At 52.7% G+C, this 57,671-nt stretch carries 54 protein-coding genes, 1 pseudogene and 2 riboswitches (2 of these 57 cut by a window edge); of the genes and pseudogenes, 46 read left to right on the top strand and 9 right to left on the bottom strand.

Annotated elements, in window-relative coordinates:
• The 4 genes from KB235_RS06345 to KB235_RS06360 form a co-directional block, all read left to right on the top strand.
• On the top strand, positions 1–2,034 hold the 3' portion of the coding sequence (locus KB235_RS06345) for a bifunctional 2',3'-cyclic-nucleotide 2'-phosphodiesterase/3'-nucleotidase (RefSeq protein WP_246514377.1). Its footprint begins 252 nt before the window's first position; the window shows 2,034 of its 2,286 coding nt (coding positions 253–2,286); its start codon lies off the left edge, out of view; it ends in the stop codon at positions 2,032–2,034.
• 170 nt (positions 2,035–2,204) lie between these two features.
• Complete coding sequence (locus KB235_RS06350) at positions 2,205–3,647, top strand: carbon starvation CstA family protein (protein WP_211780776.1); 1,443 nt, start codon at positions 2,205–2,207, stop codon at positions 3,645–3,647.
• 92 nt (positions 3,648–3,739) lie between these two features.
• Positions 3,740–4,411, top strand: coding sequence for a PAQR family membrane homeostasis protein TrhA (gene trhA, locus KB235_RS06355; protein ID WP_034807041.1), 672 nt, complete (start codon positions 3,740–3,742; stop codon positions 4,409–4,411).
• Positions 4,412–4,568: 157 nt separating this feature from the next.
• Positions 4,569–5,486 (top strand): proline dehydrogenase family protein, encoded by a 918-nt coding sequence (locus tag KB235_RS06360; RefSeq protein ID WP_034807043.1) that lies wholly within the window; start codon positions 4,569–4,571, stop codon positions 5,484–5,486.
• A gap of 314 nt (positions 5,487–5,800) precedes the next feature.
• Here the strand turns inward: KB235_RS06360 and KB235_RS06365 are convergent, their stop codons facing one another.
• Positions 5,801–6,703, bottom strand: coding sequence for an SDR family oxidoreductase (locus KB235_RS06365; protein ID WP_034807045.1), 903 nt, complete (start codon positions 6,701–6,703; stop codon positions 5,801–5,803).
• A gap of 213 nt (positions 6,704–6,916) precedes the next feature.
• On the opposite strand from KB235_RS06365, the gene KB235_RS06370 reads away from it, so the two are divergent.
• The 6 genes from KB235_RS06370 to gcvH all read left to right on the top strand — a co-directional run bounded on the left by KB235_RS06370 (position 6,917) and on the right by gcvH (position 13,962).
• Positions 6,917–9,328 carry a 3-hydroxyacyl-CoA dehydrogenase/enoyl-CoA hydratase family protein gene (locus KB235_RS06370; protein ID WP_211780777.1) on the top strand — a complete coding sequence of 804 codons (2,412 nt, stop codon included), beginning with the start codon at positions 6,917–6,919 and terminating at the stop codon, positions 9,326–9,328.
• Between the two features lie 19 nt (positions 9,329–9,347).
• Complete coding sequence (locus tag KB235_RS06375) at positions 9,348–10,520, top strand: acetyl-CoA C-acetyltransferase (RefSeq protein WP_211780778.1); 1,173 nt, start codon at positions 9,348–9,350, stop codon at positions 10,518–10,520.
• A gap of 13 nt (positions 10,521–10,533) precedes the next feature.
• Entirely contained in the window at positions 10,534–12,318 is a 1,785-nt protein-coding gene (locus KB235_RS06380; RefSeq protein WP_211780779.1) for an acyl-CoA dehydrogenase family protein, read from the top strand.
• Positions 12,319–12,401: 83 nt separating this feature from the next.
• Positions 12,402–13,130 (top strand): hypothetical protein, encoded by a 729-nt coding sequence (locus KB235_RS06385; RefSeq protein ID WP_246514379.1) that lies wholly within the window; start codon positions 12,402–12,404, stop codon positions 13,128–13,130.
• Between the two features lie 46 nt (positions 13,131–13,176).
• Positions 13,177–13,539 carry an arsenate reductase family protein gene (locus KB235_RS06390; protein ID WP_211780781.1) on the top strand — a complete coding sequence of 121 codons (363 nt, stop codon included), beginning with the start codon at positions 13,177–13,179 and terminating at the stop codon, positions 13,537–13,539.
• Positions 13,540–13,578: 39 nt separating this feature from the next.
• Positions 13,579–13,962, top strand: a complete 384-nt coding sequence (gcvH, locus tag KB235_RS06395) for a glycine cleavage system protein GcvH (protein WP_034817224.1) — start codon at positions 13,579–13,581, stop codon at positions 13,960–13,962.
• A gap of 39 nt (positions 13,963–14,001) precedes the next feature.
• On the opposite strand, the gene KB235_RS06400 is transcribed toward gcvH, so the two are convergent.
• On the bottom strand, positions 14,002–15,054 hold the full coding sequence (locus KB235_RS06400; RefSeq protein ID WP_211780782.1) for a PTS sugar transporter subunit IIC: 1,053 nt from the start codon (positions 15,052–15,054) through the stop codon (positions 14,002–14,004).
• Positions 15,055–15,238: 184 nt separating this feature from the next.
• Between KB235_RS06400 and KB235_RS06405 the strand changes: the two genes are divergently transcribed.
• The 15 genes from KB235_RS06405 (at position 15,239) to KB235_RS06475 (ending at position 31,287) form a co-directional block, all read left to right on the top strand.
• Entirely contained in the window at positions 15,239–15,496 is a 258-nt protein-coding gene (locus KB235_RS06405; protein ID WP_034807055.1) for a thioredoxin family protein, read from the top strand.
• Positions 15,497–15,951: 455 nt separating this feature from the next.
• Positions 15,952–16,057: riboswitch (SAM riboswitch) on the top strand.
• 78 nt (positions 16,058–16,135) lie between these two features.
• Positions 16,136–17,164, top strand: a complete 1,029-nt coding sequence (locus KB235_RS06410; RefSeq protein ID WP_211780783.1) for a methionine ABC transporter ATP-binding protein — start codon at positions 16,136–16,138, stop codon at positions 17,162–17,164.
• Entirely contained in the window at positions 17,154–17,816 is a 663-nt protein-coding gene (locus KB235_RS06415) for a methionine ABC transporter permease (protein ID WP_034817232.1), read from the top strand. Before KB235_RS06410 ends, KB235_RS06415 begins: the two co-directional genes overlap by 11 nt.
• A gap of 30 nt (positions 17,817–17,846) precedes the next feature.
• Positions 17,847–18,683 carry a MetQ/NlpA family ABC transporter substrate-binding protein gene (locus KB235_RS06420; RefSeq protein WP_034817233.1) on the top strand — a complete coding sequence of 279 codons (837 nt, stop codon included), beginning with the start codon at positions 17,847–17,849 and terminating at the stop codon, positions 18,681–18,683.
• A gap of 100 nt (positions 18,684–18,783) precedes the next feature.
• Positions 18,784–19,998, top strand: coding sequence for an MDR family MFS transporter (locus KB235_RS06425; RefSeq protein WP_211780784.1), 1,215 nt, complete (start codon positions 18,784–18,786; stop codon positions 19,996–19,998).
• Positions 19,999–20,172: 174 nt separating this feature from the next.
• The gene (sufC, locus tag KB235_RS06430) at positions 20,173–20,934 is read left to right on the top strand and encodes a Fe-S cluster assembly ATPase SufC (RefSeq protein ID WP_152545883.1); all 762 of its coding nucleotides are present in this window, start codon (positions 20,173–20,175) and stop codon (positions 20,932–20,934) included.
• A 12-nt stretch (positions 20,935–20,946) separates the two neighbouring features.
• Positions 20,947–22,215: a Fe-S cluster assembly protein SufD gene (gene sufD, locus KB235_RS06435; protein ID WP_034817238.1), complete on the top strand. Its 1,269-nt coding sequence runs from the start codon at positions 20,947–20,949 to the stop codon at positions 22,213–22,215.
• 1 nt (position 22,216) lies between these two features.
• The gene (locus KB235_RS06440; protein ID WP_211780785.1) at positions 22,217–23,437 is read left to right on the top strand and encodes a cysteine desulfurase; all 1,221 of its coding nucleotides are present in this window, start codon (positions 22,217–22,219) and stop codon (positions 23,435–23,437) included.
• On the top strand, positions 23,427–23,861 hold the full coding sequence (gene sufU, locus KB235_RS06445; protein ID WP_034817241.1) for a Fe-S cluster assembly sulfur transfer protein SufU: 435 nt from the start codon (positions 23,427–23,429) through the stop codon (positions 23,859–23,861). Before KB235_RS06440 ends, sufU begins: the two co-directional genes overlap by 11 nt.
• Before the next feature lie 19 nt (positions 23,862–23,880).
• Complete coding sequence (sufB, locus tag KB235_RS06450; RefSeq protein ID WP_034807070.1) at positions 23,881–25,278, top strand: Fe-S cluster assembly protein SufB; 1,398 nt, start codon at positions 23,881–23,883, stop codon at positions 25,276–25,278.
• Between the two features lie 70 nt (positions 25,279–25,348).
• Entirely contained in the window at positions 25,349–25,774 is a 426-nt protein-coding gene (locus KB235_RS06455) for a hypothetical protein (protein WP_211780786.1), read from the top strand.
• Positions 25,775–25,780: 6 nt separating this feature from the next.
• Positions 25,781–26,215 (top strand): DUF6678 family protein, encoded by a 435-nt coding sequence (locus KB235_RS06460; protein ID WP_211780787.1) that lies wholly within the window; start codon positions 25,781–25,783, stop codon positions 26,213–26,215.
• A gap of 154 nt (positions 26,216–26,369) precedes the next feature.
• Entirely contained in the window at positions 26,370–27,716 is a 1,347-nt protein-coding gene (locus KB235_RS06465) for a 3' terminal RNA ribose 2'-O-methyltransferase Hen1 (protein ID WP_211780788.1), read from the top strand.
• Positions 27,716–30,310, top strand: coding sequence for a polynucleotide kinase-phosphatase (locus tag KB235_RS06470; RefSeq protein WP_211780789.1), 2,595 nt, complete (start codon positions 27,716–27,718; stop codon positions 30,308–30,310). Before KB235_RS06465 ends, KB235_RS06470 begins: the two co-directional genes overlap by 1 nt.
• 20 nt (positions 30,311–30,330) lie before the next feature.
• Positions 30,331–31,287, top strand: a complete 957-nt coding sequence (locus KB235_RS06475; RefSeq protein WP_211780790.1) for an L-lactate dehydrogenase — start codon at positions 30,331–30,333, stop codon at positions 31,285–31,287.
• A gap of 34 nt (positions 31,288–31,321) precedes the next feature.
• Here KB235_RS06475 and KB235_RS06480 read toward each other — a convergent pair whose 3' ends face one another.
• Positions 31,322–32,704, bottom strand: coding sequence for an alanine/glycine:cation symporter family protein (locus tag KB235_RS06480; RefSeq protein WP_211780791.1), 1,383 nt, complete (start codon positions 32,702–32,704; stop codon positions 31,322–31,324).
• Between the two features lie 94 nt (positions 32,705–32,798).
• Between KB235_RS06480 and KB235_RS06485 the strand changes: the two genes are divergently transcribed.
• The 9 genes from KB235_RS06485 to KB235_RS06525 all read left to right on the top strand — a co-directional run bounded on the left by KB235_RS06485 (position 32,799) and on the right by KB235_RS06525 (position 41,244).
• Positions 32,799–33,071 (top strand): acylphosphatase, encoded by a 273-nt coding sequence (locus tag KB235_RS06485; protein ID WP_211780792.1) that lies wholly within the window; start codon positions 32,799–32,801, stop codon positions 33,069–33,071.
• A 243-nt stretch (positions 33,072–33,314) separates the two neighbouring features.
• A complete protein-coding gene (gene brnQ / locus KB235_RS06490; RefSeq protein ID WP_211780793.1) occupies positions 33,315–34,634 on the top strand; it encodes a branched-chain amino acid transport system II carrier protein in 1,320 nt (439 codons plus the stop codon).
• A 108-nt stretch (positions 34,635–34,742) separates the two neighbouring features.
• Positions 34,743–35,924: an MFS transporter gene (locus KB235_RS06495; protein WP_034804121.1), complete on the top strand. Its 1,182-nt coding sequence runs from the start codon at positions 34,743–34,745 to the stop codon at positions 35,922–35,924.
• An 18-nt stretch (positions 35,925–35,942) separates the two neighbouring features.
• Positions 35,943–36,788, top strand: a complete 846-nt coding sequence (locus tag KB235_RS06500; protein ID WP_034817252.1) for a DUF72 domain-containing protein — start codon at positions 35,943–35,945, stop codon at positions 36,786–36,788.
• Between the two features lie 16 nt (positions 36,789–36,804).
• The gene (locus KB235_RS06505; RefSeq protein ID WP_211780794.1) at positions 36,805–38,142 is read left to right on the top strand and encodes a bifunctional metallophosphatase/5'-nucleotidase; all 1,338 of its coding nucleotides are present in this window, start codon (positions 36,805–36,807) and stop codon (positions 38,140–38,142) included.
• A gap of 49 nt (positions 38,143–38,191) precedes the next feature.
• The gene (locus tag KB235_RS06510) at positions 38,192–38,566 is read left to right on the top strand and encodes a YutD family protein (protein WP_211780795.1); all 375 of its coding nucleotides are present in this window, start codon (positions 38,192–38,194) and stop codon (positions 38,564–38,566) included.
• A gap of 157 nt (positions 38,567–38,723) precedes the next feature.
• Entirely contained in the window at positions 38,724–39,029 is a 306-nt protein-coding gene (locus KB235_RS06515) for a hypothetical protein (protein ID WP_211780796.1), read from the top strand.
• A 102-nt stretch (positions 39,030–39,131) separates the two neighbouring features.
• Entirely contained in the window at positions 39,132–39,809 is a 678-nt protein-coding gene (locus KB235_RS06520; protein ID WP_211780797.1) for a DUF975 family protein, read from the top strand.
• Between the two features lie 229 nt (positions 39,810–40,038).
• Positions 40,039–41,244 carry a YibE/F family protein gene (locus KB235_RS06525; protein ID WP_051690345.1) on the top strand — a complete coding sequence of 402 codons (1,206 nt, stop codon included), beginning with the start codon at positions 40,039–40,041 and terminating at the stop codon, positions 41,242–41,244.
• Positions 41,245–41,413: 169 nt separating this feature from the next.
• Here the strand turns inward: KB235_RS06525 and glpX are convergent, their stop codons facing one another.
• The gene (glpX, locus tag KB235_RS06530) at positions 41,414–42,394 is read right to left on the bottom strand and encodes a class II fructose-bisphosphatase (RefSeq protein ID WP_034817260.1); all 981 of its coding nucleotides are present in this window, start codon (positions 42,392–42,394) and stop codon (positions 41,414–41,416) included.
• 158 nt (positions 42,395–42,552) lie between these two features.
• Here glpX and KB235_RS06535 point away from each other — a divergent pair, with 158 nt between their 5' ends.
• On the top strand, positions 42,553–42,996 hold the full coding sequence (locus KB235_RS06535) for a DUF86 domain-containing protein (protein ID WP_211780798.1): 444 nt from the start codon (positions 42,553–42,555) through the stop codon (positions 42,994–42,996).
• A gap of 4 nt (positions 42,997–43,000) precedes the next feature.
• Entirely contained in the window at positions 43,001–43,780 is a 780-nt protein-coding gene (locus KB235_RS06540) for a TIGR01457 family HAD-type hydrolase (RefSeq protein WP_211780799.1), read from the top strand.
• 19 nt (positions 43,781–43,799) lie between these two features.
• On the opposite strand, the gene KB235_RS06545 is transcribed toward KB235_RS06540, so the two are convergent.
• Positions 43,800–44,057, bottom strand: a complete 258-nt coding sequence (locus tag KB235_RS06545; protein ID WP_232819607.1) for a NifU family protein — start codon at positions 44,055–44,057, stop codon at positions 43,800–43,802.
• Between the two features lie 102 nt (positions 44,058–44,159).
• Between KB235_RS06545 and KB235_RS06550 the strand changes: the two genes are divergently transcribed.
• Together KB235_RS06550 and KB235_RS06555 are read left to right on the top strand one after the other, a co-directional pair.
• Positions 44,160–44,441 carry a DUF1462 family protein gene (locus KB235_RS06550; protein ID WP_211780800.1) on the top strand — a complete coding sequence of 94 codons (282 nt, stop codon included), beginning with the start codon at positions 44,160–44,162 and terminating at the stop codon, positions 44,439–44,441.
• A 257-nt stretch (positions 44,442–44,698) separates the two neighbouring features.
• Positions 44,699–45,835 (top strand): RNA-guided endonuclease TnpB family protein, encoded by a 1,137-nt coding sequence (locus tag KB235_RS06555; protein ID WP_211780801.1) that lies wholly within the window; start codon positions 44,699–44,701, stop codon positions 45,833–45,835.
• Positions 45,836–45,909: 74 nt separating this feature from the next.
• Here the strand turns inward: KB235_RS06555 and KB235_RS06560 are convergent, their stop codons facing one another.
• Both KB235_RS06560 and KB235_RS06565 read right to left on the bottom strand, forming a co-directional pair.
• Positions 45,910–47,346 carry a S8 family serine peptidase gene (locus KB235_RS06560; RefSeq protein ID WP_211780802.1) on the bottom strand — a complete coding sequence of 479 codons (1,437 nt, stop codon included), beginning with the start codon at positions 47,344–47,346 and terminating at the stop codon, positions 45,910–45,912.
• A gap of 271 nt (positions 47,347–47,617) precedes the next feature.
• Positions 47,618–48,673 (bottom strand): NAD(P)/FAD-dependent oxidoreductase, encoded by a 1,056-nt coding sequence (locus KB235_RS06565; protein WP_211780803.1) that lies wholly within the window; start codon positions 48,671–48,673, stop codon positions 47,618–47,620.
• Between the two features lie 98 nt (positions 48,674–48,771).
• Between KB235_RS06565 and KB235_RS06570 the strand changes: the two genes are divergently transcribed.
• Both KB235_RS06570 and KB235_RS06575 read left to right on the top strand, forming a co-directional pair.
• Entirely contained in the window at positions 48,772–49,008 is a 237-nt protein-coding gene (locus KB235_RS06570) for a YuzB family protein (RefSeq protein WP_034804163.1), read from the top strand.
• 202 nt (positions 49,009–49,210) lie between these two features.
• Positions 49,211–50,422: a NupC/NupG family nucleoside CNT transporter gene (locus KB235_RS06575; RefSeq protein WP_034817272.1), complete on the top strand. Its 1,212-nt coding sequence runs from the start codon at positions 49,211–49,213 to the stop codon at positions 50,420–50,422.
• Positions 50,423–50,596: 174 nt separating this feature from the next.
• Here the strand turns inward: KB235_RS06575 and KB235_RS06580 are convergent, their stop codons facing one another.
• Positions 50,597–51,184, bottom strand: coding sequence for an ECF transporter S component (locus KB235_RS06580; RefSeq protein ID WP_211780804.1), 588 nt, complete (start codon positions 51,182–51,184; stop codon positions 50,597–50,599).
• 161 nt (positions 51,185–51,345) lie between these two features.
• Positions 51,346–51,487, bottom strand: a riboswitch (FMN riboswitch).
• Between the two features lie 97 nt (positions 51,488–51,584).
• Between KB235_RS06580 and KB235_RS06585 the strand changes: the two genes are divergently transcribed.
• Together KB235_RS06585 and KB235_RS06590 are read left to right on the top strand one after the other, a co-directional pair.
• A complete protein-coding gene (locus tag KB235_RS06585; protein WP_034804156.1) occupies positions 51,585–51,941 on the top strand; it encodes a HesB/IscA family protein in 357 nt (118 codons plus the stop codon).
• A gap of 107 nt (positions 51,942–52,048) precedes the next feature.
• Positions 52,049–52,903: a Rossmann-fold NAD(P)-binding domain-containing protein gene (locus KB235_RS06590; protein WP_211780805.1), complete on the top strand. Its 855-nt coding sequence runs from the start codon at positions 52,049–52,051 to the stop codon at positions 52,901–52,903.
• Between the two features lie 39 nt (positions 52,904–52,942).
• Here the strand turns inward: KB235_RS06590 and KB235_RS06595 are convergent, their stop codons facing one another.
• Complete coding sequence (locus tag KB235_RS06595; RefSeq protein WP_211780806.1) at positions 52,943–53,920, bottom strand: NAD(P)/FAD-dependent oxidoreductase; 978 nt, start codon at positions 53,918–53,920, stop codon at positions 52,943–52,945.
• A gap of 267 nt (positions 53,921–54,187) precedes the next feature.
• On the opposite strand from KB235_RS06595, the gene KB235_RS06600 reads away from it, so the two are divergent.
• The 4 genes and pseudogenes from KB235_RS06600 to ptsG form a co-directional block, all read left to right on the top strand.
• Positions 54,188–55,399: an NAD(P)/FAD-dependent oxidoreductase gene (locus KB235_RS06600; RefSeq protein ID WP_211780807.1), complete on the top strand. Its 1,212-nt coding sequence runs from the start codon at positions 54,188–54,190 to the stop codon at positions 55,397–55,399.
• Between the two features lie 118 nt (positions 55,400–55,517).
• A complete protein-coding gene (locus KB235_RS06605) occupies positions 55,518–55,835 on the top strand; it encodes a YuiB family protein (RefSeq protein ID WP_034805322.1) in 318 nt (105 codons plus the stop codon).
• A 105-nt stretch (positions 55,836–55,940) separates the two neighbouring features.
• Positions 55,941–56,786 (top strand): glucose PTS transporter transcription antiterminator GlcT, encoded by an 846-nt coding sequence (gene glcT, locus KB235_RS06610; protein ID WP_211780808.1) that lies wholly within the window; start codon positions 55,941–55,943, stop codon positions 56,784–56,786.
• Between the two features lie 216 nt (positions 56,787–57,002).
• Positions 57,003–57,671 (top strand): annotated as a pseudogene (gene ptsG / locus KB235_RS06615) (glucose-specific PTS transporter subunit IIBC) (its annotated part continues 831 nt past the right edge of the window); the annotation flags it as partial.

The following is a 57,671-nucleotide window of genomic DNA, read 5'->3' on the forward strand; positions in this document are numbered from 1 at the left end:
TTCGATAACGGGGATACGCTTCAAGGGACGCCGTTCGGGGATTACGTGCGGGAAGTGCACCAAAACAACCCGGGTACGTTCGAGCATCCGATGTACAAGGCGATGGCGGCACTTGATTATGATGCGGTCACGCTCGGGAACCACGAGTTCAACTTCGGACTCGAGTTTTTATACGACGTGATGGAAGGGTCGAAAGGGAAGCTTCGTTTCGTCACCTCGAACGTCAAGGATTTAGAGGGGAATCCAATCGTGTCGAAGTTCAACGTTGACGGACAAGAGGTCCAAATCATCGAGCGGACGGTCACGGATACGGACGGGGAGACCCATACGATCAAAGTCGGGGTGTTCGGCGTCGTACCACCGAAAATCATGTCGTGGGACTCGGGGAACTTGCAAGGCCGCGTGACGGCGGAGAACATCATCCCGTCGGCCCGTGAAGCCGTCAGTAAATTGAAAGCGCAAGGCGCGGACGTCGTCGTCGCCCTCGCGCACTCAGGAATCGGCGAAAGCGCCGCCCTCGCTGACGAGCAACGTGACGACGAAGAGAACGTCGGCTACGCCCTCACGAAAATCGATGGGCTCGACATGGTCATGACCGGTCACCAGCATGGACGCTTCCCGGACGCGAACGGTATGTTCGCATCGTTCCCGAACGTCGACATGGCGAAAGGGACGATTAACGGCAAGCCGGTCGTCATGGCGAACAACCAAGGGAAAGATTTAGGCGTCATCGACTTCGAACTCGAGAAAGTGGACGGGGCATGGCGTGTCCTCGATGCGATGGCCAAGCTCGACACGATCACGGCGAATACGCCGGTCGATGCCGAGATTCAAGCGCTCATCGAAGACGACCACCGGGCCACGATCGAGTACATCAACCGTCCGGTCGGCGAGATTCAAGACGACATCCAAAGCTATTTCGCGCTCGTCCGTGACGATTCATCGGTGCAGTTCGTGACGAACGCGCAGAAATGGTTCGTCGAGAAAGAGCTTGAGACGAACCCGGACCTCGCCCCGTATAAAGGGTTGCCACTTCTCTCAGCCGGTGCGCCGTTCAAGGCGGGCGGCCGTGAGTTGACAGATGCAGGCTATTACACGAACATTCCGAAAGGTCAAATCGCGCTCAAGAACGTGGCGGACTTGTACGTCTATCCGAACACGCTCGAAGTCGTCAAAGTGACCGGGCAAGACGTCATGGACTGGCTCGAGATGTCAGCCGGGGCGTATAAAGAAGTGAAGGCGGACGGGGAACCGCTCTTGAACCTCGCGTTCCGTAGCTACAACTTCGACATCTTGGACGGATTGACGTATGAGATTGACGTGACGGGTCCAGCGAAATTCGATGTCGGCGGGAAACTCGTCAACGCTTCGGCGAACCGCGTGAAGAACGTCGAATATAACGGCAAGCCGATTTCGATGGACCAAGAGTTCTTGGTTGCGACGAACAACTATCGTGCTGGTTCATCTTCGTTCCCAGGTCTCAACGGTGGCAACAGCATCGTCTATCGTTCGGCATACGAGACACGGAATGTCATTTCGGACTACATCATCGCCAGCCGTGGTGCCGTCGATTATAAAGCCGATGACAACTGGAAAGTCGTCGCCGACGCGAAACGCCTCGCGACGTTCGAGACGGCGGACGCTGGCAAGAAGTACGTCGACCTATACGAAGGCATCGAAGCGACGGACGCGACACGCGTTGATGCGGCCGGACGTCTCTTCCGTTCGTACACGATCGCACTCGATCCGGTGACGGAAGCCGAGCAAGTCGAGCTCGTCCTCTCGGTCGACACGATCAAGCCGGGTGCGAAAGCTGTGACGGGTGTCACGACGGCGAACGCGACCGTCACATTGAAAGACGGAAAGCAGGTTCTCGCGACAACGAAAGCGAAAGCCGATGGCACGTATGCACTGTCTGTGAAACCGCTCAAGCTTCGCCAAACGGTGACGGTCGTCAGTGAACTCGACGGTCAAACGAAAGAAGAAACGAAAGTCGTCGGAGCCGGACATGTCGGTGTCCCGGCTCTTCGATAAGCAATGAATGAGCCCTCAGTTTTGAGGGCTTTATTTTGTGTCAAAAAAGTGAATGAAACCCCTTACATAAATTGTGGAAGTGCTATATAATCAACAATGTAATCGGTTACATAGGATATGTAAACCAATGGGCCAACGGGGCCACATACGTAATAAAGGGGACAGCAATCATGGTTACATTTTTTATCGCCATCGCGATCCTACTAATCGGGTATCGCATTTACGGCCGTTACGTCGAGAAGACGTTCGGCATCAAGGAAGAGCGGACGACGCCCGCTTACGCGTCACAGGACGGCATCGACTACGTGCCGATGGGCAAGAAACGGAACTCGATGATTCAGCTGTTGAACATCGCCGGCGTCGGGCCGATCTTCGGGCCGATCATGGGGGCGCTCTACGGCCCGGTCGCGTTCCTTTGGATCGTCTTCGGGTCAATCTTCGCCGGGGCCGTGCACGACTATTTGACAGGGATGATCTCGCTTCGTAACAACGGGGCGCACTTGCCGCAGCTCGCCGAGAAGTTCCTCGGCCGCTCGCTCCGCCATATCGTCAACGGGTTCGCCTTGCTCTTACTTCTCTTGGTCGGGACGGTGTTCGTCACGTCACCGAGTAACATGATTAACAACTTGTTCGGTGGGGACGCGTCGACGCTCATCTTCGTCATCTTCGCCATCTTCGCTTACTACATTTTGGCGACGCTCCTCCCAGTCGATAAAATCATCGGCCGCATCTACCCGTTCTTCGGTGCGCTCCTGTTGATTAGCGCCGTCGGCATCGGGGTCAGCCTGTTCGCACAAGGGTACAAGGTTCCAGAGATGTCACTGACGAACATGCATCCGGACGGCCTTCCGATTTGGCCGCTCCTCTTCTTCACGATCTCATGTGGGGCGCTCTCTGGCTTCCATGCGACCCAGTCGCCAATCATCTCGCGGACGACGATGAAAGAAAGCAACGGACGCTCGATCTTCTACGGTATGATGATCGTCGAAGCGGTCATCGCGATGGTATGGGCCGGTGCGGCCATGGCCATCTTCGAACCGGGGGAGCTTCTCGGGATGATTCAAGCGGGCACACCAGCGCTCGTCGTGCAAGAAGTGGCGACGCTCATGCTCGGTAGCATCGGCGGCACGCTCGCCATCCTCGGTGTCATCGTCTTGCCGATCACGTCAGGCGACACGGCGTTCCGTAGCGCTCGGATGATCATCGCCGACTACTTGAAAATCGCACAGAAGAAGTTCTCGTCACGCCTTTGGATCGCGCTTCCGCTCTTCGCCATCTCGTACGTGTTGACGAACATGGACTTCCAGATGCTCTGGCAGTACTTCAACTGGGCGAACCAGACGACGGCCGTCATCGCGCTATTCGTCGGGGCGATGTACTTGTACATCAAGGGACGCAATCACTACATCGCGCTCATCCCGGGCACGTTCATGCTGTATGCGGTCTGGTTCTATATCTTGACGGCGCCAATCGGCTTTAAGATGGACGGACCGATTCCGTACGTCATCGCCACGATCGGTACGATCACGTTGCTCGTCCTGTTCTACTTGCGCGCACGGGCGATGCGGGCACAGAATATGGAATGTGACGTTCCGGTGAAAGAAGTCGCATAACGAATCGACATGGGCCCTCGTGGCCCATGTTTTTGTTTGCAACGAAATCGGGAAATGACCATACTAGAGGAATACAGAAAGGTGGGACCCGAATGGAACAAGAGAAGTTAAAAGAGATGCTCCATGCCGATACGCTCGGGGAAGAGATCGCGAGCGCCGTCACGCACGGTCTCGGGGTCATCTTCAGTATCGTCGCCCTCGTCTTACTCGTCATGAGTGCGACCGAGACGGGGAGCACATGGAACGTCATCGCGGTGAGCGTCTTCGGGGCGTCGATGATTTTACTGTACCTCTTCTCGACACTCATGCACGCGATCCCGCACCCGCGGGCGAAGCGTGTGCTTCAAGTGTTCGACCATGCGGGGATTTACTTACTCATCGCCGGGAGCTACACGCCGTTCGCGCTCGTCTCGCTTCAAGGCAGACTCGGTTGGACGCTCTTCGGCATCGTCTGGGGCGTCGCCATTCTCGGCATCGTCTGGAAGCTCTTTTCGACAGGGAAATACATGTGGGTATCGAACGTGACGTATCTTGGCCTCGGTTGGATTTGCATCATCGCGATTCGCCCGCTCTATGAGTCGCTCGGCCATACCGGGTTCATGTTGCTCCTCGCCGGTGGGATCGCCTATTCGGTCGGGATCGTGTTCTACGTATGGCAGAAGCTACCGTTCAACCATGCGATTTGGCACTTGTTCGTCCTTGCCGGAAGTGTGTTCATTTTCCTCAGCATTTTGCTATACGTCGCGCCGACGACACACCTATGAAACGGACGTCCGAAAGGGCGTCTGTTTTTTTGAAAAGTTGGGCAATAAACTGCTGGAAACGGTTACAAAAATACAGACGAATGGACGTTTGTATGTCATAATAATTTCAGACATCGTCATAGAGATAGATGGGTGTAAACGTAAGGGGGAAAAGCAGATGGAAAAAGTGTTGCGCGATGGATTTATTTACATGTCTCAAAACAAAACACTCAACAGTTTGGCTAAAAAATACGGACTTCGGTTCGGTGCTTCACGCTTTGTGGCGGGGGAAGATTTCAAGACGTCGGTTCCGACGATTCGCGAATTGAACGCGAAAGGATTGTCGGTCACGGTCGACCATTTGGGGGAGTTCATCACGACGGTCGAGGAAGCGACCGAAAATCGGGATGAGATTATTCGGGCGATCGAGATCATGGCAGAAGAGAAACTCGACGCATACATGTCGCTCAAGCTGACGTCACTCGGGTTTGATATTTCCGACGAGTTGATTGAAGACAACATGCGTCAAATCTTGACGGCGGCGCAAGCCGTCGGTGTGTTCGTCGCCATCGACATGGAAGACGAGCCGCGCTGCGAGAAGACGCTCGAGTTGTTCAAGAAATTGAAAACAGACTTCGAGGGCCTCGGGACGGTCATCCAGTCGTACTTGTACCGTTCAGAGGATGACATCAACCATCTCGCACCGCTCAAGCCGAACCTTCGCATCGTCAAAGGGGCGTACAAAGAGCCGGCGACGGTCGCCTTCCCAGAGAAAGAAGACGTCGACCACAACTATTTGAAGCTCGTCAAACTCCATCTCGCGAACGGGAACTACGCCTCGATCGCGACTCATGACGACCACATGATCGATGCCATCATCGAGCATGTGAAACTGAACGACATCCCGCTCGACCAGTTCGAGTTCCAAATGCTGTACGGCATCCGCGTCGAGCGTCAACTCGAGCTCGTCCGCCAAGGCTATAAAGTCCGTGTCTACGTGCCATACGGCCGTGACTGGTACGGCTACTTCATGCGCCGCCTCGCGGAACGTCCGGCGAACGTGGCGTTCGTGTTAAAAGGCATGGTGAAAAAATAAAATGAGCACGAACGCCCGCACCGGGCGTTCGTGCTTTTTGATGCTCGGTAAAATGCGTCCTTACGGCACCCATGCTTTCAGCAGGCAATCCCGAAGCCTCCTCGCGCCGATATCGGCACTGCGGGGTCTACGTTGGATTGCTTTCCTGCATGAGTCAGGGTGCCGACGGACGCATGCAATCACAATCCGACGCCAACGTGATGCATATGGCTCGTCCTTGGGCACACATTAATGCTATGAGGTGCGGGCAGGCGCCGAAAGGACGCACTGCACAAAAAGAAGCCTCGGCAAGTGAGCCGAGACTTCTTGAGACTTTATCCGTTCACGACCGTCCCGCCGTTGACGTGGATGACTTGTCCACTAACGTACGTCGAGTCGTCACTTGCGAGATAGACGTAGGCCGGGGCGAGTTCCGCCGGTTGGCCCGGACGCTTCATCTCGGCCGAGTCTCCGAACGAGGCGACTTTGTCCGCCGGGAACGTCGCTGGGATGAGCGGTGTCCAAATCGGACCAGGTGCGACACCGTTCACGCGAATCTTCTTCTCGGCGAGGTTACTCGCGAGTGCGCGTGTGAACGATGTGATCGCCCCTTTTGTCGACGAGTAGTCGATCAATTGGTCGTTCCCTTGATACGCTGTAATCGATGTCGTGTTGATGATGCTCGCGCCTTCGTTCAAGTACGGGAGGGCGGCTTTCGTCAAATAGAACATGCTGAAGATGTTCGTCCGGAACGTCTGCTCGAGCTGCTCGTCCGAGATGTCGAGGAGCGACTCTTGTGGATGTTGCTCGGCGGCGTTATTGACGAGGATGTCCAAATGACCGAACGTCTCGAGCGCCTGTTTGACGACGTCTTGGCAAAACGCCGAGTCGCCGACGTCCCCTTGAAGTAAGAGACACGCTTGACCGAGTTCTTCGATTCGCTCTTTCGTCGCCTCGGCGTCCTCGAGCTCGTTTTGATCTTTATAGACGATGACCGAGTTCGCACCTTCATGGGCGAAGAAGATGGCGACCGATTTCCCGATGCCGGAGTCGCCGCCTGTGATGATGGCGACTTTATCTTTTAACTTCTCGCTTCCTTTATATCCTTCACGCTCATAGATGGGGAACGGCTCCATCTTCGAGTCGATGCCCGGCTGATGGGCTTGCTCTTGGCCGTCCTTCTTGAACGATTCAAAATCTTTTCGACTTCCGACTGTGTTTAAACGATTGTCACGCATGTTTACATTCCCCTTTCTAAAATTAACTCTTTGTGTCTATACCACTCAACTCAAAAATTAATCGTTATTTCGTGAAATGGAATGAATTTGAAAAATGCGGGCTTGCGAATGAATGTTCATTCATTTATGATAGAAGAGTAAACACGATGGTGATTGCGATTTTTTTTACGCTTGAAATGAATCACTATTCATTCTCATTGAGGGGGGAACAATATGACGAGTCACATCGAACAATCAGCCGACCTCCGTTTGACGAGCAACATTCGTTTTGCGGTCGTCATCGGTTCAGGAGTAATGGGGGCGGGGATTGCGGCTCACTTGGCGAACGCGGGGATTCGTTCGCTCATGCTCGACATCGTACCACGGGAATTGACGGCGAAAGAAGAAGCGAAAGGGCTCACGCTCGAGTCACCGGAAGTACGCAACCGCATCGCATCCGAGAACCGTCAGAAGCTGTTGAAGCAAAACCCGGCACCGCTCGCGACACCGGAACACTTGAACTTCATCGATGTCGGCAACTTAGAAGATGATCTCGAGCGCTTGAAGGAAGCCGACTGGGTCATCGAAGTCGTCGTCGAACGGCTCGACGTGAAGCAACAGCTGTTCGAAAAAATCGCACCTTACATCCGTGAAGACGCGGTACTCAGCTCGAACACGTCCGGCATCTCAATCGAGGCGATGGCGAGCGTGTTGCCGGAAGGCTTGAAGACACGTTTCCTCGGGACGCACTTCTTCAACCCGCCACGTTACTTGAAATTGCTCGAGCTCATCCCGACGGAGAAGACGGCGCGCCCGGTCATCGACTTCATGGCCCGCTTCGCCGAGGACCGTCTCGGGAAAGGTGTCGTCGAGGCGAAAGACACGCCAAACTTCATCGGGAACCGCATCGGCACGTACGGTCTCCTCGTCACGTTCGAAGAGATGCTCAAACAGAACGCCTCGATCGGTGAGATGGACTCAATCACCGGACCGCTCATCGGCCGCCCGAAATCAGCGACGTTCCGTACGCTTGACGTCGTCGGCATCGACACGTTCGTCCACGTCGCCGGAAACGTCTTCGAGACGCTCGAATCGGGCGAAGAGAAGGACACGTTCGACGTCCCGACGGAGATGAAGACGCTCGTCGAGAAAGGCTGGATCGGACAGAAGGCCGGCCAAGGGTTCTATAAGAAAGACGGCAAAGTCATCCAAGAACTCAATCTCCAGACGTTCGAGTACGAACATTTGAAAGCGATTACAGGTCCGGAACTCGACCAAATCAAGTCACTCCCGGGCTCGAAAGCGAAGTTGAAAGGTGCCATCTTGAACAAAGGACGCATCGGACAACTGCTCTGGCCGGTGACAGCGAAGACACTCGTCTACTCGGCTCGCCTCACAGGCGAGATCAGCGACACGATCGTCGCCATCGACGACGCCATGAAGTGGGGCTTCGGCTGGAAGTTCGGCCCGTTCGAGACGTGGGACGCGCTCGGCGTCGAGAAGTCGGTCGCCCGCATGAAAGAACAAGGTTACGACGTCCCGGCGTGGATCGACGAGATGCTCGCTGCCGGACACACTTCCTTCTATAAAGGGGACCAGTATTACGACAAAGCGTCTCAGACGTACGTCGAGAAGACCGTCAACCCGAAAGAAGTGAAACTCGCACCGCTCGCCAAGTCGAACGGCGTCGTGCTCGAGAACGGTGGGGCCCGCCTCATCGACATCGGCGACGATGTCGTCGCACTCGAGTTCACGTCACCGAACAATGCGATCGGTGTCGACATCATGCAGATGATCGAGCAGTCCATCGACCTCGTCGAGACCGACTTCAAAGGACTCGTCCTCGCCAACGACGGCAAGAACTTCTGCGTCGGGGCTAACCTCGCGATGATGCTCATGGAAGCGGAAGACGAAAACTGGTACGAGCTCGACTGGATCATCAACAAGTTCCAACAAGTCGTCCAAAAGATTCGCTACGCCGCTCGCCCGGTCGTCGTCGCGCCTTACGGTATGACGCTCGGCGGCGGGACGGAGATCAGCTTGCCAGCCGCACGCATGCAGACGGCGCTCGAGACGTACATGGGTCTCGTCGAAGTCGGCGTCGGCCTCATCCCAGGCGGCGGCGGGAACGTCAACACGTATCGTCGTTTCTTGGAGCAGACACCGAAGGCGATGCAAAACATCGAGAAAGCGGCGCAACAGACGTTCGAGAACGTCGCCATGGCGAAAGTGTCGAAATCGGCGTTTGACGCCAAGACGCTCGGCTATCACCGTGCGGTCGATGGCATCTCGATGAACCGCGACCACTTGACGTTCGATGCGAAACAGACGGTGCTCGGTCTCTACGACGGCTACACGGCACCGGTTCGTGAGAAGTTACCGGTCGTCGGACAGACGGGGAAAGCGACGCTCGAACTCGCGGCGTACGAGATGTTCTATGGCGGCTATATCTCCGAGCATGATTTGAAAATTGCGAAAAAACTCGCCCACGTCATCAGCGGCGGCGATTTGGCATACGGCACGATGGTCGACGAGCAATACTTCCTCGACATCGAGCGCGAGGCGTTCCTAAGCCTCATCGGGGAACCGAAATCGCAGCAACGGATGCAACATATGCTCGTCAAAGGCAAGCCACTTCGGAACTGACAAAAGGGGGATTTCACAGATGAGGGAAGCAGTCATCGTGGCCGGCGCACGAACGCCGGTCGGAAAAGCAAAACGGGGGTCGTTCCGAAACGTCCGCTCGGATGAACTCGCGGGTCACGCGATTAAAGCGACGCTCGAGCGGTCCGGCTACAAAGGGCCCATCGACGACGTCATCATGGGATGCGCCATGCCAGAAGCCGAGCAAGGGATGAACATCGCCCGCTATGCGGCGGTTCGCGGCGGTTTGTCTCACGAAGTGCCGGCCATCACGATCAACCGTTACTGCTCGTCGGGGCTTCAAGCCATCGCCGACGCGGCAGCGAAAATCATGATCGGCCAAGCGACGGCGGTCATCGCCGGCGGCATGGAGTCGATGAGCCTCGTGCCGATGGGTGGACACGTCATCCGTCCGAACCCGAACATCATGGAGACGGCACCAGAATACTACATGAGCATGGGCCATACGGCTGAACGAGTGGCAGCGGAATATAACATCTCGCGTGAGGACCAAGACCGGTTCGCCATCGATAGCCATCAAAAGGCAGCGGCGGCGATCGCCGGCGGCAAGTTCGAAGAAGAGATCGTCCCGGTGACGGTCATCGAGCACGTCCTCGGGGAAGACGGGAAAGTCGCGGAGCGCGAAGTCGTCGTCAAACACGATGAAGGCGTCCGTGCCGACTCGACCGTCGAGGCGCTCGGTAAGTTGCGCCCGGCCTTCAAAATCAAAGGCTCGGTGACGGCGGGGAACGCGTCCCAAGTGTCAGACGGTGCTGCGGCCGTGCTCGTCATGGAGCGCGAAGAAGCGGAGCGACAAGGCTTGAAACCGATGGCGAAGTTCCTCTCGTTCGCGGTCGGCGGGGTCCGTCCGGAAGTGATGGGAATCGGTCCGGTCGTCGCCATCCCGAAAGCGCTCGAGATGGCCGGCGTGAAGCTTGAGGAAGTCGGACTGTTCGAATTGAACGAGGCGTTCGCGAGCCAATCGCTCGGCGTCATCCGTGAACTCGGCATCGACCCGTCGAAAGTGAACGTCAACGGCGGCGCGATTGCCCTTGGACATCCGCTCGGTTGCACGGGTGCGAAACTTTCGGTCTCGATCTTGCATGAGATGAAACGACGCAATGAAAAGTATGGGGTTGTGACGATGTGCATCGGTGGCGGTATGGGCGCTGCTGGCGTCTTCGAATTACTATAAGGGGGAATTGACTATGGAACGGACAGAACACGAATTGATTAAAGGCGGTAGCTTCGTCATCGACGCACTCGACGCGGAGCGTCTCTTCACACCGGAAGACTTCTCAGATGAGCACAAGATGATTGGCGACACGACGGCGAGCTTCGTCGACGACCGTGTCATGCCGGTCCTCGGACGCATCGAGAAGCACGAGTTCGATCTTTCGGTCGAGCTGTTGAAAGAAGCGGGCGAGCTCGGCCTTCTCGGCGCGGACGTGCCGGAAGAGTACGGCGGCTATCAGCTCGATAAAATCTCGTCATCGATTATCACGGAACGCTTCGCCAAAGCGCGTTCGTTCGCCCTCAGCTACGGTGCCCACGTCGGCATCGGGACGCTCCCGATCGTCTTCTTCGGGACGGAAGAGCAAAAGCATAAGTACTTGCCGAAGCTCGCGACCGGTGAATGGATCGCCGCCTACGCCCTCACAGAGCCAGGCTCAGGGTCAGACGCATTAGGTGCCAAGTCGACGGCCGTCTTGAACGAGGCCGGCACGCACTACGTGTTGAACGGGGAGAAGCAATGGATCACGAACGCCGGGTTCGCGAACGTCTTCGTCGTCTACGCGAAAATCGACGGCGACAAGTTCAGCGCCTTCATCGTCGAGCGTGACTTCAACGGGGTGTCGACAGGCGCCGAAGAACAGAAGATGGGGATTAAAGGCTCATCGACACGGACGCTCATCTTAGAAGACGTCGAAGTGCCGGTCGACAACCTCCTCGGGGAGATCGGCAAAGGCCACGTCATCGCGTTCAATATCTTGAACGTCGGACGCTACAAACTCGCCGTCGGTGCGGTCGGTTCGTCGAAACGGGCGTTCGATCTCTCGGTCCAGTACGCGAATGAACGCAAACAGTTCAAGACGCCGATCAGCCAGTTCCCGCTCATCCAAGAAAAACTCGCGATGATGGCGGCGAACATTTACGCGATGGAGAGCTCGGTCTACCGGACGGGCGGCTTGTTCCAAGACAGCCTCGACGCCCTCGGCGACGACAACATGCGTGACGGCTCGAAAGTCGCACAAGCGATTGCCGAGTATGCGATCGAGTGTTCACTCAACAAAGTGTTCGCCTCGGAGACGTTCGACTACGTCGTCGACGAAGCGGTCCAAATCCACGGCGGTTACGGCTTCATGACCGAGTATGAGGTCGAGAACTTGTACCGTGACTCACGGATCAACCGGATCTTCGAAGGGACGAACGAAATCAACCGGTTGATCGTGCCGGGCACGCTCCTCAAGAAAGCGATGAAAGGCGACTTGCCGCTCCTCGCCGAAGCGCAGAAACTCCAAAAAGAGCTCATGAGCTACATGCCGCAAGAACTTGACGGCTCACCGCTCGCGCGTGAGAAGATGTTGCTTTCGAACATGAAGAAAATCAACTTGATGATCGCGGGCACGGCCGTCCAGAAGTACCAGCAAAACCTCCAGAACGAGCAAGAGATTCTCGCGAAGATCGCCGACATCATCAGCGCCATCTACGCGCTCGAGGCGGCCATCGCCCGGACGGACAAAGCGATCGGCCGTACCGGCGCCGAGAAGAACCAGCAGAAAGTCCGTTACACGGAAATCTTCGCCGAGCAAGTGTTCAAGCAAGTCGAACTCATGGCGAAAGAAGTATTGTACGCAGCTTCGTCTGGCGACGAGCAACGCATGCTTCTCTCGGCAATGAAGAAATTCAGCCGCTATCAGCCGATCAACGTCATCGGCACGAAGCGCGAAGTCGCAGCGAGCCTCATCAAAGCGAACAAGTTTATCGTCTAAACGTAAAGCAGGGTCGGCCGGACGCGGTCGACTCTTTCTTTTTGGCCGAGCTAAACCGTACAATGAGGTCAGGAGGGATGTTCATGAGACGAAATGACTTGTTGGAACGGATGGAAGAAATCGGGCGCGCGGTCGCCGAATATGACGGGACGCTCATGCTGCTCGCGCTCGGCTCAATCGGCCTTGAGACGGACCGGCTCGATGAGTACTCGGACCTTGATTTCTTTTTGATCGTCGAGGACGGACAGAAGGGTCGTTTCATCGACAATTTGGATTGGTTAGAAGTCGCACCGTTGGCCTATCAGTTCCAAAACACGAAAGACGGGCACAAAGTCATGTATGCGGACGGGATTTACGCCGAGTTCGCTGTATTCGACTTGCCTGAGATGCCTGCGATCGCCTACACCCCGGGACGCATCGTTTGGCAACGGGATGAGGCGCTCGAGGCGTTCGCGACGCCGAAAATCGTCACACCGGCGACGGATGTCTCACATTGCTATGAAGAGGCGCTGACGAACCTGTATGTTGGCCTGCTTCGCGAGCGGCGAGGGGAACGGCTCGCAGGATTCGAGCTCATTCAAGTGTCGGCCGTGAATAACGTCTTGAAGGCACACGGGGAGATGAGTGACCCGTTCAATCCGACCCGGCGCGTGGAAGTTCAACATCCTGAGATGATCGCGTTCCTCGAGCGAGCGGTGCTCGGATATGGACGTTCCGTCGAGGCGGCCGCCTACATCCTCGCATATATCGAAGAACGTCACCCGGTCAATGCGACGCTGAAGCGGGAAATTGACCGGTTGCTTCGGACGTGAAGTCAAGAAACGAGATATGCTACATTAACAGAAGAGGTGATGAACAATGGTGACACTATACGGCTATCCACCGTGCAGCACATGCAAGAAAGCAGAGAAATGGTTGAAAGAGAACGACGTGGCCTATACATACGTCCATATCGTCGAGGCGACACCGTCGAAAGACGAGTTGGCCGAGCTGTGGAAGCAGTCCGGGCTACCGCTCAAAAAGTTTTTCAATACGAGCGGCCAAGTGTATCGTAACGAAGGCATCAAAGATCAGTTGCCGAACTTATCAGAAGACGAACAACTCGAGCTCCTCGCAAGCAATGGTATGCTTTTGAAGCGTCCGATTGTGACGGACGGGGAAAAAACGACGGTCGGATTTTCGGAAAAGTCGTTTACAGACGTTTGGGGCGAAGTGCTATAATACACGTGTGAGTCTAATTTATTTGAGGGGGAAGTTAGGATGAGCAAAGTACCTGCCAATTTACGTTATTCAAAAGAACACGAATGGGTTGAAGTGAACGGGAGCGTGGCCCGCATCGGGATCACGGACTTCGCACAGAGCGAACTCGGGGATATCGTCTTTGTCGAACTTCCTGAAGTCGGGGGCACGATTCTAATTGATGAGCCGTTCGGTTCGGTCGAATCGGTCAAGACGGTGTCGGAGCTTTACGCACCGGTCTCTGGTAAAATCACAGCGGTCAACGAGTCGCTCGCGGATTCGCCAGAACTCGTGAACGAAGCACCGTTCGAAGGCGCTTGGATGATTGAAGTCGAGTTGAACGACGCGTCAGACGTTGACAAGCTCATGACAGCCGAAGAATACGAAGCGATGATTCAAGGCTAAACAAAACCCGGTTTCTCTTCACGAGAAGCCGGGTTTTTTTCATTCGAAGTCGAGACGATAATGTTCCGGACGGATGAGCGGGGTCCGGTTGAACAGTTTGAAGAAGAAGACACCGAGCGCGATCGGGATGAGACCGAACAAGACGATGACGAGCATGACGTTGAAGAGCGCGAAACCGCCCGGCATCAAATGAAGCGCATTGATCGGTCCGATGAGCCCCGAGACACCGAATCCGGCACTGATCGGCGTGCCTTCGATTCGAAGGATACCGGCGAGCGCACCGAGAATGGCCGCGTTCGCGAGCACGGGGAGCATCATGATCGGACGACGGATGAAGTTCGCCATCTGAATCTTCGGTGAACCGAGGAAGTGGGCGATTGACGTGCCGGTCGCGTTCATCTGCCACCCGGCGATCGCGAGCCCGAAACCGGCGGCGACGACACCGAGATTGGCCGCCCCGGCCGCGACGCCCGATAGGCTGATCGCCGTGGCGATCCCGACCGTCGAAATCGGCGAGACGATGATGAGCGAGAACGCCATCGCGATCAAGATGCCCATGACGACCGGTTGTAGTTCCGTCATCGTCATGATGATCGTCCCGACGTACGTCGTGATCTGTGAGATATACGTGAGCAGGAACGCGCCGATGCCTCCGGCGACGACGATGACCGTCATCGGCAAAACGAGTACCGTGTACGTCTTTAAGCGTGGTGACAGTTGCATGACGAGATACGTCGCGAGGGCCGCCGTCACACCGGCCGTGATGACGTCACCGATGCCGGCCATGAGGAAGGTACCTTCCTCGATGCGGATGGCACCGCTCCCGACGTGTGTCGCGATGCCGATCGTCCCGGCCTCGAGTGCCGTGCGGCCGAACTGCATGGCGACGGCGACCCCGATAATGACCGGGAGGAGGCGCATCGCGATCGTCGTCGCGTCTAAGATGAACTGGAGCGACGGAAAATACGGCAAGATGGCTTTCGTCAATTCACCGAGCAATGCGCTCGGAATGAGGGCGATCAAAATGGCAAGGCTGAGTCCGTTCAATACGTTCATCAAGAACTGTTTTCCGGTAAGTCGTTCTTCCGTCATGTCTTCTTCACCTATCCTTCTCTTTTACTGTTATGTACAAAAGCATTAAAGTTATTGACCATACTATGCCTCTTTCGGACGCACGTCAACCAGAAAAATGGAAGTATTCAGAATTTTTTCAAATCGAGCACAACTTTTGAATGTCGGGACGAAGCTTCTTATAATCAGGAGAGAGGTGAGAAATATGGTGACAGACGGATTGTTATATATATACGCCCCAATGTGTGGTACATGCGCCGTGGCCGAGCGGATGCTCACGGTCGTCGAGGCGGTCGATCCTAATTTAAAGATTGAAAAACGCGATGCGAACTTCATCCCAAACGAGCTGGAAGCGTATCAAGTGATGAGCGTCCCGGCGCTCCTGAAGCTTGAAAATGGCCAAGTGACCGATCGAATCTATGCGTTCCAAAACGTGCAACACGTGCTTTCCTTCGTCAAGTGACGGAGGAACATTAGAATAATCTGAAAATTTTAAATAATCAGTTGACACAGAAAGTTCACGAATGGTATATTCATTACAACATCTTACTTGAACACAAAAATAGGACGCGATTTACTCGCAATCAAGACGTTCAGGCATCGCCGAACCACCCGCTTACGCGATTTTGAAGTGGACCTTCCCTTCGATTGTCCCCCAAAAAAATCAAGCGAAGGAATACAGACCGCGTAGCCGTTCGGTACATGTCAGGATTGGGTGATTGACGAGTAACATCCCCCATATTAAGGATGAATGCTCTGATCGGGCAAAAGGGGTTCATCTATGGGTTGTCCTTCCTGTGACTCAAGGTGCTACGTTCTGTGTCGTCTTCGGACGGCACCTTTTTTTATTTTTTCGCATAAAATAGTTTGACATGAAAATAATATGTCGCTATGATAAGGCTAATCGAATATACAACACTCTTATCAAGAGAGGCTGAGGGACTGGCCCTATGACGCCCAGCAACCGCGGAGCAATCCGAAATGGTGCTAATTCCAGCAAGGTGTATACCTTGGAGGATGAGAGCAATCGTTGTCCGTACCGATAAAGTACGCACGTTTGCTCAAACGTGCGTACTTTTTTTGTTGTCAGGAGGGAAAGGGATTGATTCAACTACGCAATGTGGCCAAATGGTTCGACACGAAAAACGGTCGAGTCCAGGCGGTCGATGATGTGTCGCTTACAATCGAAAGCGGCGAAATTTTTGGAATTATCGGATATTCAGGGGCAGGGAAGTCGACACTCATTCGACTCCTTAACCGGCTCGAGTCACCTTCGAGCGGCACGATCGAGGTGGCCGGGAGTGAATTGACGAAGCTTAGTCCAAAAGAGTTACGAGGGGTTCGCAAAAACGTCTCAATGGTGTTCCAACACTTCAATCTACTCTGGTCGCGCACGGTCGCTGAAAACATCAGCTTCCCGCTCGAACTTATCGGGGTACCGGCAAGCGAGCGGAAACGCCGCGTCACCGAACTCGTCGAACTTGTCGGGCTCGCCGGACGTGAAGACAGTTACCCATCACAACTATCGGGTGGTCAAAAGCAGCGAGTCGGGATTGCCCGTGCGCTCGCTACGAATCCAGAAGTGCTCCTCTGCGATGAAGCGACGAGCGCGCTCGACCCGAAGACGACCGACTCGATTCTCGAGTTACTCGTCGACATCAATAAAAAGCTCGGCTTGACGATTGTGCTCATCACGCACGAGATGCATGTCATCCAAAAGATTTGTCATCGCGTCGCGGTCATGGAAGCAGGGAAAGTCGTCGAGATCGGGCAAGTCGCCGACGTGTTCCAACATCCGGAACAACCGATCACAAAAGAGTTCGTCAAACAGATCGGCGCGGTCGACGACATGTCGCTCACGTTCGAGCATTTGAAGGCGCGCTATCCGAGTGGTCAAATCGTCAAGCTCAAGTTCTTGAACGAGACGGCCGAACAGCCGATTCTCTCAGACGTCTTGAAGACGCATGATATCGGCTTCAACATCATCGGCGGGAACGTGACGCAGTCACAAGTCGGCGCGCTCGGGACGCTATTTATTCAACTGATCGGAGAGCCGGCTGAAGTCGAGCGGGCCATCGCCTCAATCCGATCGCAGGCAGTGGAAGTGGAGGTGGAGAACGATGTTTCCTAACGTAGACTGGGAGATTATGCTCGAAGAGACGTGGCAGACGATTTATATGACGCTCGTCGCCGGTGGCGCGACGTTCGCCTTCGGTCTCGCACTCGGGATGATCCTGTATGTGACAAACGAACCGCTCATGATGAAAAATCGTTCTATTTATACGGTCGTCAGCGCGTTCGTCAACGTGTTCCGTTCGATTCCGTTCATTATTTTAATCATTTTGCTCATTCCGTTCACGAAAATCGTCGTCGGCACGATCCTCGGTTCGACGGCGGCGCTCCCGGCACTCATCATCGGGGCGGCCCCGTTCTATGCACGGATGGTCGAGCTCGCGCTTCGTGAGATTGACCGCGGTGTCATCGAGGCGGCCGAATCGATGGGTGCGACGAAATGGCAAATCATTTATAAAGTATTGTTCCCAGAGGCACTTCCGGCCATCGTGTCCGGGATCACGGTCACACTCGTCGCAATCGTCGGTTATACGGCGATGGCGGGCGTCGTCGGTGGCGGTGGTCTCGGTAACTTGGCGTTTCTTGACGGGTTCCAGCGTTCGCGGAACGACGTGACGTTCGTCGCGACCGTCCTCATCTTAGTCATCGTCTTCGTGATTCAGTTCATCGGAGACCGACTTGTCACAAGAATCGATAAGCGCTCTGCTTAATCAAATAAAAAACATTTGGAGGGTTCACACATGAAATCATGGAAAACAGTACTCGGTTTAACGGCAGCATCAGCACTCACAATTCTCGCGGCTTGCGGCGGCGGGGATTCAGAATCAGGCGCAGGTGGCGATGACAAGACGCTCGTCATCGGCGCATCGAACGTGCCACACGCAGAGATTTTGGAGCATGTGAAAGATGAATACGAAGCAAAAGGCTACAAGCTTGAAATCACGAAGTTCCAAGACTACGTCCTCCCGAACCGTACACTTGCGGACGGAGAGCTTGACGCGAACTACTTCCAACACGAGCCATACCTCGAGTCACAAATGGCTGAAAACAAAGATTATAAATTCGCATCAGCCGGTGGCGTCCACATCGAGCCGATCGGTGTCTACTCACAAGACTACGCCTCACTCGATGAGCTTCCAGATGGCGCTGAAATCATCATGAGCTCGTCGGTCGCAGACCATGGCCGTATCCTCACGATGCTCCAATCAGAAGGCTTGCTCACGCTCGCTGAAGGCAAGACGGTCGACGCGACAGTCGCTGATATCGTCGACAACCCGAAAAACTTGACGTTCAAGACGAACGTTGAAGCGGCTCTTCTTCCGCAAGCGTACAACAACGGGGAAGGCGACGCCGTTCTCATCAACACGAACTACGCAATCGACGCCGGTCTCAACCCGCTCGAAGACGCCATCGCACTCGAAGGCGAAGATTCACCGTACGTCAACTTGATCGTCACACGTGAAGGCGACGAGAATGACGAGCGCGTCAAAGCACTCCTTGAAGTCCTCACGTCAGAAGAGACACAACAGTGGATCTTAGAGGAATACAAAGGTGCCGTCGTACCGGTTAACCAATAATCACGCGAGGCTCGGGATATCCCGGGCCTTTTTTGTTTGGCGTGGTGTTCTTTCACAAAGAGAAGTACACTATTTATATGTAGGAAAAGGGGGGATTCGGATGAACATGAGACAGATTCATCCGCTGACGCTAGGCGTCTTGTTCGGTACGTTCTTTGCCCGGCTGTCGACTTTTTTCGTCATGCCATTTTTTGCGATTTATCTCGCGACGCTCGGTTTCTCGGCGAGCGTCATCGGGACGGTGTTCGCCGTCTCGGCCATCTCCGGGCTGTTCATGAGTTTCTTTGGAGGGACGCTCTCGGACCGTCACGGACGGAAGCAGCTCATGCTGATCGGCATCGGCTTGAATGCGCTCACGTTCACCGGTTTCGCGCTCGCGACGGAACTCGTTTGGTTTTACATATTTTCCGTGCTCATGGGCGTGTCCCGTTCCTTTTTAGAGCCGGCGTCTCGCGCGCTCATCAGCGATACGACGAAGCCCGAGCAACGTGTCATCGTCTATAACGTCCGCTATTTCTTAATCAACATCGCCGCGGCGATCGGTCCGCTGCTTGCGGTCGTCTTGTCGCTCACCGGGGCGAAGAGCGCGTTCTTCATCGTGACCGCTGTGTACGTCCTCTATGGCCTCATCATCACGTCGCTGTTCCGGAAGTATCCGTTTGAAGAGAGTGATGCGACGAAAGCACGACCAAGGCTGACGGAGACGTTCCGGGTGCTACGGGCGGACAAGACGTTCCGTTACGTCATCATCGGGATGATTTTCGCCATCATCGGTTACAGTCAATTCAACTCGACGCTACCGCAGTTCATCGCGTTCCATGACGGGTTCAGCGACGGCTCGCGGCTGTTCGCGTACTTGTTGACGGTGAATGCGATCACGGTGCTCATCGTGCAGTATCCGATTATGCGGTTCGGCATTCGCGTCTCGCCAATCAAATCGCTCTTCTTCGGGGTGGCGACGCTGTCGATCGGTCTCCTTCTCATCGGCTTCGCTTCGGAAGTATGGGTGCTCTTCGTCGCCATGGTCATCTTCACGGTCGGGGAAGTGCTCATGTTCACGATGACGGACGTCTTGACCGACGAACTGGCGCCGGAACATTTACGGGGGACGTATTTTGGGGCGATGGGACTGACAGCGCTCGGGCAATCGGTCGGGCCGATTATCGGCGGACTGTTGCTCGATGGATTTAACAATGCGGCCTTGCCTGTATTTGGGAGTTTGGCCGTTGTCACGGCGTGCGGGGCGTTCTTCTTTATGGGGGCGTTCACGGAGCGGAAAGCAACATTGGCGCTCATCGAGGAAAAAGTTGGATAATATCTTGATTTCTCAATATTCCCATTCTCAATATTTATGTTTTTATTGAGAATGAAGAATAAGGTGAGTCGCTTGAAATAAAAAATTGCCTAGATTAAGATTAGAATATATCTAATCTACGCCACAAATGGCGAGAAAAACGGAAGGGGTATCCGAATGTCTAACGTACCACACATGAAAATTGATGACCTCCGCGTCTCAATCGAAGGAAAAGAGATTGTCAAAGGTCTTAATCTTGAAATTAAAGGTGGCGAGATTCACGCCATCATGGGTCCAAACGGAACGGGTAAATCAACACTCGCATCTGCACTTATGGGCCACCCATTGTATGAAGTAACAGGCGGAAGCGTCGATTTGAACGGCGAAGACGTGCTCGAGATGGAAGTCGACGAGCGTGCACAGGCGGGTATGTTCCTCGCCATGCAGTACCCTGCTGAAATCAGCGGTGTCACAAATGCAGACTTCTTGCGTTCAGCGATCAACTCGCGTCGTGAAGAAGGTCAAGAAATCTCGCTCATGAAGTTCATCCGTGAACTCGACGCGAAGATGGACGTTCTCGAAATCCCTTCAGAAATGGCGCACCGCTATTTGAACGAAGGTTTCTCAGGTGGAGAAAAGAAACGTAACGAAATTCTTCAAATGATGATGATCAAACCGAACATCGCGATTCTTGACGAGATTGACTCAGGTCTTGATATCGATGCACTCAAAGTCGTCGCAACGGGCGTCAACGAGATGCGTTCAGAAGAGTTCGGCTGCTTAATCATCACGCACTATCAGCGTCTCCTCAACTACATCGAGCCAGACTTCGTCCACATCATGATGGATGGGAAAATCGTTATGTCTGGCGGCAAAGAGCTCGCACAGCGACTCGAGGCAGAAGGTTACGACTGGGTTAAACAAGATCTCGGAATGACAGTAGACACAGAAGCGTAAGGAGGCTGTACGATGACCGTACAATTTGAATTGGATGCGCAAGCATTGTCGGCACGTGCAGAGGCGCTCGGAGGACCTGCTTGGATGGTCAACCGTCGTAAAGAAGCAGCAGAACTCGCGCCGACTCTCGCTTTGCCGAAAGTTGAAAAGATTAAAATTGAGAAATGGGATTTCACAAGCGGCGACGTGGAGCTCGCGAAGCTCGACGGCCTCACGCCTGAAATCGAGGCACTGTTAGGAGACCATCGTACGAACGTGCTCGTTGAACGCAACGGTCATGTCGTCTATAACGAACTCCAAGTGCCAGAAGGCGTCTTGTTCATGGGAATCAAAGAGGCGATGGACCAACATCCGGACCTCGTCGAGAAATATTTCATGACCGAAGGCGTCCGTGTCGACGAAGAGCGCTTGTCAGCTTTGAACGCGGCCTTGACGAACGGCGGCGCATTCTTATACGTCCCGAAAAACGTACAAGTGAAAGACCCGCTTCAAGCCATCTTCACGATGGAACAAGCGAACGGTGCCCTCTATCACCACACAATCGTCGTGGCAGATGAAGGCAGTGAAGTGACGTTCATCGAGAGCTTCCTTTCGAACACGAACGAGCCGCACACGGTCAACGCCGTGACGGAAGTGTTCGCTGCGGCGAATGCGAAAGTCGTCTTCGGTGGCGTCGATCAACTCGCTGAGTCAGCGCTAACGTTCATGAACCGTCGCGGTGTCGTGTACGAGAACGCTCGTCTCGAGTGGGCCCTCGGTCACATGAACGATGGGAACTCGGTCGTGGAGACGAAGACACACCTCGTCGGCGACAACACGTTCTCGGATACGAAAGCTGTCACGATCGGTCGTGGCGCACAGAAACAAAACTTCAACATCCGGACGGACCATTTCGGTAAGTCGTCAGAAGGATTCATCTTGATTCACGGCGTCCAAAAAGATTCGGCGACAGCCATCTTCAGCGGAACGTCGATGATTCACCACGGGGCCTCGAAGTCGAACGGTGTCCAAACGGAGCGCGTCTTGATGCTCTCTGAAAAGGCACGCGGCGATGCGAACCCGATCCTTCTCATCGATGAAGATGATGTCATGGCCGGTCACGCCGCGTCAGTCGGTCGTGTCGACGACATTCAACTTTATTACTTGATGAGTCGTGGACTTTCACGTCAAGAAGCGGAACGCTTAATCATTCACGGCTTCTTGAACCCGGTCGTTGAGCAACTCGCAATCGAGTCGGTCAAAGACCGTCTCCGTGAAGTCATCGAAGGGAAAGTGCGCTAACATGATTGATGCCTCGATTCGTAACCAATTCCCGATTTTAAATCAGGAAATCAACGGTCACCCGCTCGTCTATCTCGACAGTGCGGCAAGCTCGCAAAAACCGCTGGCTGTCATCGAGGCGATCGAGGAGTACTACAAGCGCAACCATTCGAACGTGCACCGTGGCGTCCATACGCTCGGGACACAGGCGACGGACGCATATGAAGGGGCACGCGAACGCGTCCGCTCGTTCATCAACGCGAACGTCGTCGAAGAGATTATCTTTACGCGTGGGACGACGACGGCGATTAACCTCGTCGCGTCGAGCTACGGTGACGCGAACGTCGGCGAAGGGGACGAGATCGTCCTCACTCCGATGGAGCATCACGCGAACCTCATTCCGTGGCAACAGCTCGCCAAACGGAAAGGGGCGACGCTCCGTTACGTCGAATTGACGCCGGACGGTCGGGTGACGCTCGACGCGGTTCGTGCCGTTTTATCGGACCGGACGAAGATCGTCGCGATGAGCCACGTCTCGAACGTGCTCGGGACGATTAACCCAATCGCGGACGTCGCGAAGCTCGCCCACGAGAAAGGTGCGGTCATGGTCGTCGATGCGGCACAGAGCGCACCACACCGGAAGCTTGACGTGCAGGCGCTCGACTGTGACTTCCTCGCCTTCTCAGGCCATAAGATGCTCGGTCCGACCGGGATTGGCGTCTTATATGGTAAGAAAGCGCTCCTTAAACAGATGGAGCCGGTCGAGTTCGGCGGCGAGATGATCGATTACGTCGATTTATATGAGTCGACGTGGAAAGACATTCCGTACCGTTTCGAGGCGGGTACACCGATTATCGCCGGTGCCGTCGGGCTCGCCGCTGCCATCGACTTCTTAGAAGACCTCGGTCTCGAGAACATCGAGGCACACGAGCGGGCGCTCGCATCGTACGCGATTGAGCAGATGAAGACGATTGAAGGCATCGAGATTTACGGACCGGAGGAACGGGTCGGGCTCGTCACGTTCAACCTAGGTGACGTGCACGCTCACGACCTCGCGACCGTCCTCGATATGCAAGGGATCGCGGTCCGGGCCGGTCACCACTGTGCCCAGCCGCTCATGCGCCTTTTAAAGCAATCCTCGACGGCCCGGGCGAGCTTCTACTTGTACAACACGAAAGAAGAAGTCGACCGTTTCATTGAAGGACTTCGTCAAACGAAGGAGTATTTCAACTATGAGTTTTAACAATCTTGACATGTTGTACCGACAGGTCATCATGGATCACTATAAAAACCCAAGGAACCGTGGCGTCATCGAAGATGGCGTGACGGTGGACTTGAACAACCCGACATGTGGGGATTCACTCCGGCTCCAGCTTCAAGTCGAAGACGGAATCGTGAAAGACGCCAAGTTCGAAGGGGAAGGCTGCTCAATCAGTCTCGCCTCCGCGTCGATGATGACTCAAATCGTGAAGGGGAAATCTGTAGACGAGGCACTTCAATTGGCAGACATCTTTTCACAGATGGTCCAAGGGAAAGACTATGATACAGAAACGTTCGACCTAGGCGACATTGAAGCGTTGTCTGGCGTCTCAAAGTTTCCGGCTCGCATCAAGTGCGCCACGCTCGCGTGGAAAGCGCTTGAAAAGGGAGTCGACGAGGAAGCGTAAGTAGAAGGAGGAGACCGATATGGCAAAAAACATGCCTGACATTGGCGATTATAAATATGGCTTCCATGACCGAGACATCTCGATTTTCCGTTCAGGCCGCGGCTTGACGAACGAAATCGTAGAGACGATCTCGAACATGAAAGAAGAACCGGCTTGGATGCTCGAGTTCCGTTTGAAATCACTCGAGCAGTTCCGCAAGATGCCGATGCCGACATGGGGCGGCGACTTGTCTGCACTTGATTTCGATGAGATCACGTACTACGTCAAACCGTCTGAGAAGACGGAACGTTCGTGGGACGAGGTACCGGAAGAAATCAAGACGACGTTTGATAAGCTCGGGATTCCAGAAGCAGAGCAAAAATATTTGGCAGGTGTCTCGGCTCAATACGAGTCAGAGGTCGTCTACCACAGCATGCAAGAAGACTTTGAAGCGAAAGGTGTCATCTTTAAAGATACAGACACGGCGCTCAAAGAAGACGAAGCACTTTTCCGTGAGTACTTCGGCAAGTTGATTCCGCCGACGGACAACAAGTTCGCCGCGCTCAACTCGGCCGTCTGGTCTGGTGGCTCGTTCATCTACGTACCAAAAGGCGTGAAACTCGAGCAACCGCTCCAAGCGTATTTCCGCATCAACTCGGAAAACATGGGGCAGTTCGAGCGGACGCTCATCATCGTCGACGAAGGCGCATCGGTTCATTACGTCGAAGGATGTACAGCACCGGTCTACACGACGAACTCACTTCACTCGGCGGTCGTTGAGATCTTCGTCAACAAAGACGCTTACTGCCGCTACACGACAATCCAAAACTGGGCGAACAACGTCTACAACTTGGTCACGAAGCGTGCCATCTGTGAAGCGGGCGCGTCAATGGAATGGATCGATGGCAACATCGGTTCGAAATTGACGATGAAATACCCGGCCGTCATCCTAAAAGGTGAAGGTTCACGCGGGATGACGCTCTCGATCGCCCTCGGCGGTAAAGGGCAACACCAAGATGCCGGCGCGAAGATGATTCACCTCGCACCGAACACGTCATCGTCCATCGTCTCGAAGTCGATCTCGAAACAAGGCGGAAAAGTATCGTATCGCGGTATCGTCCACTTCGGACGTAAAGCGAAAGGTGCCCGCTCGAACATCGAGTGTGACACGCTCATCATGGACAACCAGTCGACGTCAGACACGATCCCGTACAACGAGATCTTGAACGACCAGGTATCACTCGAGCACGAAGCGAAAGTCTCAAAAGTGTCAGAAGAGCAACTCTTCTACCTTATGAGCCGTGGGATCTCAGAAGAAGAAGCGACAGAAATGATCGTCATGGGCTTCATCGAGCCGTTCACGAAAGAATTGCCGATGGAATATGCCGTCGAAATGAACCGTCTCATCAAGTTCGAGATGGAAGGTTCGATTGGATAATCCATTCATGCAACCAGCGAAGGTAACCTTCGCTGGTTTTTTTGTATAATCAAATAAGGAGGGCTGTCATATGAAGCGATTTCAGTTAGAGTCCAAAACGTTAGTGGCATTCATGTATGACATTCGTGTGCGGTGTCCGCAATGTGAGCAGCGTGCAGACATTGTGATGAAGGAATCGTTACGCCTCAGTTGTCTCGCTTGCGGATATGGGCGTGTGTATACGGAAGGAGTTTATCGAACGGGTGGCGGCGCGTTCGACCCTTTCTTTCAGTTACCGCTTTATTTGCAGACAAATTGCTGTGGTCACATTCTTTGGGCGTACAACCGAGACCATCTCGCGTATATGAGAGCGTACGTGGAAGCGGACATTCGGACGAGCGACGGGGAGAACAGCAGTGTCGAGAGTCGTTTTCCCAAGTGGATGAAGCAAAAACATAATCGAGAAGACGTGTTGCGGGCCATCAAGCGATTAGAGATCATATGTGAGAAGGGATGAATCGGGATGGATCGACAAAAACGGCTACATGAAATTGAAAAGCGGCAATTGACTTCAGTGATGAACAAGACAAAGTGGGAGGAACTGAGACGAGCGGTAGCTAATACACTCTTATTCAATGTTCCTTATCAAATCAAATACGTATTAGAGAACACACCTTCTCCTAAGTTTTTATCGAAGACGGCTTATCAATCAAGTGATTGGGATGATGGCTTTCCTTATCCTACCGCTTCAATCGAATGGATGCGGATTCTACCTATCGTCAAAGAAGCTTGTGGGTATATCATTGAACCAGAGATTCATGATGTAACAGATGAATTTCATCATATCTTGAGACAACTAAAGATACCTTTTGTAATGGAAGGTGAGATCATTTGTATATTTGGCTACGTTCGAGATACGGGCATCTTTGAACCGGAGGAAGATGAGACGAGTGTATGAAGACTTAGGTGGTGGAAGAGTCGAAATCACAGAGCAGTTAACAAAGTCGGAAGTACTAGAACTTATAAGAAAATGACGAGCACGTTCGAATTCAAAAATATGGTATATTTAAATAAAATTGAGCGAATAAGTTCGAAGAAAGTCAGGTGACACTGTGCAACTTTCCATTCAAGCCAAAGGCAAACACGTAGACGTATTATCCTATTTACTCGCAAAAAATCCAAATAACTTATATGAACGCAATGAAAACGGTCATCTTGTCCGTATGTTCTTTAATCGCTTTGAGGCTGAGCATGTGGACGTCACATTTTTTGTGACGCCTGACCCGATTGAGCTTTCCCGTAATAATGCTGGGCAATATGACATCACTTCGTACATAAATGACCGAGAGTTCGCCGTGAGTAGTATTTTTTGTTCGTTACTACGAACTGCCCTTGGTACGGCACTAAACGGGAAACCGAAACCGGAATATACAGAATGGGTAGATCATCCATTTTCAATGGATCTTTCTGTCGGTCCGATTGCAAGTGCGTTAAGTGATGAGGCGATTCGTGGGTTGTTCGAACCGCTAGGCTATCAAGTCGATTTCATCTATAGCGAATCAGGCTACGAGTTAGACAAAACAAAAAGGCGGTCCGCCCGGATGCTACGACTTTCTGGGTTGACGACGCTTCAAGCCGCGTTGCGACAACTTTATGTGTTGATTCCTGTCATGGACAACTATAAGCATTATTATATCGACGAAAAAGAAGTTGAAAAACTGAAGCGCTACGGAGAAGGATGGTTGGATGATCATCCACAACGTTCGTTCATTTTAAAACAAGCCTTGCGCTTTAAAGAAGTGTATCGTCTTGTCGAGGAAGAAGCGACAACACAAGCACCAAAAGTCGATCGTCAGCGGTTGAACGATATGCGCTATGAGACAATCATTGAAAAAGTCCGTTCCTTGACCGAGCGGCGCATCGTGGTTGATATGGGCGCTGGGGAAGGAAAACTGGCTAGCCGACTCGGGTTCGTTCCAGGAATCGATACCATTTATGCCGTTGAACCGTCTGAGCGGGAACGTCTCAAAGCTTTAAAACGTTATGAGAAAAATGCCGAAGACCCGAGCTTCAAGCCGCCACTCTCGATGTTTGGTTCGCTCTTTTATGTCGATGATCAGTTACGTGGCGCAGACGTGATGATTCTTTGTGAGGTCATCGAACATATCGATGAAGACCGAATCCCTAAGATGATGACGACACTATTGAATCTTTATCGACCGAAGACTCTTTTCGTGACGACACCAAATCGTGAGTATAACGAGGTGTATGGGCTCGACTCGTCGTATCGTCATCCGGATCATCGCTTCGAATGGACAAGATCTGAGTTTATATCTTTTTTTGAGACGCAGGCCGAACGATTCGGCTACACATGTACATTCAGTGGGATTGGGGACAGCCATCCGACATTCGGAGAGCCAACGCAACTCGCCGAATTTACGAGAAAGCAGGTGTTGTAATGCACATTCAACTCCCTTATGCAGGAATTGTCTTATTGATTGGCCCATCAAATAGTGGAAAGTCGACATGGCTCAATCAATTAATTGAAATTGAAATCATTCGTCCGAGCGAAGTCGTTAGTTCTGATGATTATCGCAAGCTCGTAGGAGATGTCGAACATATCGATTGGAAAGGTCATCCCCCGGACGAAGCCGATTCGCTCTTTGAGACGTACCAAGATATCTCGACAGAGGCGTTCGCTCTTATGACCTTGCTCATCGAAGCGAGAGCGCGGCTTAACAAATTAACAATCATCGATGCGACACATCTGTATGCGTCAGATCGAAAAAAATATATCGAACTGGCCCATCGCCTCCATCAGCCGATCTATGCGCTCGTTTTGGATATCGCGCAACCAATTTTGTTGGAGCGAGATCGATTGCGCGACTTTCCTCGTGGGGGACGACGCGTCAAACAACAAGTTCAAGTGTTCAATCGTGAAAAAAGGACCATCAAGCGGGAAGGATTCAATCAAATTCACGTCATTTCAGACGTGAGTCAAGTGAACGTCGAGCGTGAAAATATGAATCCGCTGCATCTTTCTTCGGAGCGCGGAATCGATGTGATAGGGGACATTCACGGATGTTTCGATGAATTTCTTGAGCTGTTGGAACGATTAGGTTATCGCCTAAACGATGAGGGGTTATACGTGCATCCAGAGGGACGAGTTTTCTTATCTCTCGGTGATATTATGAGCCGTGGACCAAAGTCACTTGAGACGATCGAGTTCTTCATTCGTCATGTCGAAGCTGGCATCGCACACATGATTGATAGCAATCACGGCTGGAAAGTGTTTCGTTGGCTTGAAGGGCGAAACGTGACGATGAAGCATGGAGATGAGCTGTTTGTCGAGGAACTTCAAATGTATGAGAAGCAGAAAGGGTCTGACGCGACGGAAACATTAAAATCTTCAATGAAACGGTTGTTAAAGCATGCTCCCTCGCACTATGTTTTGACAAAACAGGATATTCCGACAGCGGTCTGTGTGCATGCGGGAATCCGGGACGAGTTCATCGGGAAGACTTCACGGGACATTAGTGATTTTTGTCGATATGGCGACAATGAAGGATTTGATGAGGCGGGTAAGCCAATCCGAAAAGATTGGACGGTGCAACACAAATCGAAGATGTTAATCATTTGGGGCCATGACCCACGACCGCGACCGCTACGCCTCAATCACACCATTAACATTGACCAAGGGGTTGTCTTCGGAGGACGGTTAACGGCGTTCCGTTATCCGGAACAAACAATTGTTCAAGTCGAGGCGAAGCAAGACTACGCGCAAGTAGACGACAACCCGCTCGTGACGCTAGAAGCGAAACGATTAGACCCGCCAAATATCGGGAAGCTTATGAATGGTTATACGGTTGACACGGAAGCGTTCGGTGAGATTCGTGTATCGAAAGAAACGGCACTCCCATCGATTGATCTCGTCTCACATCATACGGTCCCCCTTGAAGAGCTCGTCTACATTCCACCAACGATGAGCCCGACACCAAAGCCGTCTGAAGAGGAAGACTATCTCGAGCACCCGAATGAAGCGATTGCCTATTATCGAGAACATGGCATCACACGATTAATCGCCGAAAAGAAACATATGGGGAGTCGCGCCATTCTTCTACTATTTAAAAATGAGGATGCTGCAGAGAAGGCGATTGGTCGTCGAACGAAAGGAATCATTTATACTCGTTCTGGTAGAAAGTTTTTTGAACGTGAACAAGAACACGAGATTGTCTCGCGACTTCATCAATCGTTAACAACACATGACTACTTCACAACGTATCAGACTGACTTTGTTTTACTCGATGCTGAAATTTTGCCTTGGAACTTGAAAGCAAGAGAGTTAATTCGGAATCAGTACGCGCATGTGGCGGAACAGGCGTTACTTGATCGGAAGCAATTGCAACAAACGCTTGAATCCGCTGTCGACCATGTGGAAGGTATTCAGGACTGGTTCACTGAAGTCAATCAAAAACTGGAACAAGCGGAGACGTTCAAGCAGGCGTTCCAAACGTATTGTTGGGATGTTAAAGAAATCGATTCGATTCAAATTGCACCGTTTCATGTCTTAGCCCATAGCGAAGAAACCTTTTTCAATCAGTCACATGAATGGCATATGAGTATGAATCAAAAGTTAGCGGAGATGGATGACTTATTTCTAGCAACCGATTATAAAATAATTGAAGATACAGATAGCGCAAACGATGTAATCGAGTGGTGGAAAACGATGACGGAAGACGGTCATGAAGGAATCGTCATCAAGCCAGAGCGGTTCATGACGAAGGTAGACGGGAAACTGATTCAACCTGCAATTAAAGTACGTGGACGGAAGTATTTATCCATCATCTATGGAATGGATTACTTAGAACCTGATAACTTGAAACGATTGAAGAAACGCAACGTCTCGAAAAAGCAAAAGTTGGCATTGCGAGAGTTTGCACTCGGAATGGAAAGCATTAAGCGCTTTGTGCACCGCGAATCGCTTGAACGGTATCATGAATGTGTGTTGGCCACATTGGCGATGGAAGCTGAACCGGTAGATCCACGCCTGTAACGATAGAGGAGGGTTTATATATGGAAACGATTGATCCAAAAGACATCACCCGCATCGCCGTCGTCGGCGCTGGCTGGGTCGGTATTAGTTTCGCTTACCAACTGTCTACGGCAGCACTCTGTGAGGAACTCGTCTTAATCGACTCCAATCACGCCAAGGCCGAAGGGGAGGCGATGGACCTGAACCACGGCATCTCGTTCGCCCCGAGCCCGGTCCGGATTTGGGCAGGGGACTATTCAGACTGTCGGGATGCAGACATGGTCGTGATCACGGCCGGTGCCGCTCAGAAGCTCGGACAAACGCAAATGGACCTCGCGGAACAAAACGCGACGGTCGTCCGAGACGTCACAAATCAAGTGATGGCGAGCGGATTTGATGGCATTCTCGTCGTCGCGACGAACCCGGTAAACGTCATGGCGCACGTCGCCTGGAAAGCGTCCGGTTTACCGAAACGCCGGGTCATCGGCTCAGGGACCGTCCTCGACACGGCGCGGCTTCGCTACAAGGTCGGCGAGTACTTCGACTTGTCCCCACGCAACTGCCACGTCTATTATATGGGCGAACACGGCGCCGGGGGCTTCGTTGCATGGGACAATGCACGGATTTATGGGAAGTCGATTGCCCAACTCTTAGCAGAGAATGACCAGTATAGCCAAGCGGACTTGGACGACATTTATCAACGCGTCCGCGACGCCGCCAATCAAATTATCGAATATAAGAGTGCGGCCTATTATGCGATAGGGCTTGGTCTCCTTCGTATCGTTCGGGCCGTCATCCGAAATGAGAATTCGGTTGTGACAATCGGAGCGCATCTTGACGGCGAATACGGGGCATCCGGACTCCACATCGGGGTACCGGCCTTAATCGACCGGACTGGGATTCGTCAAATCATTGAGATTGATTTGACGGAGGACGAGCAACAACAATTCAATGCTTCGGTGGGACGGATTCAACGCGCCATCGCGAACGTGGAATAAGAAAGGCCCGATTGCTTGGCAATCGGGCCTTTTGTTACGACGCGTTCTCTTCGGCGACGTCTTTCTTATAGTATTTCTCTGACGTGAAGAACTCGGTCGTCAGTCGCTTCACTTCACCGCTCAAGAGCAAGACGGCAATCATGTTCGGGATGAGGATCATTGCGAGCATTAAATCGAGGAAGTTCCAAATCACTTGGGCTCCACCGATCGCACCGATGACGATGGATGCGATGTAGACGATCTTCATGAAGAAACCTGCCTTCAATCCGAATAAATACTCGGCTTGGCGTGAGCCGTAAAAGATGATGACGATAATCGTCGATAAGACGAAGAAGATGAGTGAGATGGTGACGAGCAGTCCACCTGTATAGCCGAAATATTCACGGAACGCGATCGTCGTCAAGGCGGCCGGGTCACTCATGGCCCCGTCACGTGTCCAGACACCGGACGACAAGACGACGAACGCCGTCGTGCTACAGATGATGAGCGTGTCGATGACGATTCCGATGACGGCCCAGAACCCTTGACGTACCGGATGGTCGGTTTGCGCGGCGGCGTGAGCGATCGGCGCCGTACCGAGCCCGGCTTCGTTCGAGTAGAGACCACGGGCGAAGCCCCAACGAATCGTCTCGGCGACAGCGGCCCCGGCGAAGCCACCGAGTGCGGCCATCGGTTGGAACGCATACGAGAAGATGAGTCCGACCACTTCAGGGATTTGACTGATGTTCATCAAGACGATGATGAGTCCGGCACCGACGTAGACGAGTGCCATGACAGGTACAACGACTTCTGTCACTTTTGCAATTCGTTTCAAACCACCGAAGACGATGACACCGACAAGGGCGGCGACGACGAGGCCGGTGATGAGCGTATTCCCATCAAACGTCTCGCGCACGGCTGAACTGACGGCGTTTCCTTGCACCATGATGCTCGGGATGAGTTCAATCATGAGCGCGAACGCGAACCAAGAGGCGAGCCACTTCATCTTCAACCCTTTCGCCATGTAATAGACGGGTCCGCCGACGAACTCACCGGCTTCGTTCTTCTCACGATACCGGACGGCGAGCACGCTCTCGGAGAATTTGATGGCCATGCCGACGATGGCGATGACCCACATCCAGAAGATGGCACCCGGTCCCCCGAACATGATCGCTGCAGGCACACCGATGATGTTCGCGGCACCGACTGTAGAGGACAATGCGGACGTAAGCGCCTGCCTTGGGCTGATGTCGCCTTCTCCTTTCGGTTTTTTAAAGACACTGCCGAACGTTTGCTTCACTATGTACAACGGGTATCGAAATTGGAAAAAGCCTAGTTTAATCGTTAAGAAGATACCAGATAGGACGAGCAATGAGATGATGGGGACACCCCAAAGCCAATCTGAAAATGTGGTCACGCTGTTAATTAGTACATTCACCGAATCACTCCTGTTCCATTATTTTACTTATATATTGTTTCCTATCTCACTTGCGATTAAACCTGAATGCTTGAATAAAAGGAGGAGAACTTATATGACGATTGCGAAACGTCTCATCGTATCCGGGCGCGTCCAAGGTGTCGGGTTCCGTTACTTTACCCAATCGACGGCGCTTGCCTATAAAGTGAAGGGTTGGGTCCGCAACTTGAGTGACGGGACAGTCGAGATTCATGCGGAGGCGGAGAAAAACCAGTATGAATCGTTCAAACAGGCACTCCGAGATGGAAATCGTTTCGTCGGGGTCGAACGGATCGATGAGACCGAAGTGATGGAAGCAGGTCATCGTAAATTTGATATCCGTTATTGACCAATTGTGCAACAAATTCCAATAAATCGGCTTGACAATTGGGCTCTCTCTATCAAACGAGGGAGCTTTTTGTGATGAAAAATCCACTTTCCCAAAAAATAAACATCTTTTTTACGGATAGGGTGGTCAAAAAAAGTAAAGTGTGTATAATGAAATAGACCAAGCACTTATTTGTCAGAAAATTTAGTCATTTAGCACGAATGTTTACACGGAAGGTATTACAATGTATGTGGAGGTAGTTGTATGAAAAAATCGACATTATTCCCGTTAGCGTTTACGATTTTCGCGTTATTCTTCGGGGCCGGGAACTTACTGTTCCCACCGATGCTAGGTGCGATGGCGGGCGAGAACCTCGTCCCAGCCATGATTGGCTTCGTCATTACTGGCGTCGGCCTCCCGCTTCTGGCACTGTTCGCGGTTGCGCGAGTCGGTGGAGGCTCGGATCAAATCGCTCGGTACATTCCGAAGCGTCTGGCGCTCCTTTTGACGGGACTAATGTACGTGGCAATCGGACCGTTCTTCGGGATTCCACGGACGGCAGCCGTCACGTATGAGATGGGACTTGCGCCGTTCCTTAGTGCACCATCGACGCTCACGCTCGCCCTCAGCTCAACTGTCTTCTTCGGATTGACCTTCTTCTTGACGCTCCGCGCTCAGAAGTTGATTGAAATCATCGGTCGTATCATCACGCCGATCCTCCTGCTCTTGCTTGCGGCCATCGGAATCACGAACCTCGTGGCTCCACTCGGGACACCGTCAGCACCGGCAGCAGGATACGAGACGTGGGTTGGAGCGCTCGGTGAAGGCTTCAAACAAGGCTACTTGACGATGGACGTCTTCGGCGCTCTCGTCTTCGGGGCAATCGTTCTTGTCACGCTTAAAGCGAACGGGATGTCTGACCAAAAAGAGGCGTCATCGCTTCTTAAGACGTCAGGGATTCTTGCCGTCACGTGCTTGATGCTCGTCTATATCTCACTCGGTTCAATCGGTGCGAATATGGCAGGCGTCACAGGGGCGACAGACGGTGCGACATTGCTTCAAACGTTTGCTGGCTCTTCATTCGGTCAAGTTGGGATGCTCGTGCTCGGTGCAGCCGTCTTCCTCGCTTGTTTGACGACGGCCGTCGGACTCATCTCTGAGTTCTCGCGCTTCATCAGCAACACGTTCGAGTCACTCAAGTACTATCAAGTCGTTATCGCGACGACGCTCTTCGGTTACTTGATCTCGCTCGTCGGACTCGGAACATTGATTCAAATCGCAGTACCGCTTCTTACACTCTTGTATCCGGTCATGATCGCGCTCGTCCTCGTATCCATCACAGAGCGCATCCAACGCAATCCTCATGTTGCAATGAAAGCGACCGTATACACGGCGCTCGTGCTCTCGCTTTTCGAGACGGCGCATGGTTTACAGCCGTCAGCTGTGACGGCTTGGATCACGAACTTGCCAATGGCTGAGATCGGGCTCGCCTGGGCAGTTCCGACGTTAATCGTCTACGTAATCACGTTGTTTCTTCCGAAACGACAATCGCGTGAGCGACTCGTCCAATCACGCATCTCATAATTGAGTCGAACCCATCCTCTGGTCAAGGATGGGTTTTTGCTGTCTTATCGTTTGCTCATTCCAATCCTGAACAAGTAAAATGAATAGGTGAAAAGGAAGTGACACACGTTGACTAAAAAACAAAATAAACAATTGGCGATTCTCATGCTCAACATGTTCATCGCCGTCGCAGGTTTCGGAATCATCATTCCGATTATCCCTGACTATTTGAAGATGATCGGCGAAGGCGGGACGGCCGCCGGGCTGATGATTTCCGTCTTTGCCGGTGCGCAGCTGCTCATGTCGCCGGTAGCCGGGAAGTGGGCCGATGTGTACGGCCGGCGTCCGATGATTATCGCCGGATTGATCGGCTTCACGATTTCGATGGGTGTCTTTTACTTATCTGATAACTTGACCGTTTTACTTATTTCTCGGGCAATCGGGGGTGTCGGGGCAGCACTTCTCATCCCGGCCATCTTTGCCTACGTCGCGGATATCACAACGCTCAAGCAACGGGCGAAAGGGAACAGTTATATTTCCGCGGCAATGTCGCTCGGGATTGTCATCGGACCAGGAATCGGCGGCTTCTTTGCCGAGTTCGGATTGAAAGCGCCGCTGCTCTTGTCGGCAATCGTCTCATTCGTCGCCGTCATCTCGTCCATCATTCTATTGAAAGAACCGGACCGAGAAATCGTACCAGTCACGTCCGACACCGAATCGCTGCCGCGCCAGCTGATCTCTTCAACGAGGAAACCTTATTTCTTCGTCCTCGTCATCAACTTGGTCATGGCGTTCGGGCTCATGGCCTATGAATCCGTGCTCGGCTTGTTCGTGAGCGAGACGTTCAGCGCGACACCGCAACAGATTGCGGTCATGATCACGGGGACGGGTATCGTCAGCGTCATCGTGCAACTGTTCGCCGTCGATCGGCTCGTGTCGTTGTTCGGGGAAATCAAAGTCGTGCTCATCTTCATCTTGCTCGCGGCGCTCGGCTTCTTGTTCTCGCTATTCGCGGGATCTTATGCCATCTTTTTCGCTGTTACGCTCATCATCTTCTTGTCGACATCTATCCTCCGTCCGGTGCTCAACACGCTCGTGTCGAAGATGGCCGATAAAGAACAAGGATTTGCGATGGGGATGAACAACGCCTATATGAGTATCGGGAACATCGTCGGCCCGACGCTCGCTGGAATCGCATTCGACATCGATATGCGTTATCCATTCATCATGGGACTCGTCTTGCTACTCATCACGTTCGGCGGGACACTGAATTGGACGAGACGAAAGCAAGTCGCCACGTTCGAACAATAAGAGAAGGAGGGAGACAAGATGATTTATGTCGGTGTGACCGGGTGGGGAGACCACGATCTCCTCTACACGAACCCGGAAGAGCGAAAACATAAACTATCGACATATGCGGGGCACTTTCCGACCGTGGAAGTCGACTCCTCGTTCTATGCGATCCAACCGGTCAAAAACTATGAGAAATGGAACCATGAGACACCGGATACGTTCCAATTCGTCGTCAAAGTTTCCAGGGAAATGAGCGGGCATGACCGAGAACCGAAACTTCCACTGAAGGAAGTCTTCGAGCGATACCGGACCTCGGTCGAGCCTCTGAAGCAGGCAGGGAAGTTACGGGCGGTGCTCGTCCAACTCCCACCTTGGTTCGACGTCTCGAAACCCCATCTCGACTACTTGCGGACGATTCGCGCAGAGCTCGCCGACTATGAGGTCGCCATCGAGTTTCGCAACCCGACCTGGTTCTCTGAGGCGTTCCGGGACCGGACGCTCGCCTTCTTGACCGAGCAACGGTTCATCAACACGATTTGCGACGAGCCGCAGACGAAAGAGAGCAGTATCCCGTTCGTCCCGGTCGTGACCCATCCATCGGTCGCTGTCGTCCGTTTGCATGGACGAAACACTGCGGGTTGGCTCCGAAAACCGGGAATGACGAGCCAGGAATGGCGTCACGTCCGTTGTTTGTATCGCTATAGCGAAGAAGAGCTACAACAGTTGGCGGATGCGCTTAAAAAAGTCGATGAGGCTGCGGACGATGTGTACGTCTATTTCAACAACAACTCGGCCGGCGATGCTGTGCCAAACGCCAAACGTTTGATTGAGATACTCGGTACCGAGTATGAGCTCGCGCCGAGCCAAATCAGTCTGTTTTAAAAAGAGAGGAGCGGCCATGGACACGATTACGATGTTTCATTACAACGATTTACACTCAAAATTTCAGACGTGGCCACAACTCGTCTCGTTTCTAACTGAACGCCGTCAGGCCGAAACGCTCGTCTTTGATCTCGGGGACCACGCCGACCGGACGAACCCGGCGACGGAAGTGACGAAAGGGCGTGCCAACGTCCGACTGCTCAACGAAATCGAACCGACAGCGGTGACGATCGGCAATAACGAAGGCATCACGTTCCCGCACGATTGGCTCGACGCCTTGTATGAGGATGCGACGTTCCCGGTACTTCTTTCGAACGTATACCATCAAGACGGGACACGTCCGGATTGGGTGACGGAAACCCTCGTCTTAGAACGGGCCGGTATGCGAATCGGCCTGTTCGGGGTGACGGCGCCATATGAGGAGCTATATCCCGAACTCGGCTGGCAAGTCGAGTCGCCGCACGAGGCGACCGCCCGCTCGCTCGAGTTGCTCGCGGACTGCGATATCATCGTCGCGTTGAGCCATCTCGGTTTCTATGCCGATGAACGGCTCGCCACGGCGTTCCCGCAACTCGACGTCATTTTAGGGGCGCATACGCACCACGTGCTCGATGACGGTGTCGTGAAGAACGGCGTCTTAATCGCCCAGGCCGGGAAATTTGGCAAGTACGTCGGGGAAGTGACATTGACGGTTGACTCGGGGCGCGTCATAGCGAAGCGGGCTACCCTACACGATCTATCCGACCGCCCGTTCGATGGACCGACAGAGCAGACGCTACGACAGGAATACATAGAAGCGCAACGATTATTGGACGTGACCGTCGCCGTGACGCCAGGTTATGCGTCGGATTGGTTTGGTCCATCTCCAATCGCCGAGCTGTTGGCGGACGGGCTGACGGAATGGTGTGATGCCGAGGCTGGCGTCATCCCGTCCGGTGTATTGCTCGACCGGTTACCGCCGGGCGATGTGACGCTCGATATGCTACATCGGATTTGTCCGCACCCGATCAACCCGTGTGTGCTGACGCTCGACGGGACGACGCTCATCCGCTTTTTAGAGGACGTACATGAAGAGGCGTTCACTTCCATGCACGTCCGTGGTCTCGGATTTCGCGGGACCGTGCTCGGGCTGCCAACGCTCCATAACATCGAGTCGACGGGCGGACGGTGGACGATTTCCGGTAAACTGATTGAAGCGGCGCGCACGTATCGCATCGCAACGGTCGACATGTTCACGTTCGGACCGCTCCTGCCGTATTTGGCCGAGCAACGAAAGCGTTACTTCATGCCGGAACTGTTACGGGACGTGTTGCATGAGACGATTAAGCGTCACCACGTCCTGCGAAAAGGGTGAGGCGGCAATGGAGCGCGCATGATATGATAAGAATGTGGAGGTGTGAGTCATGATTAGAGTGAATCGCCACGGCTATACCGTCATCGAAGAGAAGCGAGACGGATTTGACGAGGAGGCGTTCATCGCGCGTTATAGCGATGTGCTCGATAAATACGATTATATCGTCGGGGATTGGGGACATGGTCAACTTCGATTGAAAGGTTTTTATGAGGCCAAATCGAAGTTTGCCACGTACGATAATCGAATCGACCATATGATGGATTACGTGTATGAGTACTGTAACTTCGGTTGTCCGTTCTTCGTCTTAAAAAAAGAGACGGAGATTGACGAGTCGGAAGACGGTCCTGTCTTTGGAGGGACGAAACAACTGCTCAAATTGAAGCGGAAATTCAAGAAGGCAGAAGAAGATGCTTCTGAAACATGACGCGCTGATGACATCAGCGCTTTTTTTGTTACAATCTTTTCCAAAGTGTTTCGTTTAGGTGAAAAGACGGTGTGACAGGTTTAGACCCTTAAAAATTGTGATACTTTGTTTATAAGATGTTCGTTCAGTGTTTTAAGGGTACGGAAGAGGTGAGTGGATGGAACACGCACATATGGCGACTGTCGGCGATCGTGACGACGTCCATAACCGGATTCACAATTTAGGGTTAGGGCTGTTGACGATGTTGTTTTTCGGACTTGGAAGCATCATGACCTTTTCTTTTACCGCCGCGGTTTTATTATTTGAAGTAACGCACGTCTTGTTCATCCGTCGCTTCGAATATCGACATGCATTTTTAAGAACGCGTTTGTTTAAAGCAACCTCACTTGCTGCGGTTGCAATCGGAGTGCTCTTATTGATTTTATCGATGTCGCAATTTTTCTTAGGCAATGCGATGTACTGAAAGGGAGAAGGGAAAACCTTTTTCCCTTTTTTCGTATTTTCGTGAAACTTTTTCATTTGTTTCACGTACACTAAGGAAAGACTATAATAAAGGATGGATGATATGACAGCTCAATGGAAAAAACACGCACGTGACATGTTGGCAGGGAAATGGTGGCTTCTTGCCGGAATTTTAATTGTGTTTACGGCGCTGAACGCCATTCCACAATTCTTTTCTCCGCCGGTCGACCCGGATACGGTGCCGACGACGAATGAGACGATTCTCACGTTTGTCTCGCTCGTCTTATCGCTATTGATTGCGCCGCTTTCAATCGGCTGGTCGTGGATTGCGCAAGACGTATCACGCGGGAATAAGCCCGTCATCTCAACATTGTTCGCACCGTTTCGTAACAGTTACGTGAAACACGTTCTCGCACCGATCTTGATGGGAATCTTCATTTTCCTTTGGTCCTTGTTACTAGTGGTTCCAGGGATCATCAAATCGTTTTCTTACTCGCTCACGTATTACTTGTTGCGTGATCAGCCGGAACTGTCTGCGCTCGAAGCAATCACAGAGTCGCGCCGTTTGATGGATGGACACAAGATGGAAGCGTTCAAACTCGTCTTGTCGTTCATCGGTTGGTTCTTCGTCGGTATTTTGACGCTCGGAATCGGATTCTTGTTCATCTATCCGTACTTCTCGACGGCGTACGCAACGTTCTACGAGTCGATTCAACAAGAGCAACACCCGGAATCACAATTCATGACGGACCATTCGACGGATGGCCCGACTGGATTCTAAATCGTTTGATGAAAGCGACTGACCCTCGAATCGAGGGACGGTCGCTTTTTGTAATGGTGAATCCTCGTATACCATTCGTATCCGTTAACGTGGCATCAATAGACAACCGATCCTTTTATATTACAGTTCAATATAAAAATGAAGATATGAGATGAATCAACATACTCCTTTGCTATAATATATTTTCATTGTTGTCATATTGATTGCACAAAAAGGAGAAAGAAATAACATGTTTAGATTCGTCACCCTCATGATTTTTGCGCTTCTACTGATTCCGTCTTCTGTCTTCGCAAGCTACACGCCACCACCGATGAACCCAGGCGAAGAGGAAATGATGTATGAGATGCCAGATACCGTCAATACAACTGCCCGCGTCCTTGAAGTCGTTGAAGAGAGGACAGAAATAGAGGAAATAACACAAGAGGAACGAGAGTTTCAGCTATTAAATGTCGAGATCTTATCTGGTGAGTACAAAGGCCAGGAAATCGAGATTGAAGGCTTCAATTATGTCGACACGTATTTTGCGAACAGCAATTTTTGGTTTAAGGAAGGGGACCGCATTACCGTCGGACTTCAAATCGAAAATGGTGAAATCACGCGCGCTTACCCAATCGGTTACACGAGGGATGTGCCGACCTACCTTCTAGGTGGGTTATTCATCGCGCTGTTACTCCTCTTTGGGAAAATGAAAGGTCTTAAGTCGGTCATTACGTTAGGGCTGACCGTCTTTATTCTCTTCAAGTTTATGATTCCATATTTGTTAGAAGGGTATAATCCGGTAATGCTAGTTCTTGTTACCGGCGCCATCGTCACGACGCTAACGTTCGTGATCGTAAGTGGTATTTCCCGGAAAACGCTTGCTGCGATTACCGGAACGGTCGGCGGATTAGGTGCGGCAGCTTTGATTTCTTTTCTATTCATGAGTCTGATGAAACTGTCCGGTTTTCATGGGGAGGAAGAAATCATGCTCGGCATGCTTGATTCAGAAAACGCGATTGATTTATCCGGCCTCTTGCTCGCTGGGATCATCATCGGGGCGCTCGGTGCCGTCATGGATGTCGCGATTTCGATTGCCTCATCGCTTGAGGAAATCAAACGAAACAATCAACACGCGACGTATAAAGACCTGTTCAAGTCCGGAATGAACGTAGGCGGGGACATCATGGGTACGATGGCGAACACGTTGATTCTCGCTTATGTCGGGGCCTCCTTGCCGATTCTCTTACTGATGAATGCGTATGAATATCCTTTCGGTCAATTAATCCATATGGAACTGTATAGTGTGGAAATCCTGAGGACGCTTGCTGGGAGTATCGGTCTCGTGCTCGCCATTCCGATCACGGCGCTCGTCTCGGCGTTCTTGCTTAGTAAAGGAGAAATCCAGACAGCGCAAGATTCAACGACTCGGATTGGTGACCGAGATACAGGCTCATAACGAATATCGTAAACGATTCATCAATCTGATCATATCAGGTGGCCCCGGTCTTGCTTTGGGGCCATCTTTTTTGTGAGGTGATTGCCAGCGAAACGCGTTCGACCAGAAAAAAACCTGTACGGCGTCCCTTTAAAAAGGGAGAGGCCATACAGGTTTCAAAGCAGATTGATCAGACGTTCACTGGTTGCTTCTGCAAATAGGGTTTGAGTGAGAGCGTATGCTCGGCGACGACTTTACGAATCGTCTTCGTCTTCGAGCGCATGACGAGCGACGTCGTCTCGACGATGTCGTCCGTCAAGAACTTGACGCCGTCGAGCAGTTCACCGGTCGTGACACCGGTTGCGGCGAAGATGCAATCATCGCTCTTGACAAGGTCATCGAGTGTGAGCAATTGGAGCGGGTCTTCAATCCCCATCGAGATGACGCGTGCCGTCTCTTCTTCGTTCATCGGGTGCAGGCGAGCTTGCATATCGCCACCGAGCGCTTTGACGGCCGCTGCCGTGATGACGCCTTCCGGTGCGCCGCCCGTCGAGATGAAAATATCGATCGGGTTCGATTTGACGGCTGCAGCGATTCCAGCCGATACGTCACCATCTTCGAACAATTTGACGCGGGCGCCCATCTGAATGGCCGCTTGTCGCAAATGCTCATGACGGTCCCGGTCCTGCATGATGACCGTCACTTCCTCAATTCGTTTTCCGTTATACAAGGCTGCCTTCTCGATGATCGATTCGAGCGGTTCGTCGAGCGAGACTTTCCCTTTCAAGTTCGGTCCGACGACGAGTTTGTCCATATACATATCTGGCGCGTGGAGGAGGGCGCCTTTATCAGCGACGGCGATGACGACCATCGCGTCTCCGAGGCCTTTGGCGACAATCGACGTCCCTTCGAGCGGATCGACAGCGATGTCGACTTCAGGACCGAACGTCGTCCCGAGACGCTCGCCGATGTAGAGCATTGGCGCCTCGTCGAGTTCACCTTCGCCGATGACGACCGTCGCATCCATGTTGACTGTGCCGAGCACTTCTCGCATCGCCGACGTCGCGGCGTCGTCCGCTTCGTTCTTCTGACCGCGACCGATCCATTTTGATGAGGCGAGTGCGGCTGCTTCTGTTGCTCGTACGATTTCTAACGCTAATTCTCGTTCCATAGTGTTGTACCCTCCACGTGATATCTATTTAATGTGACATACTAATTAAAGTGTTTATCCGTGTATTAGTGTATCACAATAAAAGAAATGATGTAAATAGGGGAGTTTCTTTTCTCGTTCTTCAAAAAAGATTATGATAAGGGACAGGGGGGATTCGAATGTATTTTGTGAATAGAGAAAAAATCAATGCGACATTGGCCCATATGGAAGCGATGCTCGACCGAATCGATGGACTCGTCGGGGACGCGTTCACGGTCGAACTGGCAAAGGAACGGCTCGCCGTCCACTTGATGGAAGGCGTCATTGACGTCGGGAACTCGATGATTGACGGGTTCATCATGCGTGATCCGGGGAGTTACGAGGACATCGTCGACATCTTGCTCGACGAGCGAGTGCTCGATGCGACGACCGCGGAGGCGACCAAATCGTTGGTGGCGTTACGCGCCTACTACGTCCGCGAGTTCGTCACGTCCGACAGCGCGAGGTTTGATGACTGGGTCGCATCCTCACTTGAGGACTTCCGAACGTTCCCGGAACAGGTCCGACGCTATCTTGAAGTCGAGCTCGGGCCGGTGTCGGCATTTCTACCAGAAAGCGAGTGATTGGATGGAGACGATTAAAGGCTATTTATTTGATTTAGACGGGACGATGTATGCGGGGACGGCCCCGATTCAAGCAGCCGTCGATTTCGTGAACCGACTTGAGGCGACGGGGTTCCCGTACTTGTTCGTGACGAACAACGCCTCGATGACGCCGGCCCAAGTCGCGGACAAGCTCGTCAAGATGGGCGTCCATGTGACCCCGGAGCACGTGTTGACGAGTGCGATGGCGACGGCACGTTATATCGAGAAGATGACGCCGGGGGCGACGGTTTACATGATTGGCGAAGACGGGCTCCGCATCGCGCTTGAAGAGCGCGGTTTCGTAATAACGGATGAACCGAAAGCGGATTACGTCGTGATCGGGTTAGACCGTCACATCACGTATGAGAAGCTGGCCAAGGGGGCGCTCGCGATTCGAAGCGGGGCGCGCTTCATCTCAACGAACGGAGACATCGCGATCCCGACCGAACGCGGCTTCTTACCGGGGAACGGGGCGCTCACGTCCGTGCTCGCGGTCACGACAGAGAAAGAGCCGTTCTTCATCGGCAAGCCGGAACCGGTCATGGTCGATATCGCCTTGGAGATGATCGGGCTCTCGAAAGAACACGTCGTCATGGTCGGCGACAACTACCATACGGACATCTTGTTCGGCATTAACGGCGGGATTCGGACGCTTCACGTCAACTCAGGCGTCCACGGACCGGCGTTCATCCGGGAACAAGAAAAACTCCCGACCTACATGGTCGAGAGTTTAGATGAGTGGATGCACGAAAAAAAGGGATGACACACGTCTCCCTTTTTGTTTAGAATACTTGTTCGACTTCGACGATGCCAGGCACTTCTTCGATGAGCGCGCGCTCAATGCCGGCTTTCAATGTGATGGTCGAAGACGGGCAGCTGCCGCAAGCACCCATCAAACGGAGTTTGACAATGCCTTCTTCTACATCGACGAGTTCGACGTCACCGCCGTCGCGAAGCAAGAACGGGCGTAATTTATCGAGTACTTCTTGGACTTGATCGAACATTTCCATGGTATCTACCCCTTTCTGGTTCCCTTTCATTCTAGCAAGTTTGAGATTGTTTCTCAATCATTAACGCTGAGCGTTTCCATCCCTGCATCGGGAACGCGTTTTGTATAATAAGAAACAAGAGGGGGAATCGCCATGAAAATCACAGTATATGGGACTGAAGTCCAGTGCGCGAGTTGCGTCGGGGCACCGAGTTCGATTGAAACGTACGAATGGTTGCAAAGCGCACTCGGCCGCAAGTATCCAGAGCACCATTTCGAGTTCGAATATATCGATTTCGAGACGGTCGAGGATGAGTTTTCTGAGGCACTCAAACAAGATGAGTGGTTTTATCCGCTCGTGCTCTTGAATGGGGAAGTCGTGGACGAAGGGGTCGTCCAGTTGCGGAAAGTATATGCCGCCATCGACCAAGTGTAAAAAAAAGTCGGACGTGTCCAAAGGACGCGGCCGACTCTTTTTTTAACTAAAATAGGCGATTCATCTCCCACCTCTAAGCGGCTCAGGGCGAAGCCCAGCGAAGGTGGGAGATGAATCGCCCGTCCCCGACGCCTTCGGCCACCGCTGTGACGGAACGACGAACAAAAGTTCGTGACTCCGTCAGATTTCATCGCCCCCTCCGCGGGTATCGGAATGGGACGAGACTCATCCTGACACCCGGCAAAGGAGGGGAGGACATGCTGAAAGGCTACAAATACCGGCTCCACCCGACCGCGGCACAGGCCGAGTTCCTAATCAAGACGATCGGCTGTGCCCGCTTCATCTACAACAAACTGCTCGAGGACCGCATCACCATCCACGAGGAGGCGAAGGCGGGCGGCGGGCCGAGGCGGAAACCGCCGACGCCGGCCTCCTACAAGCCGCTGTTCCCGTTCCTGTGCGAGGCGGACAGCCTCGCGCTCGCGAACGCGAAGCTGCACCTCGACGCGGCGTTCGCGAGGTTCCTCGCCGGGACGGCCGGCTTCCCGGTGTTCAAGTCGAGACGGAGGTCGCGCGCCTCCTACACGACGAACAACCAGCACGGCACGATCCGCATCGAGGGGGACCGCGTACGGCTCCCGAAGGTCGGGTTCGTCCGCTTCACACAGCACCGCGGCTTCGACGGCGAGATCCGGTCGGCGACCGTGTCGATGACGAGGACGGGCAGGTTCTTCGTGTCGCTCCTCGTCGAGCAGGCCGACGAGCCGTGGGTCCCGGCCGAGCACATCATCGGGGTCGACCTCGGGCTGGAGCACTTCGCCACCATGACGAACGACGACCTCGTCACGGAGAAGGTCCCGAACCCGCGCAACCTGCGAAAGGCCGAGGCGCGGCTCAAACAAGCGCAGCGCGCCCTCGCCCGCAAGAAGCCGGGAAGCAACAACCGCGAGAAGGCCCGGCTCCTCCTCGCGAAGAGACACGAACAGGTCAAGAACCGACGGCACGACTTCCTCCACAAGCTGTCAAGGCGCATCGTCGACGAGAACCAAGTCGTCGTGGTCGAGACACTCCGAGCGAGGGAGATGATGCAAGACCGCCGTCTGGCGAAGTCGATCGGGGACGCCGGATGGGGCGAGTTCGTCCGCCAACTCTCTTACAAATGCAGGTTCTACGGACGGACGCTGATCAAGGCCGACCCATGGTTCGCCTCGACCCAGATCTGTTCGGCCTGTGGCGAGAACGGCGGCAAGAAGGGGTTGGACATCCGCGAGTGGACGTGTGCCGCGTGCGGCGCGCACCACGACCGCGACGTCAACGCGAGCCGCAACCTGTTGTGCCTCGCCGAGGAAATCATGTCTTCAGGGCAGGGACTGCCCGACGAGCTTGGCCCATAACCGTGGCTAGTCAAAGCACGGTCTTCCCAAGAAGCTCCCACTTCAATTTGCGAAGCGAATAAGTGGTGAGTAGTTCACCGGAGCTGGAATGACGTCGTCGCCGAACCGGCCGTGTAGCCTGAGAGCGTCGCGTCTGATTTCACTTGATACGTGCCTTTTTGTGAAGAAGACGTCGTCGAGAGCGTGAACGTGATCGAACCGTTCGCTGCCGTCTTGCCTGTCCCTGTCAACGTCGCGCCGTTCGGTTGTGTGACCGTCACGCGGACGTCCGCGTTGGCGACAGCTTGACCGTTCGCATCACGAACCGTCGATGAGATCGAGACTTGTTCACCGGCAGTGTACGTTGCTTTTGACGTTGTGACCGTCGTCGCGAGCGCTTGAACTGGTTGCGATGTGCCGCCAGAAGCTGGAGCTTGAACGAGCCCGTTACCGAACCACGTGTCGCGACCAGTCGGACCGAGATCGATGACGTCTTGCGACAAGCGTGTGCGGAGTTGCGATGCTGAGAGTGATGGATACGCTTGTTTCATGAGCGCCAAGTTACCCGCGACGTAAGGTGTCGCCATCGATGTACCGCTCAATGGACCGTAGCCGCCATTGTAAAGCGTCGAGTTGATGTTCACACCTGGAGCTGCGACTTCGACCGTGCTACCTGTCGCTGAGAACGAGGCGCGGTTGTTGTTGATATCCGTCGCTGCGACCGCGATGGCTGAGCTGTAACGAGCCGGGTAGTTGACGAGGTCGCCTGTTCCGTCGGCGCGTCCGTTGTTCCCGGCAGCAGCAACGACGAGGATGCCGGCGTTATTGGCGCGGTCGACGACTTGTTGAAGTGTTGACGAGTGACTCGTCGTACCTAAGCTCAAGTTGATGATGTCCATTTGATTCGAGATCGACCAGTCGATTCCGGCGATGATACTCGATAAGCTACCGCTACCGTTTGCTTCAAGTGCTTTGACGGCATAGATGCTCGCTTCGTGGGCGATTCCGACCGTTCCGATGCTGTTGTTGCGAGCGGCGATAATTCCGGCAACGTGAGTCCCGTGACCGTTGTCGTCGGCGTATGAGCTTGTCACGCTACTGAACGAGGCACCGCCCGAGATCGTTAAGTCAGGGTGTGCCGAGATGCCGGTATCGACGACGGAGATTTTGACGCCTTTCCCGGTGAATCCACTTTGCCAAGCGGCCGGCGCTTTTAGCTTTGGAATGCCCCAGTCTTGTGTCTGGTTTTCGATTTGAACCGTTTGGTCGACTTCGACGTGGGCGATGTTCGGGTTGTTCTTCAAGCCATTAAGTGCAGCTTTTGGCACTTCGAGCGCCGCGGCCGGAATGTTCGCGTATTGCTGACGAACTTCGAGTCCAGGAATCGAGAGCGGGTTCTTCTTGGCCGAATCCTTGAATACGACGATGACACGTTCTTTCCCGTTGTCGCTAGACGCATCCGCGACTTGTGGAGCAGATGACAAGACGAGAAGCGAGGCGAGGACGGTACTGCAAAGTTTTTTCTTCTTCAATGTGGTTCCCCCTTTAGGTTATGTAGGCGTTATTGACGCGTCCGCCGGTCCGATGAGGCGACGAGCGACGCATGTTGTTTGCCGTGTCCATAATGTAACAAGGATTTCCATTGGGATGTAGATGTCAATTGTATCAATATTCTGAATATTAAAAATGTGGAAACGGGGACATCGGTTCAGGACTTTTGTCACGCCCATGCGGATTCGCAAAACGTTCCGGACGTGAAAAGACGCGACCTCCATAAAGGAAGTCGCGACTTCAACTGAACCGTTATTTAATGACTTTATGCTTCCAGAGTATGCCGGACTTGAGTAACCGCGCTACTTTCCCAGTGAGCGATTGTTTGCCCATGAAGACGCCGAAGCCGGCTTTCTTTCCGAGCGAACCGAGCGTCCCACGGAGTTTGATCGCTGGCAAGTCGGGATATGCCACGCCTTTCCATTTGCAGAGCAACACTTGGACGATTTGCTCGGCCTGTGCCTCTGCCAATTGACCGGAAGGGGCGTAAGGCAGGCTCGCGTTATCCCCGACGATGAAGACGTCCGGCGCTTCCGGGACGTGATGATGCGATGTCAACTTGACTCGACCACCGCCGTCGAGTTCCCATCCTTGATTCCGGACGACGGCGACCGGTTGAATACCGGCCGTCCAGACAATCAGGTCTGAGGCGAAGAGGTCGTCGTGATTCCATAACCCGTCTGCATCGACGCGGGTGATGTTGGCGTTGTTGATGACGTCGACACCGTGGTCTTCAAACCAGGACTGGACGTACATCGAGACGCGATTCGACAAGAACGATAAGACGGAAGGACCGCGGTCGAAGAGACGGACGGTTAAATCCGGGCGGCTTTCACGAAGCTCGCTGGCGAGCTCGACGCCAGACAGTCCGGCTCCGACGATGGAGACGACAGAACCGGGTGAGAGCCCGTTGATGGCCTGTTGCGTCTTCCGTGATTCTTCGAGCGTCTGGATGCTATACGTGAACTCGGCTGCACCGGGCACGTTATGGTATTTGTCCTCACAGCCAAGCCCGATGACGAGGTCGTCATACGGAACTTTTTCCCCGCTTGCAAGGAGTACCATTTTGTCATTCGTGTCGATGTCCGTCACTTGGCCGTATATGTAGTCGATTCCTTCCGGGAAGTCGACTCGGATGTCACGATCTGACACCGTTCCCGCGGCCAAAGCATAATACTCTGTTTTTAATCCATGATAAGGCAGGCGATCGACGAGTGTGATCGAGATGTCATTCAGCTGATGGCTGAGCACACGTTCGATGACACGCATTCCCCCGTAACCGCCCCCTAAGACGACTAATTTGCGCATAAAAATCCCCCTTTGTTACTCTTTAACTGTATCATGTTATAATCTGCCGTAGAAGAACCATTTTCCTGATTCTATAGGAAAGAAAGACGGTGAAAGCAATGATGAATCCAATCATCGAGTTCTGTGCCTCGAACTTAGCGATGGGCTCTCAAATCGCCCGCGCCAAGCTCGAAAGCGACCCTGACCTCGACGTCGTCGAGTACGGTTGTACCGGCTATTGCGGCGTCTGTGCGCTCGACTTGTTTTGTCTCGTCGATGGAGAGGTCGTGACGGGAGAGACGCCCGAAGAACTCGTGACGAACGTATATGAAAAAATCGAAGAGATGGCATGGTAAAAAGTTTGGAGTTTCTTCAAACTTTTTTTCTTTTTGACCCGTTGCTTTTTTAAAAACGGTCTGTTATATTCAAAGAGGTTCGAATGTAGGTTGTCTGACGTTTAACATCAAAAAAAGAAAGCGTTTCAAACGGTAGGACACATCTCTTTTCGGGTATGACACAAATAATAGCTTTTCTTAATATGAAAGGAGCACAACACCAATGAAAATCATGAGTGTGGTTGGTATTTTGGCACTAATTGGAATCGCTTACATCTTTTCAACCAACCGTAAAGCCATCAAGTGGCGCACAGTCTTAGCGGCGTTCGCGATTCAGTTCTTGTTCGCCTTCCTCGTCCTTTACACTTCAGCAGGGCGGGCCGTCTTACTTTGGATCTCGGAAGGGGTTCAAAACGTGTTGAACACGGCGAACGCAGGAATTAGCTTCGTCTTCGGTACAGCTGTAGGCGGGGACAACTTCGTCTTCGCATTCCAAGTCTTGACGATTATCGTCTTCATGTCTTCGCTTATCGCACTTCTTTATTATATCGGCGTCATGCAGTGGGTCATCCGGATCCTCGGGACGGCGCTCGCGAAAGCGCTCGGCACGTCACGTAAAGAGTCGCTCTCGGCGACGGCGAACATCTTCGTCGGTCAAACAGAAGCACCGCTCGTCATCAAACCGTATCTTCCTTCGATGACACAATCAGAGCTCTTCGCAGTCATGGTCGGTGGTCTCGCCTCGGTTGCCGGTTCGGTACTTGCTGGATACGCCGCACTTGGTGTCCCGCTTTCATACTTGCTCGCAGCGAGCTTCATGGCTGCTCCAGCAGGTCTCATGTTCGCGAAGATCATCGTTCCTGAGACGGATGAGCCGGATGACAACATCGAAATCGCGGAAGATGAAGAGAACAAAGCAGCGAACTTCGTCGATGCGGCCGCACGCGGTGCCTCGGACGGTCTCTTCCTCGCCTTGAACGTCGGTGCGATGCTTCTCGCCTTCGTTTCATTGATTGCACTCGTCAACTTGATTCTCGGTGGAATCGGTGGCTTGTTCGGATTCGGTGACCTTACGGTTCAATTGATTCTTGGTTATGTGTTTGCTCCACTCGCATTCGTCATCGGTGTTCCTTGGGCAGATGCCGTTCAGTTCGGTAGCTTCCTAGGACAAAAACTTGTCTTGAACGAGTTCGTTGCCTTCTCTGAGTTCGCACCAATCATTGGCACAGGTGAGCTTTCGGCTCGTACGGAAGCCATGACGGCGTTCGCACTCTGTGGATTCGCCAACATCTCGTCGCTCGCAATCCTTCTCGGTGGTCTTGGTGGTATGGCGCCAAACCGTCGCGGTGACATCGCACGGATGGGTGTCCTTGCAATCCTCGCAGGTACGCTTGCAAACTTGATGTCAGCGACACTCGCTGGACTCCTTCTCTAATCGAATACGAGAGAATCAGAGCGATCACTTCGGTGGTCGCTCTTTTTTTGTAAGCACGCTGATCGTCCGTGACGAGATGCAGTCACTTCTCATAGCTTCGGCCAATTGGCGTGCCGGTTCTTTTCTTTATAACGGGTCCATAGAAAAAAGCACCTATTTCTAGGTGCTTTCCACTTATGCTTGGAGTTGCATGCGCTGGCGTTCGATCCACGGCTTCAATTTAATGAAGAGCGGGACGAACAATGCTGTAATCAACAACGCTTTAATGAGGTTGAACGGCAAGATTCCATAAAGGACGAGGTTCGTCTTCACAGCCGGATCGGCCATCTCAGCCATCCCGAAGAAGAACGCGTATGCCGGTAAGATGAGTAAATAGTTCAAGATTGCCAAGCTGAGCGCCATCGTGATCGTTCCGGCAAGAAGACCTGAAGCGAGCGCTTTGTTCGTTTTACGTTTATGGTAGAACCAAGCGACCGGATACATGAAGGCGACACCTGCGAAGAAGTTTGCAAGTTCACCGACCGGAACGCCGCCGCCGTTAAAGACATAATAAAGGACGTTTTTTAGAGCGACGACCACGACGCCTGCGAGTGGCGAGAAGACGATACCGGCGACGAGCGCTGGGATGTCACTGAAGTCCACTTTTAGGAACGGTGGTAGGAAAGGCAGCGGGAAGTTAAAGAGCATCAGTACGAATGAGATCGCCCCGAGCATCGATAACGTCACCAGTGTAGTCAATCGTTTGTTGCGCGTTGTTTTCATCAAAATCTCTCCTTTTGTCGCTCCTTGATGAATGGCACCCGTCGCATAGAAAAACCCGATTGCATCATAACAATCGGGAGAGTTTACGCGCATACGAAATAGATGTTTCCCGTCGCGGAAAAGACCACGTCAAAGAAAACATCCGAATATCGGTCGGATGCCGCCATCTTCTCCCATCCAGACTATACTGTCGGCTTTCGAATCTCACGAAATCAGCAAGCAACGCCTTGCTCGCTCACGGGCTGAGAAGAACTTGTCTTCAATACCGCCGGTCGGGAATTTCACCCTGCCCCGAAGATGGAACGATTTAATTTTTTTTGTTACAGTTTAGTTATACAAGATAATCCACAAAATCTCAAGCGAGTTGACTTGAGGTTAAGATAATGAAGGAGGAGTTCAGATGATTCATTTGACAGAATCAGCGGCGCTTCAGGTCATCGATATGATGAAACAGACCGAACGCCCCGATGGACAGTATTTACGGATCAAAGTACAAGGCGGTGGGTGTACCGGTCTGTCATACGGGATGGGATTCGACGAGGAAAAGACGGACAAGGACGTCCAGTTCGACCATCACGGGGTCCGCGTCATCGTCGCCGAGGCCGACCATGGAGTCGTCGACGGGCTCGAGATCGACTATAAGCAGTCGATGCTCGGTGGTGGATTCACGATCAAGAACCCGAACGCCATCGCGACGTGCGGTTGCGGTTCGAGTTTCCGGACGGCGACGAACGCCGGGACACCAGGAGATTGCTAAACGGGGAGGTTGCAGACATACGTCTGTGACCTTTTTTTGTTCGTAGGTTATTCCAAGGAAATGAACGGGAATATTGGAGACAGAAGGATGAAAAGGGGGCAGGGAGGATGAGAAAAGTACTGATTTTCGGTGGATCGCGCTATTTTGGTAAACGGCTGGCGCTTCGATTGGCAGAGGCGGGAGACGACGTGACGATTGTGACGCGAGGGCAACTGCAAGTACCGGAGGCGGAAGGCATCCGATCCATCAAAGGAGACCGTCAATCGGTGGCGACGATGAAAGACTTGTCACGGGAACGTTACGACCTTGTGTACGACAACATCTGTTTCACGCCCTATCAGGCGAAAATCGCAGCCGATGCGTTCATGGACCAAGTCGGGAAGTACGTGCTCACGTCGACGATGTCCGTGTACGCACCCGGCTCCGAGCTGAAGGAGAGTGACTTCAACCCGCTCCATTACGACTATCATCTCGATGCCGAGCACGATTACGGTCAAGGGAAGCGGGAGGCGGAATCGTACTTCTTCAACCGGGCCTCATTCCCGGTCGCGACCGTCCGGCTCCCGATTGTGCTCGGTCCTGACGACTATACGGACCGCCTCAAGTTTTACGTCGATGCGATTCGACGGGAAGAGCCGATCGTCCTCCATCGTCCGGAGGCGAAGATGGGCTTCATCTCAAGTTTTGAAGCGGCCGCTTTCTTGGAATGGGTCGGCCGGGCGAACGTGACCGGGCCGTTCAATGCCGCAAGCGAGGGGATCATCTCGATGGGGGCGCTCATGGAGCGAATCGGTCAACATCTCGACAAGCCGGTCCATATCATCAAAGACGGGGAATCTTCGCCTTACGACACGGACGTCGACTATTACATGTCGATTGCCGAGGCGAAGAAGGCGGGCTTCGTTTTCACGAAACTTGATGATTGGATCGACCGGGTCATCATCCAAACGATTCGCAAATGAAAAAACGGCCTCTCATCAATCGATGAGGGGCCGAATCACTTATTTCCCGGCAAATACCGAGGTCGAATGTTGTGGGTGACGCGCCGTCGGATCGACGAGCTGCTTCACTTGGTTGATGGCAATCGGGGCTTCACCGAAGCCTGTCGCGATCAGTTTGACTTTTCCTTCGTATGTGGCGATGTCTCCGCAGGCGAAGATGCCGGCGACCGTCGTCTCCATACGTGAGTCGACACGAATCGTGTTCTTCTCGAACTCCATACCCCAGTTCTTGATTGGGCCGAGTGACGAGACGAAGCCGTAGTTACAAATCAAGTCGTCGACTTCGATGAACTTCGACGCACCGTCTTTGTCCGTCAATTCGACCGACTCGATGTGCGTCTCTCCTGAGAGTGACTCGATGTTGTACGGCGTCCAAACGTTGATTGTCGAGGCTTTCATCTGCTCGACCGTATGTTCGTGGGCGCGGAAACGGTCACGACGGTGGACGATGTGCACTTCTTTGGCGATGCCTTCAAGCATGAGCGCCCAGTCGACAGCCGAGTCGCCGCCGCCGGCGATCATGACGCGGCGATCGCGGAACTTCTCCATGTTGTCGACGAAGTAATGTAAGTTCGCATAGTCTTCGCATCCATCGAGACCGAGCGGACGTGCGGCGAATGCCCCGTTCCCGGCTGTGATGATAATCGCTTTCGTATGGTACTCATCTTTGTTCGTCGTGATGTGGAACGTGCCGTCTTCAAGGCGTTCGACCGTTTCCACCGTCTCGCCGAGGCGATAGTCCTGTTCGAACTGATCGGCTTGAGCTTTCAGTTGGTCAATCAAATCTTGGGCTTTCACTTTTGGGAAGCCGGCAATGTCGTATATATATTTTTCTGGATAGAGCGTTGATAATTGGCCGCCGAGTTGTGGCAAGCTCTCAATCAACGTCGCATCGAGTTGGCGCATACCTGCATAAAATGCGGTGAACAACCCGACTGGGCCGCCACCGATGATGATCACATCTTTCGTCGATTTCATCGAATTCCTCCTCAAAACGTATACATTTATTATAATGACAATCGTCAATTAAATCCATTCTGTACAAACATGCAACAGATTCAAAAAAAATTCAAGAAGATAAGCTTTTCCATTGAGAAATCGAAACAAAGAGCGTACAATGGCATAGAAGCAATTGTGAACATTGGTTGAACAAGGTTTAGGCTTTATTGTGAACATCTATGTGAAAAAACACACAACATGATTGTTCAAGAAAACAAATCTAAGAAACATAAGGTGGAAATGAACATGAAACGACCTAACATTGTTATTCTCGGCGCAGGTTTTGGTGGATTGATCACAGCGGTCAACCTCCAGAAGACACTTTCAGCTGGAGATGCGAACATTACGCTTATCAACAAACATGATTACCACTATCAAACGACATGGCTCCATGAGCCGGCGGCAGGGACGATGAAACCTGAGCAAGCTCGTATTTACATCAACGACGTCGTCAACCCGTCACGAGTGAAATTTGTCAAAGGGATCGTCGATCGCGTCGATACTACGACTAAGCAAGTGTTGCTCACAGACGGCTCGACAGTCGAATATGATTACGTCGTGTTCGCGCTCGGCGGTGTTCCGGAAACGTTTGGTATCCCGGGCCTCAAAGAGAACGCGATGACGATCAGCTCGCTCAACAGCGTGCGTAAAATCAAAAACCATATCGAGTACTCATTCTCGGAATATAAATCAAACAACTCGGCAGATCGTTCATACGTGACAATCGTCGTCGGTGGTGCAGGCTTCACAGGAATCGAGTTCCTCGGTGAGCTCGTCAACCGAATCCCTGAACTTTGCAAACAGTATGACGTCCCACGCGAAGCGGTCCGCATCGTCAACATCGAGGCAGCTCCGACTGTCCTTCCTGGATTCGATCCAGACCTCACGACATACGCCCAGAAATGGCTCGAGCGCAACGGTGTCGAGATGAAGCTCGGTAACGGAATCAAAGGTGTTGAGCCGGGCGTTGTCACGTTCGGACCACTCCAAGGTGACACGACAGAGACGATTCACGCGAACACGATCATTTGGACAGGTGGCGTCAGCGGTAGCCCGATTATCGAGAAGTCAGGCTTTGAAGCGGTGCGTAACCGTGTCATGGTCGAGGCGGACAACCGTGCCCCTGGCCACGACAACGTCTTCATCATCGGTGACTGCTCGGCCGTCATGGACCCGGTATCGAACCGTCCATACCCGCCGACAGCTCAAATCGCGACACAACAAGCACACAACGTCGCGAAAAACATCGCCGCGCTCATCAACGGGAAATCGACTTCGAAATTCACGTACGAGAGCAAGGGGACTGTGGCGTCACTTGGTCACAACGATGGAATCGGGATCGTCATGGGTAAAAAAATCTTCGGTCGCAACGCTTCATTCATGAAGAAAGTGATTGACAACAAACACTTCCTCGAATTGAAGAAGTATGGACTCGTCCTTAAAAAAGGGAAGTTCTAAGCAATATGCTCCAGCCCGTTCCTCGGAACGGGCTTTTTTATTCACCGTTACCTCAATCTTTTTTGACCTGTTTGAGCGGTTTTCGGTATAATAGACGATGGGAAAAGGGGGCAATCATATGCATATCATCCAGGCTGTTATCGGCGCCATTTTATATTTGGTCATCTTCTTCAGCATCGGCTTCATCTTGAATATGTTACTGAAAAAGACGTGGACGCTCGTCTTCATCTATCCGATTTTCGTCATCTTGATGATTGATAACGTCAAGCTCTCTAGCTATGTCACGGAAACGTCGACCGCGCTCGCAAGCGTCTATGAACGATTGCTCGGGCTGCAGTTTCTTGACATCTTTATGCTCGGTTTCGGGTTGCTCGGTGCGATTTTAGCCGGGGTGACGATTCGATTCTTGCGCAAGAGCGGTTACTCGATGTTTTAAAGACGACAGAAATGTTCGTCTTTTTTGTTTTCCGCCTACTTTTTTAGGGGATGAACCGATATACTAAGTACGAAACGATTTTAGTGAGTAAGGGATGCGATACGAATGACATTACCGATGTATACGATCAAAAAAGTGTTGAATAATAGCGTTGTCATTTGTCAACATGATACGGATCCGGAAGTCATTCTACTCGGGAAGGGGATTGGCTTTGGCAAGAAGGCGGGCGATCTCGTCGACCCGGCCAGTGTCCCGGAGAAAGTGTATCAATTGACCGATAAAGAGGAGCAATCGCAATACCGTGAGCTCGTCAAGCATGTCGATGAAGACTTCATCGCCTTCATGCAAGAGATCGTCGGCTTCATCGAGACGAGTACGGGCAAAAAAGTCGATCAACATATCCATATCGGTTTGACCGACCATTTGTTCTTCACAATGAAACGAATCGAGCAAGGGATGGAAGTTACGAACCCGTTCCTCCTCGAGACCGAATCGCTCTATCCGAACGAGTATTCACTCGCCGAACGCATCGTCGACATGATTCATGAGCGGCTCGATGTGTTGTTGCCCGATGCTGAGATTGGCTTTATTGCGCTCCATATCCACTCGGCGACGACGTTCAAAAACGTCTTGGAAGTGAACCGGCACAACCAAATCATCGGCCAAATCGTCCAGACGATTGAGAGTCGGTTGAACGTCAAAATGGACCGGACTTCACTCGATTATAAGCGCTTACTTCGGCACTTACGGTACGCCGTTGAGCGGGTTGCGACGGGTGAGCTCGTCGAGGCCCCACAAAAAATAGAAAAGGTGTTGCGTGAAGAATATCCGCTATGCTACAGTACTGCTTGGGAGCTGATGGGCATCATGGAACGCGAGTTAAAGCGTCCTGTCCCGCGAGGTGAAGCGACATATTTGACGATGCATCTCCAGCGACTTACAAGTAGATAACTGATACCACGTATCTTACGTGTTACTGATTCGATCAGGCATGAGTAAGGAGTGGAACGGCTTACGATTTCTCCAATGGGAGAGGTCTACGTTCTGTCCCTTATTCATGCCTGTTTCTGTTTTTATAAACGTTTATTATGAAAACGTTTAGATACGTCGGTTGTCTGACATCTACGTCGTCCATTCGTATTACAAAAACAAGAAGGAGGATTTATCATGTTTAAGCAGATTTTTGGTGTTCTTCAAAAAGTCGGTAAAGCACTTATGCTTCCTGTTGCGATCTTACCGGCAGCCGGTCTTCTCCTTGCATTCGGTAACGCGATGCAAAACCCGGCCCTTACATCACGCGCTGGTTGGTTAACGAACGAAGGCGTCGTGAAATTCGCTCAGCTCATGGAGCAAGCGGGTGGCATTATCTTCGCGAACTTGGCACTCTTGTTCGCTGTCGGTGTCGCCATCGGGTTAGCAGGGGACGGCGTTGCCGGACTCGCAGCCATCGTCGGATTCCTCATCATGAACCAAGTCATGGGTATCTGGCTCGAGCTCACGCCTGACGTCATCGCACAAGGTGACCCGGCATACGCGACCGTGCTCGGTATCCCGACACTCCAAACTGGGGTATTCGGCGGGATTATCATGGGTCTGATTGCCGCCTGGGCATACAACAAGTATTACAACATCGAATTGCCGCAATTCCTTGGCTTCTTCGCTGGTAAGCGTTTCGTCCCAATCGTCACGGCTGTTGCCGCGGTCGTCGCTGGTTTCGTCATGCTTCTCATCTGGCCACCGGTACAAACTGGATTGAACGCGTTCTCAACTTTCATGTTGACTGAAAACCGCACGTTCGCGGCGTTCGTCTTCGGTTTGATTGAACGCTCATTGATC

Source organism: Exiguobacterium alkaliphilum (genome assembly GCF_018138125.1).
Classification (GTDB): Bacteria; Bacillota; Bacilli; order Exiguobacteriales; family Exiguobacteriaceae; genus Exiguobacterium; species Exiguobacterium alkaliphilum.

Coding starts and splice junctions, on each gene's coding strand:
- sufD (WP_034817238.1), top strand. CDS start 20,947: ATGACCGTACAATTTGAATTGGATGCGCAAGCATTGTCGGCACGTGCA.
- KB235_RS06380 (WP_211780779.1), top strand. CDS start 10,534: ATGGAACGGACAGAACACGAATTGATTAAAGGCGGTAGCTTCGTCATC.
- KB235_RS06545 (WP_232819607.1), bottom strand. CDS start 44,057: ATGAAAGGGAACCAGAAAGGGGTAGATACCATGGAAATGTTCGATCAA.
- KB235_RS06590 (WP_211780805.1), top strand. CDS start 52,049: ATGAGAAAAGTACTGATTTTCGGTGGATCGCGCTATTTTGGTAAACGG.
- KB235_RS06425 (WP_211780784.1), top strand. CDS start 18,784: ATGAACATGAGACAGATTCATCCGCTGACGCTAGGCGTCTTGTTCGGT.
- KB235_RS06605 (WP_034805322.1), top strand. CDS start 55,518: ATGCATATCATCCAGGCTGTTATCGGCGCCATTTTATATTTGGTCATC.
- KB235_RS06500 (WP_034817252.1), top strand. CDS start 35,943: ATGATTTATGTCGGTGTGACCGGGTGGGGAGACCACGATCTCCTCTAC.
- KB235_RS06440 (WP_211780785.1), top strand. CDS start 22,217: ATGATTGATGCCTCGATTCGTAACCAATTCCCGATTTTAAATCAGGAA.
- gcvH (WP_034817224.1), top strand. CDS start 13,579: ATGAGCAAAGTACCTGCCAATTTACGTTATTCAAAAGAACACGAATGG.
- KB235_RS06565 (WP_211780803.1), bottom strand. CDS start 48,673: ATGCGCAAATTAGTCGTCTTAGGGGGCGGTTACGGGGGAATGCGTGTC.
- KB235_RS06575 (WP_034817272.1), top strand. CDS start 49,211: ATGAAAATCATGAGTGTGGTTGGTATTTTGGCACTAATTGGAATCGCT.
- KB235_RS06415 (WP_034817232.1), top strand. CDS start 17,154: ATGTTTCCTAACGTAGACTGGGAGATTATGCTCGAAGAGACGTGGCAG.
- brnQ (WP_211780793.1), top strand. CDS start 33,315: ATGAAAAAATCGACATTATTCCCGTTAGCGTTTACGATTTTCGCGTTA.
- KB235_RS06390 (WP_211780781.1), top strand. CDS start 13,177: ATGGTGACACTATACGGCTATCCACCGTGCAGCACATGCAAGAAAGCA.
- KB235_RS06580 (WP_211780804.1), bottom strand. CDS start 51,184: ATGAAAACAACGCGCAACAAACGATTGACTACACTGGTGACGTTATCG.
- KB235_RS06515 (WP_211780796.1), top strand. CDS start 38,724: ATGGAACACGCACATATGGCGACTGTCGGCGATCGTGACGACGTCCAT.
- glcT (WP_211780808.1), top strand. CDS start 55,941: ATGACATTACCGATGTATACGATCAAAAAAGTGTTGAATAATAGCGTT.
- KB235_RS06600 (WP_211780807.1), top strand. CDS start 54,188: ATGAAACGACCTAACATTGTTATTCTCGGCGCAGGTTTTGGTGGATTG.
- KB235_RS06485 (WP_211780792.1), top strand. CDS start 32,799: ATGACGATTGCGAAACGTCTCATCGTATCCGGGCGCGTCCAAGGTGTC.
- KB235_RS06455 (WP_211780786.1), top strand. CDS start 25,349: ATGAAGCGATTTCAGTTAGAGTCCAAAACGTTAGTGGCATTCATGTAT.
- trhA (WP_034807041.1), top strand. CDS start 3,740: ATGGAACAAGAGAAGTTAAAAGAGATGCTCCATGCCGATACGCTCGGG.
- KB235_RS06360 (WP_034807043.1), top strand. CDS start 4,569: ATGGAAAAAGTGTTGCGCGATGGATTTATTTACATGTCTCAAAACAAA.
- KB235_RS06570 (WP_034804163.1), top strand. CDS start 48,772: ATGATGAATCCAATCATCGAGTTCTGTGCCTCGAACTTAGCGATGGGC.
- KB235_RS06405 (WP_034807055.1), top strand. CDS start 15,239: ATGGTGACAGACGGATTGTTATATATATACGCCCCAATGTGTGGTACA.
- KB235_RS06375 (WP_211780778.1), top strand. CDS start 9,348: ATGAGGGAAGCAGTCATCGTGGCCGGCGCACGAACGCCGGTCGGAAAA.
- KB235_RS06550 (WP_211780800.1), top strand. CDS start 44,160: ATGAAAATCACAGTATATGGGACTGAAGTCCAGTGCGCGAGTTGCGTC.
- KB235_RS06475 (WP_211780790.1), top strand. CDS start 30,331: ATGGAAACGATTGATCCAAAAGACATCACCCGCATCGCCGTCGTCGGC.
- KB235_RS06385 (WP_246514379.1), top strand. CDS start 12,402: ATGAGACGAAATGACTTGTTGGAACGGATGGAAGAAATCGGGCGCGCG.
- KB235_RS06420 (WP_034817233.1), top strand. CDS start 17,847: ATGAAATCATGGAAAACAGTACTCGGTTTAACGGCAGCATCAGCACTC.
- KB235_RS06470 (WP_211780789.1), top strand. CDS start 27,716: ATGCACATTCAACTCCCTTATGCAGGAATTGTCTTATTGATTGGCCCA.
- KB235_RS06585 (WP_034804156.1), top strand. CDS start 51,585: ATGATTCATTTGACAGAATCAGCGGCGCTTCAGGTCATCGATATGATG.
- KB235_RS06370 (WP_211780777.1), top strand. CDS start 6,917: ATGACGAGTCACATCGAACAATCAGCCGACCTCCGTTTGACGAGCAAC.
- KB235_RS06525 (WP_051690345.1), top strand. CDS start 40,039: ATGTTTAGATTCGTCACCCTCATGATTTTTGCGCTTCTACTGATTCCG.
- glpX (WP_034817260.1), bottom strand. CDS start 42,394: ATGGAACGAGAATTAGCGTTAGAAATCGTACGAGCAACAGAAGCAGCC.
- sufB (WP_034807070.1), top strand. CDS start 23,881: ATGGCAAAAAACATGCCTGACATTGGCGATTATAAATATGGCTTCCAT.
- KB235_RS06505 (WP_211780794.1), top strand. CDS start 36,805: ATGGACACGATTACGATGTTTCATTACAACGATTTACACTCAAAATTT.
- sufU (WP_034817241.1), top strand. CDS start 23,427: ATGAGTTTTAACAATCTTGACATGTTGTACCGACAGGTCATCATGGAT.
- sufC (WP_152545883.1), top strand. CDS start 20,173: ATGAAAATTGATGACCTCCGCGTCTCAATCGAAGGAAAAGAGATTGTC.
- KB235_RS06520 (WP_211780797.1), top strand. CDS start 39,132: ATGACAGCTCAATGGAAAAAACACGCACGTGACATGTTGGCAGGGAAA.
- KB235_RS06595 (WP_211780806.1), bottom strand. CDS start 53,920: ATGAAATCGACGAAAGATGTGATCATCATCGGTGGCGGCCCAGTCGGG.
- KB235_RS06400 (WP_211780782.1), bottom strand. CDS start 15,054: ATGACGGAAGAACGACTTACCGGAAAACAGTTCTTGATGAACGTATTG.
- KB235_RS06350 (WP_211780776.1), top strand. CDS start 2,205: ATGGTTACATTTTTTATCGCCATCGCGATCCTACTAATCGGGTATCGC.
- KB235_RS06365 (WP_034807045.1), bottom strand. CDS start 6,703: ATGCGTGACAATCGTTTAAACACAGTCGGAAGTCGAAAAGATTTTGAA.
- KB235_RS06460 (WP_211780787.1), top strand. CDS start 25,781: ATGGATCGACAAAAACGGCTACATGAAATTGAAAAGCGGCAATTGACT.
- KB235_RS06535 (WP_211780798.1), top strand. CDS start 42,553: ATGTATTTTGTGAATAGAGAAAAAATCAATGCGACATTGGCCCATATG.
- KB235_RS06540 (WP_211780799.1), top strand. CDS start 43,001: ATGGAGACGATTAAAGGCTATTTATTTGATTTAGACGGGACGATGTAT.
- KB235_RS06555 (WP_211780801.1), top strand. CDS start 44,699: ATGCTGAAAGGCTACAAATACCGGCTCCACCCGACCGCGGCACAGGCC.
- KB235_RS06510 (WP_211780795.1), top strand. CDS start 38,192: ATGATTAGAGTGAATCGCCACGGCTATACCGTCATCGAAGAGAAGCGA.